Source organism: Ornithinimicrobium pratense (genome assembly GCF_008843165.1).
Taxonomy (GTDB): Bacteria; Actinomycetota; Actinomycetes; order Actinomycetales; family Dermatophilaceae; genus Ornithinicoccus; species Ornithinicoccus pratensis.
Genome location: NZ_CP044427.1, coordinates 2,340,492 through 2,397,499, shown reverse-complemented (window position 1 = coordinate 2,397,499; position 57,008 = coordinate 2,340,492). Strand labels below are relative to the sequence as shown.

The window sequence follows — 57,008 nt, the reverse complement described above, 5'->3', positions numbered from 1 at the left end:
CGATGGCCGATCTGCGGGACGCGACCCTGCAGGACGTGCACGACTTCTACCGCGCCCACTACGGACCGGGGACGAGCGTGCTCACCATGGTGGGCGACCTGAGGCCGCAGGACGGCTTCCGCCTCGCCGAGCGGTACCTGGGCCACCTGGTCGACGGGACCGAGCCCCGGCCGGCAGCCCGGGCCCCCCTTGACCCGCTGCCTGAGCCGCTGCGGCTGGAGCTGAGCGAGGACGTCCCGTCCGAGCGGGTCTACCTCGGCTTTCGGCTGCCCGCCGTCACCGACCCGGACTTCCTGGCCTGTGCCCTGGCCCTCGACGCGCTGGGTTCGCTGTCGGTCTCCCGGCTGCACCGGCGGCTGCTGCGAGGCGAGGAGACGGCGAGCGGGTGCTCCGCCTCGGCGCTGGGGCTCCGGGACGGCACTTCCCTGGCGTTGCTCGTGTTCGATGTCACCGACGGCACCGACCCCGAGGTCGTGGAGCAGGCCGTGGCCGAGGAGCTGACGACCTTCGCTCGGCAGGGCCCGACACCGGCCGAGCTCGAGGCCTCGCGCGCGGACACCGAACGGTCCTGGCTGGAGGCGCTGGCCACCCACGACGAGCGCGCGGAGCTGATCAGCCGGGCCGCGCTGATCTTTGGCGATCCCGCGCACGTCAACACCTACCTCGACCTGGTGGACGCGGTCTCGGCCGAGCAGGTGCGGCAGGCAGCCGCCCGGTGGCTGGCGCCAGGCGCGGCCGCCACCCTCGTCTACCGGCAGGAGCGGGTATGAGGCGCGCCGCGCCGTCGTCCGCCGCGACGCCAAGGATGATCGACCGCCCGACCGTCGCGCCTCCGGCAGTGTGGTCGTTCCCGCAGCCGCACGAGGTGCTCCTGCCTGGCGGGCTCCGCCTGCTGCTGGTGGACCTGCCGGGCCAGCACGTTCTCTCGCTGCGCGTGGCGCTCAGGGCACCCGTCTCGCACGAGGCGCGGGGGACCGAGGGCGCGACCCTGCTCATGGCGCGCGCGCTGGACGAGGGCACCCGGCTGCACTCCGACGAAGAGCTCGCGGACCTGATGGAGAGGCACGGGATCGCGTGGGGCGCCGGCGCCGGCGAACGCGGCGTCCACCTCGGCCTGGAGGTGACGGCCCGCCACTTCGACGTCGCCCTCGAGCTGCTCAGCGAGGTGCTCACCGAGGCGACCTTCCCCCAGCCGCAGGTGGCCCGGCTCGTGCGCCACCGCCTCGCCGACATCGATCACGAGCTCGCCGACCCGGGCGCCAGGGCGGCACGGGAGTTCATGGCCGTCTACTACGACGAGCGCGACCGGCCGTGCCGCCCCCTCGGCGGCACCCGGGCGTCGGTGCGGGCGCTGACCCCGAGCACCTCATCGAGCGGCATACCACCCTGTCCGCGCAGGGGGGCTGCGTCATCCTGGCCGGCGACCTGTCCAGCCTGGCAGATCCAGAGGGCAGCATCGCCCGGACCCTGGGCGGATGGTCCGGGGCCGCCGTGCCGCCAGGCCCGCCGGGTCGGGCGCGACGGTCGACAGACGCGGCCGGCCTGGTCCTCGTGCCCCGTCCAGGCCTGGCCCAGACTGAGCTCTTCCTGGGCCGCCCCGGCCCCGACCGGCGCACCCCCCATGGGTGGGGCACCTACCAAGCGCTGGGCCTGCTCCTGGGCGGCTCGCCCCATGCCCGGATCGACCGGGTCCTGCGGGAGGAGAAGGGCTACACCTACGGGGTCCGGGCGGGTTTCCGGCCACGCGCCCAAGGAGGCCTCACCGTGGTCGGGGGTGCCGTCCGCTCCGATGCGACGGTGGCCGCCCTGACCGAGCTGCTCCAGATCCTGGACCTCACGGGGGAGGAGCTCGGGCAGGAGGAGGTCGAGCAGGCAGCCAACTTCGTCGCGATGACCGCCCCGGGTCGTTACCTCACCGCCGACGCCGTGGCAGACGAGCTGATGTCCCTGGTCTCCGACGACCTGCCGACGGACACGGTCACCCGGACCATGGACCAGTTGCATGCGCTGACGGTGGAACAGGCCGGTGCGGCGTGGGACGAGGTGCGGCTCGGGCCGGACTGGACCGTCATCGCCGTCGGCGACCCCGACCAGGTCCAGCGCCTGGCCGACCTAGGCCTGGGCCCGGTGCGCACCGGCTCCGGCCCCGGCGACGAACCAGGCTGACGCTCAGCCGGCGGCGTCGGGGAGGGCACCGAGCAGCTGGACGACCTCGTCGTGGAGGTGGCCGTTGCTGCTCACCACCGGGAGTCCGCCGCCGAGCTGCGGTAGCTCGACCGGGGCGCCGAAGGGGTCGGTGACCCGGCCACCGGCCTCCTGCACCAACGGCAGCAGGGCGGCCAGCTGGAGCAGGTCGGCGCGGGCGGTCAGGCCGAGGTCGGTGGCACCCTCGGCCACCAGGGTGTGGCTCCAGAAGTCGCCGAAGGCGCGGGTCCGCCAGGCCCGGTCCGCCAGATGGCCGAAGCCGGCCCCGTGGGGTCCCCGTGTCCAGGTGGCGACGTCGTCGGCGGAGACCGAGCCGTGATCCAGGACCGACACGTCCGAGACCTGCACCTGCCGGGCGCGGGACAGGGCGCGGCCAGTCCAGGCACCTGTGCTCGTCCCCGCCCACCAGCGGCGGGCCAGGGACGGTGCCGCCACGAGGCCGAGGACGGGGCGATCCTCGACCACCAGTGAGATCAGGGTGGCCCAGACGGGCACTCCCCGCACGTAGTTCGCCACCCCGTCCACGACATCGATGGTCCAGCAGCGATCCCCCTGGCCGGTGGGCGGCAGCCAGCGGCCCTCGACCCGGTCCCGCGGACGCGTGCGCTGCAGGTGGTGCCGGACCAGCTCCTCCAGCCGGGCCGTGGCCGGGGTGACGAGGCTGCCCTCTGGTCCGGCCTGCACCTCCAGGTCCGCAGAGCCGAAGAGATCCAGTGCGGTGCGCTCGATCGCGTCCGCGAGGACGTGGGTGAGGCGGAGGTCGTCGTCGTAGCCGTTCACCCGCCCACGGTAGCCCGGCGCTCCCGCCTCAGCCGCGATCCTCACCGGTGCGGCTGCGCAGCAGGCGACGCAGCGACTCCAGCCGGGCCGGGCCGGAGGGCCCCGCGTGTCCCTGGGCCACCCACTCGTCCAAGGCACAATGAGGCTCGTCGTGGCTGCAACCTCGCGGACACCCGTCGGTGCCGGGGGCAAGATCCTCGAAGTGCTCGATGAAGCTGGCCGGGTCGACGTGCCCCAGCCCGAAGGAGCGGACACCGGGCGTGTCCACCACCCAGCCGCCCTCCGGAAGCTCTAGGGCAACGGCTGAGGTGGAGGTATGCCGACCACGGCCCGTCACCGCGTTCACCACTCCGATGGCGCGGTGTGCCTCCGGCACCAGCGCATTGACGAGCGTGGACTTGCCCACGCCGGAATGGCCGACCAGCACGCTGGTGCGTCCGGTCAGTCGTGCGCGAACGGCCTCGACCGATCCTGCCTCCAGTTGCCCGTCCGGGGCGCCCCGGGTCACCAGCGACGGCACGTCCAGGGCCTTGTAGTGACGAAGAAAGTTCTCCGGGTCGGCGAGGTCGGCCTTGGTCAGCACCAGCAGCGGCTCCAACCCGGCGTCGTAGGCAGCCACCAGGCACCGATCGACCATCCGCTCCCGTGGCTCCGGGTCGGCCAGGGCGGTGACGACGACCAGCTGGTCGGCGTTGGCGACGATCACCCGCTCCACCGTGTCGGAGTCGTCAGCGCTGCGGCGCAGCACGGTGTCCCGGTCCTCGACGCGCACGATCCGGGCAAGGGTGTCCGGCTCGCCCGAGGTGTCCCCGACCATCGCCACGCGGTCACCCACGACGATGCGGGACCGGCCCAGGTCGCGGGCGCGCATCGCGACGATCGTGCGGTCCTCGATGCGCGTGGTGTACCGGCCGCGGTCCACGCCGACGACCACCCCCACCACCGCGTCCTCGTGCGCAGGTCGGTCCTTGGTCCGGGGGCGGTTGCCCTTGCGCGAGGGACGGGTGCGCACCGAGGACTCGTCGAGATGGTCGTAGCGTCCGCTCACCGCTCCTCCTCGCGCTGCAGCTCGGTGTGGGCAGGGCCCTTCGAGCGGCCATCCGAGGGGCTGTTGATGGAGACGCCGTCGCCTGCGGCGCTCGCGATGGAAGGAACCCCGCCTTCCGCGCTTGCGACCACCGTGCTCCAGACCCGGTCGAAGCCGGGGTAGGTCTTGCCCACGGTGGCGACGTCCTCCACCAGAACGCCCGGGGCCACTGCCCCGACGACGGCAGCGAACATCGCCATCCGATGGTCGTGGTAGGTCCGCAGCCGGGCCGGACGCAGCGGCGCTGGCTCGATCTCCAGCCCGTCCGGCGTCTCCCGGGCCCCCGCGCCCAGGCGGGTGATCTCGGTGGCCAGTGCGGTTAACCGGTCCGTCTCGTGACCGCGCAGGTGTCCGACGCCCCGCAACCGACTCGGCCCGTGCGCCACGACGGCCAGCGCGGAGACCACTGGGGTCAGCTCACCGACCTCGCCCAGGTCGAGGTCGACGCCGCGGAGCCGCCCGCCCGGTGCGCCGTGGACGGTGAGCGTGCCGACGGCCAGCTCGGTGCGGGCGCCCATGGCCTCGAGCACCTCTCTCATCCGCTCACCGGGCTGGCTGGTTGCAGAGGGCCAGCCCGGGACGCACATCCGCCCACCGGTCACTGCCGCCAGCGCCAGGAACGGGGCGGCCGAGGACAGATCAGGCTCAACCTCGATCTCGAAGGCTCGCACCGGCCCGGGATGCACTCGCCAGCTGGTGGGGGTGGGGCGGTCCACGACGACCCCGACCCGGTCGAGCACCTCGAGGGTCATCTGCACGTGCGGCAGGCTGGGCAGCACGGAGCCGGTGTGCTCCAGGTGCAGCCCCGCAGGGTATGCGCTGCCGGCCAGGAGCAGGGCGGAGACGAACTGCGAGCTGGCCGAGGCGTCGATCCGCACGCGCGGGAGAGCAGGTGGGACCAGACCGGAGTCGGCCCCCGCATCCGGGACAGTCGGCCGTCCTGGCTCCAGAGGCTGTGCCGACCCCGCAGGACGACCGCGCCCGATGCCGCGGACGGTGAACGGCAGGGTGCCTCGTCCTTCGTCGTCGACCGCCACGCCGAGGGCGCGCAGCCCGTCCAGGACGGGGCCCACGGGTCGGGCCAGGGCGGAGTGGTGACCGACGAACCGGACCGGCCCGTCGGCCAGCGCGGCGAGCGGGGGCACGAACCGCATCACCGTGCCGGCCTGACCGCAGTCGACCTCGACCCCGGAGGTGAAGCTCCTCTCCAGGGGTGGCTCGACCACCCAGCGGTCGTCCTCGGAAGTGTCGATCCGCACCCCGAGGATGCGCAACGCCCCCACCATGTGCTCGGTGTCGCTCGAACGCAGGGGGTGGTGCAGGGTGCACGGCCCGTCGGCGAGCGCCGCGAGGACGAGCCAGCGGTTGGTCAGCGACTTGCTCCCCGGGACACGCACCTGCCCGTCGACCGGGCCGGCCGCGCAGGGCGCCGCCCAGGTCGGTGGTGCGACGTCGGGCGTCGGCGCGGTCATGACGTCGGGGCTCCTGTGCGGTGCGGGGTGCCGCCCACGCTAACAACCGGGGCCTGTGGGGCGAGGTGCTCGCCGGGGTTGTCTTCCTTGGGGCCACCCTGAGGCGACTCGCTCGGGGGGACGTTGGCGTCTAAGAAGGTGCAGACGTGCTCCCTCAGGGCGGTCAGGTGGCGCGTGGGGGAGTGGTTGCCGGGCACCTCGTGAAGGGTCAGTGCTTCGGGCAGCGGGTCACCGACCGCCTGGCGGATCTGGGATGGGGTCCCCATCGGATCCGCTCTGCCCTGGACGATGAGGGTAGGGATGCCGGCACGCAGGGGGGTGGCCAGCTCTTCGACCCGGCTGCGTTCGGGCTTGCCGGGCGGGTGCAGGGGGAAGGCCAGGGTGACCACCGCCCTCGGCGGCTGCGCCGGTCCGTCCACGCTGGTGCGGCAGGCCACGCGTGCGCCCGCGCTGCGTCCGGCATACACCCACGGCCGGGGCAGAGGGGTGCCGTCCGGGGCCTGTCCGCCCTCGGCGAGCACGGCCACCACCTCCGACCAGGCCCGATCGAGGGTGGGCGGGGCGGTGGCCACCTTGCGGCCCGCGACCCGCCAGGGCTGGTCGACGAGCACTACCGTCCACCCTGCGACGGTCAGCTCCAGCAGCGCCAGGACGTCGGCCGCGTCCCGCTGCCCCCCGGCACCGTGCCCGACCAGCACGGTGCCCCGCGCCGGTCCGGCGAGGGCGGGGAAGACGCGGACCGCAGCCGGTCCCTGGCTGGTGGGGATGGACTGCGCGGCCACCTCCGTTGGTGCCGAACTCGCCTGCGCCCGTCCCTCCGCCTGCGCCGACGCCTCTGTCCCCTTGCGCGCCTCCGACGCCTCTGTCCCCTCGCGCGCCTCCGACGCCTCTGTCATCCGCCGATCACCTCGCCGGTCACCGGGTCCACGACCCCCTCCAGCTCCTCTGTCGGTACGGGCTCCAGCAGCTGTGGGCCGTTGTTGCGGGTGCTTCCGACGGCCTGCCCGATAGGCCATGCCTCGAACCGGCCGGGCCCGTGGTCGGTCGCCGCCCCGAGCAGGTCCTGCACCCGGTCCGAGGAGGTCAGTCCCGGGTCCAGCCAGTCCGTCCACGCGTCGGGTTCCAGCACGAGCGGCTGACGGTCGTGAATGCGGTCCAGCCCGGGCTCGGCCGCCCGGGTGAGCACGGTGTAGGAGACGATCCAGGACAGCGGGTCCTCCGTCGGGGCAGCCGGGTCCTTCCAGAACTCGTACAGCCCTGCGAGTGCCAGCGGCGCTCCGTCGCTGCGGGTGATGAAGAAGGGCTGTTTGCGCGGTTTGCCTGCTCGAGTCGTGGCCACCGGGCTGGCCTGCCACTCGTACCAACCCGTGATCGGCACCAGGCACCGTCGCGCGGCGGCCGCCTTGGCGTACGCGGGCTTCTCCAGCACGGTCTCGACGCGGGCGTTGGTCATCCGGGCGCCCACGGAAGGGCCCTTGGCCCAGGACGGCACCAGGCCCCAGGTGAGCAGCCGCAACTGCCGGACGGGTATGCCGTCCCCCTCACCCCGCGGCACCCGGGTGAGCACGATCGGCGCCTGCTTGCTGGGCGCCATGTTGTAGTCCGGCTCCCCGGCAGGTGGGTCCTGAGGGCTTTTGAGCACGCTGCCGGAGCGCTCGTCCGTCGCGTCCACCTCGACCTCGTAGAACTCGACCAGCTCGTCAGGGTGGGCGCTGGCTGCATACCGGCCACACATCAGCCGCTCACTGTCGGTAGGAGGAGAGGAAGTTGCCCAGGCGGTCCAGGGCCGCCCGGAGGTCGGTGGCCCAGGGCAGGATCACCAGCCGCAGGTGGTCCGGGGTCGGCCAGTTGAAGCCCGTGCCGTGCACGACAAGAATCTTCTCCTGCTCAAGCAGGTCCAGGCAGAGCCGGAGGTCGTCGTGGATCTGGTGCACCTCCGGGTCGAGGCGGGGAAAGGCGTAAAGGGCCCCCTGCGGCTTGACGCAGCTGACCCCCGCCATCGCGTTGAGCATCGACCAGGCCATGTCGCGCTGCTCGAGCAGCCGCCCGCCGGGAGCGAGCAGGGCCTCGATGCTCTGGTGCCCGGAGACCGCGACCTGGATCGCGTGCTGGGCGGGCACATTGGGGCACAGGCGGGTGGAGGCGAGCAGCTCGATGCCCTCGAGGAAGCCACGGGCGTGGGTGCGAGGGCCGGTGATGGCGACCCAGCCTGCGCGGTAACCCGCCACCCGGTAGGTCTTGGACAGCCCGTTGAAGGTGAGGCACAGCAGGTCCGGGGCCAGCGTCGCGAGGGAGTGGTGCCGTGCGTCGTCGTAGAGGATCCGGTCGTAGATCTCGTCGGCCATGAGCAGCAGGGAGTGCTCGCGGGCCAGCTCGACCAGCTGCTCCAGCACCTCCCGGGAGTACACGGCGCCGGTGGGGTTGTTCGGGTTGATCACCACAAGGGCCTTGGTGCGCGGGGTGATCTTGCTGCGGATGTCCTCCACGGAGGGGTTCCACTCGTCGGTCTCGTCGCACAGGTAGTGCACGGGGGTTCCCCCGCTCAGGCTGGTCGCGGCCGTCCACAGTGGGTAGTCCGGGGCCGGCACGAGCACCTCGTCACCGGGGTCGAGCAGGGCTTGGAGGGTCATCATGATCAGCTCGGAGACGCCGTTGCCCAGGTAGACGGAATCCACGTCTAACTCGGGGAAACCCGGTTCGTCCTGGTAGCGGGACACCACTGCGCGCCGTGCCGAGAGGATCCCCTTGGACTCGGAGTAGCCCTGTGCCATGGGCAGGGCGGCGATCATGTCGTGCAGGATCGTGTCCGGGGCCTCGAAGCCGAACGTCGCGGGGTTGCCGATGTTGAGCTTGAGGATGCGGTGTCCCTCCGCCTCCAGCTGCGCGGCGCGGGCCGCCACGGGCCCGCGGATCTCGTAGAGGACGTTCTGCAGCCTGACCGGCTGGGTCAGCGGGCGCAGAGGGACGGTTCGGGTGCGGTCGCTCACCCCCTTATCGTCCCACCGGCCTGCTGAAGAACCCCGTGGGGTGGTCGGGACACGCCGGGCGGAGCAGCCGGGCGGGAATGCCCTGCCGTGACCGGTGCGTTGCCCCGGATGTCCGATATCCCTTCTGAGGAGGCCGAGTGCTCATCACCTCTGTCACCCCCGGCGAGCGTGCCGGCGCCAGCGCCGTCGCAGAGCATCACGGGCTAGGCTGGACGACGATGACTAGCGAAGACCCGACGCTCGAGGACCTGGACGCCCTGGCTCAGGCAGAGGCGGACTCCACGGTCGACGTCGCGACCGAGACACCGCAGGACCGCGCAGCCCGGTTCGAGCGCGAAGCCATGCCGCTGCTGGACCAGATGTACAGCGCCGCCCTGCGCACGACGCGCAACCCCACCGACGCCGAGGATCTGGTCCAAGAGACCTACGCGAAGGCGTTCGCCGCCTTCCATCAGTACCGGCCTGGCACCAACCTCAAGGCCTGGATGTATCGCATCCTGACCAACACCTACATCAACTCCTACCGCAAGAAGCAGCGCCAGCCGCTGGAGTCGGACGCGGCGGAGATCGAGGACTACCAGCTGGCCCGCGCTGCGTCCCACAGTTCCAAGGGGCTGCGCTCCGCGGAGACCGAGGCGCTGGACCACCTGCCAGACAGCGACGTGACCCGCGCCCTGGCCTCCATCGGCGAGGACTTCCGTCTGGCCGTCTACCTTGCCGACGTGGAGGGCTTCGCCTACAAAGAGATCGCGGAGATCATGGACACCCCGATCGGGACGGTGATGTCCCGCCTGCACCGGGGTCGCAAGCAGTTGCGCGAGCTGCTCACCGACTACGCCGTCGAGCGCGGCTTCGTCAAGGCCGAGGCGGTGCAGTCATGAGCACCCACCCGGAGCACAGCCCAGAGGGCACGCCCTGCGCCGACGTGGTCCTGCGCCTGTTCGAGTTCGTCGACGACGAGACCGAGCCGCTGGACCGTCACCGGATACAGGCTCACCTCGACGAGTGCAGCGCCTGCCTGGCCGAGTACGAGATGGACCTGCTGCTCAAGGCTCTGGTGCGCCGGGCCTGCGCCAGGCAGTCCGCTCCCGCCGAGCTGCGCGCCCAGATCTTGACCCGGATCACCATCGTGCACCGCACCGACGGCTGACCGGCGCCAGCAACAGCAACAGCCTCGACACGAATGGCTCAGGGCCGACCGGATCCGGTCGGCCCTGAGCCAATCTGCTGCGCCAGTCGGTCAGGCGTTGGGGCGACGACCGTGGTTGGCACCGCTCTTCTTGCGTGCACGACGCTTGCGGCCACGCTTGCTCATGGTCCCTCCTCCGGGTGTGGACAACTTCTCTATTGTCACACACCCCGGGAAGTGTGATCTACGCCACACAATCGGTAAAGACTTGTCCACGGGCGACCTGCAAAGATGCCCAACGGGCGTGACTTATGACACTCTTAGTGCAAGGTGTCGACACACGGGCCGTCGGCACCGCTCCATCCCTGTGGAGCAACCGAACGAGAGGACCCTATCGTGTTCCAGTTGCTTGCCGACCTCTTCTCCACCGGTGTCCTCGACACCCTGTCCAGCGTCATTGACATCATCACCTGGGAGGCATGACCTCTAAGGCGCAGGAGGGGGGCGTGAACCGAATAGGTTCACGCCCCCCTGCCTTGTCTGTCGTCATACTGATCTTCGCGCTGGCGACCATCGCCTTTGCTGCCGGCTGGTGGGGCTGGCTCTGGGTAGGGGCCACGGACCAGGTCGAGGTGCGGGTGCTAGTCCCGCTGGGCCTGCTGGGAATCCTGGGAGTGGTCCTACGGGAGCGGGCCCTGGGGCCGCACCTTGGCGTTTCGCTGGGCATGGTGGTGCTCGCCGCCGCGATCCCTCTTGCCGGCCCGCACGGGGCCGCCTTGGTCGGCCTGGTGTCCTTTATAGCGGACTATCGGCAACGTGACTGGCGGGCCTGGCTGTTCAACGCGGCCATGACGGCGGCAGTCGGGGGCGTCGGCGGGCTGACTTATGTGGCTCTGGGTGGCGCTGTCGGGGCGCAGGCTGCTGACCTGAGGGGGCCGGCGCTCCTGACGCAGGTCGGGGTGCCTCTCCTGGTGGCTTACGCCGTGATGACCCTCACCAATGTGTTGGCACTGGGCGTCATGTCCGCATTGATGAGGGGGACGCGGGTGCTGGACTTCGCCTGGCGGGCCTTGCAAGGCGTGGGCTGGGGTTATCTCACCCACGTCGTGATCGGCTTTCTGTTCGTCGTCCTGTGGGGACCCGCGCGGCTAGAGACAGTCGCTGCGGTCTTCGTCCTCGGTCCACTCTTTATCGCGCACTGGGCCATCGGCCGAGAGGCCCTCGCGCGGCGTGAGCATCAGGAGACGGTCGCCACCTTCGTGGCGGCGCTGGAGCAGTCCGATGCCTCCACCGCCGGGCACAGCGCCCGGGTCGCCACCCTCGCGGAGGCGCTCGGTGGAGTAATAGGGATCCACGGCAAGGCGGCCGAGGCGCTGCGTTACGCCGCCCTGCTGCATGACATCGGTCTGGTCGCGGCCCGGTCATGGGAGCCGGACGACATCGACGAGGCCAGCTATCTCACGGCGCTCAGCACCCACGCCGATGCCGGGGTCGAGGTCCTACGCGGCCTGGACTTTCTCGCCGAGGCGGCGCCCGGCATAGCCCACCATCACGAGCGGTGGGACGGGCGTGGTTACCCGGCAGGGCTGGCGGGGGAGGACATCCCCCAGGCCGCCCGTGTCATTGCCGTTGCCGACGCCTTCGACGCACTGACGGTGGCGCCCGAGGGGGCGCGGCTCACGGCCCAGGAGGCACTGGTCGAGCTGGAGGGACGGGCAGGGACGCAGCTGGACCCGGTTGTGGTGGAGGCTTTGTGCGCCCTGGCCAACCGTCCTCGAGGGCTCCCGGTGCCGGAGCCGACGCAGCCAGCACCCGATGCCCCGGCACGCGCTCTGCCCGACCATGACCACCCGCTGATCAGCGACGCCTTCGCACAGTGGCAGCCCGAGAGCATCGGACGACCGCTGTGACCTTGACCCTGGCGCTCGTCGGCCTGCTGGTCATGGTGGTGGGCGAGGCCTGGCGGATCTCCCCGTCGGACACCTTGCGTGAGTCGCCCCTCACCCACGCCGCCGCCGTGGCGCTGGCCATGTCGGCCGCATGGCCTATGCCGCGAGAGCATCCGGACGGACTCAGCGGACTCCTGGGCCCCGCGTTGCTCGTGGTTGCGGCGGTGCTGCTGGCGGCGGTGGCGCGCAGACAGCGACCCCTGCTGACACACCTGGCCAAGCTCCTGGTTGCCACCCTCGTCGCCGGCGTCCTGGCGCGCATCCCAGCCCCGAGCGGGATCTCCCTGCTCCAGGCGGTTGCGCAGGATGAGGGTAAACCGGGTGTCGAGGGTGGGGCTGTCCTCGTGGCGACCGCCCTCCTTCTGGTCGCTATCGCTGCGCTCGTCCTTCCTCTCCTGGCGGCCGCCGCCCGACGCAGCCTTACCGGCCACACCTCTATGCGGCGGCAGCTTGCCGAGGACCTCGGCCGGCACGGGCCCCTGACCCTGGCCACCGCCACCACCGCCGCCGTCATGACTATGGCGCTGCCCGTCCTCGGCCCTGCCAGCCTGGTGCTCTTCCTTGTCCCGCTCGTCGTCTTGCAGTTTGCCGTCGGTCAGCAACGGGAGATCAGGGCGGCCCAGGCGCAGACCGTGGGGGCGCTGGCCCGCCTCACCGACCAAGCCGGTCTCACTGCACCCGGTCATGGCGAGCGGGTGGCCGCGCTCGCCGTGCCCGTGGCGCGCGATGTGGGTGTCGGCGAGGAGGATCTGCGCGACGTGGAGGCGGCAGCGCTGCTGCACGACCTTGGCCAGGTGGCCCTGACCTCCCGGATCCCGGGGGGTGCGACGATCGAGATCTCGCGCCGGGACCAGCGGGGGGTTGCGGCCGCCGGTGCGGCGATCCTGGCCCGGACCGCCCAGCTCTCCTCGTTGTCGGCTTGGGTCGCGGACGCCGGTGTCCCGCACTACCGGGCCCTGGAGCGGGGTGACGTGGCGCTCCCTTCTCGCGTCATCCGGGTGGTCTCTGCCTACGACGACCTGACCGGTCACCGCACCCCGTTGACCGGTGCCGTAGACCCGGTGCCGGCGCTGGACCGGCTCATGCGCAACGCGCCGCACGACTACGACCCGCAGGTGGTGCTTGCCCTGATCCGTCACCTGGAGAGGCGAGGTGTCATCAGCCAACGGCAGGCGGAGCAGTTGCGCGACTGAGGGTCTCCCCAGGGCCCGGCGTTAGCCTGTGCGGGTGCTGCTCGCCATCGACACCGCCACCCACGCCATCGGGGCCGCCGTCCACGACGGCCGGGACGTGCGCGCCCGCGTCGTTCGGGAGGACGCCCGCAAGCACGCCGAGCTGCTCACCCCGGCGATCGAGGAGGCGTTGCGGCAGGCCGGGCTGCACCGCGACCAGCTCACGGCGGTCGTCTGCGGCGTCGGGCCCGGGCCGTTCACTGGCCTCCGCGTGGGGGTGGTGACCGCCCAGGTCCTGGCGCACGCCCTGGGCCTCCCTGCACCGCAAGGCATCTGCTCCCTCGATGCCTTGGCGCATGCCGTCCGGGACCGGCACCAGGGCGAGCTGCTCGTCGCGACTGACGCCCGTCGCAAGGAGGTCTACTGGGCCCGCTACCGCGTGGACCAAGGCCGGGCCACGCGGGTGGCTGGCCCCGGCGTCGCCCGCGCCGCAGACCTGCCCCGCGAGGTCCGCGAGCTTCCTGTCGTCGGCCGTGGCGCCCTTCTGTATCCAGACGCCCTGCCCCACCTGCTTCCCGACGGCCCCCGCGACGTCGATCCCGGAGAGCTCGCGGACCTTGCCGTCAGGCTGCGTGCCGGCGCCCATCCCGACGAGGACGCAGCGCTGCTCCCGCCCGAGCCGCTCTACCTGCGCCGCCCCGACGCCGTCGCGCCCGCTGGCATGCCGACGTCCGGCGAAGGGTAAGCAGTGGAAGCCATGCAGCTGCGGGAGGCGGACTGGCGCGACCTGGCCATGATGGCCGCGCTCGAGCGCGAGATCTTCCCCGACGACGCCTGGAGCGAGGCCACCATGTGGGCCGAGCTCGCCATGCGCCCGCGCCGCGCCTACCTCGTGGCCGACGATGGCGTTGGAGGCTCGAGTCTGGTGGGCTATGCCGGCCTCGACCTAGCCGGTGACGTGGCGGACGTGATGACGGTTGCCGTTGACCCTCGAGCCAGGGGCCGGGGTCTGGGCGCCGCGCTGCTGGCCGGTCTGCACGGCCTGGCCCGTGACGCTGGCTCCCGTGCGGTGATGCTGGAGGTCCGCGCCGACAACGAACCCGCGGTAGGGCTCTACGGCGCCCACGGTTATGAGGTGCTCCGCACCCGGCGGGGCTACTACGGCGACCCCGCGGGCGGCCCGGCCCGGGACGCCCTGATCATGCGCAAGGAGCTGGACGAGAATGGCTGAGCACGGACCTCTGGTGCTGGGTGTGGAGACCAGCTGCGACGAGACGGGAGTGGGCATCGTGCGCGGCCGCACCCTGCTGACCAACGCAGTCGCCAGCAGCGTCGACGAGCATGCGCGCTTCGGCGGGGTCGTGCCAGAGGTGGCCAGCCGCGCCCACCTGGAGGCTATGGTCCCCACCCTCCAGCGCGCCTGTGAGGAGGCCCGCGTCAGGCTCACAGACGTTGACGCCATCGCGGTGACGGCCGGCCCCGGGCTGGCCAGCGCTCTCGTGGTCGGTGTGGCGGCAGCCAAGGCTCTTGCGCTCGCCCTGAACAGGCCGCTCTATGGCGTCAACCATCTCGCTGGTCACGTGGCGGTGGACGTCCTTGAGCACGGGCCCTTGCCGGAGCCGCTGATCGCCCTGCTCGTCAGCGGCGGCCACTCGAACCTGCTCATGGTCCGGGACATCACGCAGGACGTGGAGTCCTTGGGCTCCACCCTGGACGACGCTGCGGGGGAGGCGTTCGACAAGGTCGCCCGGGTCCTGCAGCTGCCTTACCCGGGGGGGCCGCACATTGACCGGGTCGCCACCGACGGGGATCCTCGGGCCATCGCCTTCCCCCGCGGGCTCACCTCCGGGCGGGACGTGGAACGGCATCGGTTCGACTACTCCTTCTCGGGTCTGAAGACCTCCGTGGCTCGGTGGGTCCAGCAGCGCGAGGCTGCGGGTGAGCCGGTCCCCGTGGCCGACGTCGCTGCCAGCTTCCAAGAGGCGGTGGCGGACGTGCTGACTCGCAAGGCCGTCGCGGCCTGCCGGGAGCACGGGGTCGAAGACCTGCTCATCGGGGGCGGGGTCGCGGCGAATAGCCGGTTGCGGACACTCGCCGAGGAGCGCTGCGCGGCGGCGGGGATCCGGTTGAGGGTGCCGCGACCCGCTCTGTGCACCGACAACGGGGCGATGATCGCGGCGTTAGGCGCCGAGATGGTGATGCGCGGACGGACTGCCTCCAGATTGGACCTGCCCGCCGACTCCTCCCAATCCATCGAGTTGGTCCAGGTCTGACTCAAGGCCCCGGCCGGCCGGTCGTCGGCCCTGCCGGCGTCATCTGACTGGCGGGTGGACCCCTGTCCCTGCGTCAGAAGGGGGGGTGGGCCGTCGTCGTAGCGGCGGTCTTGGATGGCTTGCCAGGGGCTCTGGCTGGGGGGCGGGTGACGCGACCCTCCACATGTCGCGCAGATGGGGGCCACCGCGTCCAGCGTCAGCTGATGAAGCCGGCTGCGGTCAGGTTGAGATGATCCTCGCCGAGGCGCCCACCACAGGCTCCACCACCACGGCGACGGGCGTCCCAGCCACCCTGGTCAGCACCAGCACCGCCTCGGTGGCGTCCCGCCCCGGGCGCAGCCGCAGGTCGGCACGAAACTGGTCAGGGTCGGTGGGTACGCCCCGCTTCTTGATCGTCACCCGACCGACCCCCCGCTCCCGCAGCCAGCCCCTCACCGTCTTGGCGTGCAGGGGGAGTGCCTCGCGCACGGCATACCAGCGCGCCCAGGGCAGGGCAGTGACCGTCGGCGCACTGACGTAGCCCGTGCCTGGGTCAAGCTCCTGGCCCTCTGTCCGAGCGGTCAGGGCGTCGATGCGGCCGGCAGCCAGCACCGCGCGGTCCGGCTCGACGAGGAACGGCCCCAGATCCGCGAGCCCGCTGAGGGGCTCCGCTTCGCTGTCCGCGGCGCCGACCTCGGTCCACCGCACGCCGCCATGCGTGTCCGTCGCACCGATCACTGCCTTTCGGCCGGGGCTGCGGACCGCCGCCCGCCACCAGAGGGCGCACTCCACCACGCTGCCGTCGACGGAGACCCACTCGGCTTCGGTGCCGGACGGGAGATGGGCGTGCGGGAAACCGGGGGAGAGCTTGGCGCCGGTGGCGGCGGCGGTCGCAGCCACCTGCTGGACCACGGCCCAGGAGGGCGACAGCTCCTCCAGCCGGAACACCCGTCGGGTCCGGCCCCGCACGTCGGCCACGCCGGGGGTGCGGCGCGCTGGATCCAGGAACGCACCGTCGTGCGGACCGACAGGTGCCTCCGTGGCGTCCCCTAGCCAGACCTCGGCCACATCCAGGTCCGCGAGGTTGGCACGGGCCGCGACCGCCACCGCAGGGTCGCTCTCGACCGCCGTCACTCGCAGGCCAGCCTCGGCCAGGCCGCGGGCGTCCAAGCCGAGCCCGCAGCCCAGGTCCCAGACGTGCTCGAGACCGGCCTGGCGCAGGCGCAACGCTCGGCGCGCGGCGACTGGCGGCCGGGTCGCCTGCTCCAGGCCGTCCTGAGTCAACAGCAGCTGCTCGGCCAGCGGGCCGAGCCGGACGCGCGCCGCGGCCCGCAGCCGCGACTGCGTCAATGCCGCGGCCACCAACGCAGGGTCGTGGCCCTCGGTCCGCAGGCGGGTGCCCAGGGCCAGGGTGCTCGCCTCGGCGTAGGGCGGCAGCGAGGCGAGCAGCTGGGCGCCCTCGCCCTCGGTGAGGCGCGCCAGCAGGTCGGCGTCCGGGCGGTCCATGCCCGTCATTGTCCCTGCCCCAGAAGGGGCGGGGGCCGGCAGTGGCGCGGTCGCGGATAGATTGGGGGTATGGCTCTGCTCTCGCGCGCTGCGCACCGGCTCCTGCGACGAGGGCGTCGCGCCGCACTGGTCGCCGGCGGCGCCACCCTCGGGGGCAGTTGGCGTTGGCTGGCGGCATCATGGTCGCCGACGCCATCCGTAAGCAGCGCGACCATGCGGACGACAAGGTGCCGGAGCACCAGCCGCATACGGCACAGGTGCAGGAGATCGAGCTGAAGACCTACACCTACGGGCAGCACCTCTACGACGACATGATCGAGGCCATCGACCAGGCCAAGGACTTCGTGTACCTCGCCTCCTACATGTGGAAGGGCGACAGGGTGGGGCAGGCCATCAAGGATGCGGTCGTCCGGGCGGCCGACCGCGGTGTCCTGGTCTGCGTGGTCTTCGACGGATTCGCCAACTTCGTCGTCCCCCGGGAGTTCAAGACCTTTCCCGAAGGCATCCACGTCCTGCGCTTTCCCGTCCTCCGCACGGCCGTCCCGATCATCGACATCCGGAGCACCGGCCGCGATCACCGCAAGATCTTGGTGGTGGACGGCCGCGTCGGCTTCGTCGGCGGTTACAACATTGGCTCGCTCTACGCCGACAGCTGGCGGGACACCCACGTCCGGGTCACCGGCGCGGCGGTGTGGGAGCTGCAGAACTCCTTCGTCGACTTCTGGAACCGACACCGCGGTGCCCGCTCACGCCGGCCGGAGTTGCCCGACAGCGGCACGTGGCGCTGGAACGGGTCCATCCACGCGGCCCGCAACGAGCCGAGCCGGATGATCTACCCCGTCCGGGGCCTCTACCTGGAGGCCATCGACCGAGCCTCCCAGCGGATCTGGATCACCCAGGGTTACTTCATCCCCGACAGGGAGATCAAGGACGGGCTGCTGGCGGCGGCCACGCGAGGGGTGGACGTCCGGGTCATCCTGCCCGAGCGGTCGAACCACGTCCTGGCCGACGTCGTGGCCCACTCCTACTTCGCCGAGCTGCTCGAGGGTGGGGTGCGGCTGTTCCACTACCGGGACGTCATGGTGCACGCCAAGACGATGACCGTCGACGGGCAGTGGGCGACCATCGGCACCGCCAACATCGACCGGCTGTCGCTGCAGGGCAACTACGAGATCAACCTGGAGATCATCGACCCGGACCAGGCCGAGGTGATGGAGCAGATCTTCCGCACCGACCTGGAGAGGTGCACCGAGGTGGAGCTGGACCAGTGGCGCGAGCGTGCCTGGTACCGCAAGGGCGTGGAGCGCTTCCTGCGCCCGCTGCAGTTCATGCTCTGAGCCCTGCGACGCGCGGATCCTGGCACTCGGCTTGACCGAGTGCTAACCGGCGGCCTAGATTCGACTTAGCACTCAGGGCACGCAAGTGCCAGCCGCGAGCGCCAACCGATCCCCGCGACGGCGGTGGGCGCCTGCGGGGAGTGGCAGCACGCACCACGACCACACCGGCCGGTGGACACCACCGGCTGGACCACGAAAGGGAAGGTAACCGTGTCGGTTTCCATCAAGCCGCTCGAGGACCGCATCGTTGTCCAGGCCGTCGAGGCCGAGCAGACCACCGCCTCCGGCCTGGTCATCCCGGACACCGCCAAGGAGAAGCCCCAGGAGGGCGAGGTCCTGGCAGTTGGCCCCGGCCGCTGGAACGAGGACGGCGACGAGCGTGTCCCCATGGACATCAAGGTCGGTGACCGCGTCATCTACTCCAAGTACGGCGGCACCGAGGTCAAGCACAGCGGCACCGAGTATCTGATCCTGAGCGCGCGCGACGTGCTCGCCATCGTTGGCTGACAGACCCGCGAGGACACGAGCTTGCGAGTGTCCATCCTCGGGCTGACCAGCTCTGATTCTTCGTGAGCCGCCCCGCCACACCCGCCCGTGCGGCGCGGTGAGGCGGGGCGCTCGCATGACTGACCACATACCACCGAAAGGAGCTGTGCGCCGATGGCGAAGCAGCTGCAGTTCAACGACGACGCCCGCAAGGCGTTGGAGCGGGGCGTCGACGCCCTGGCCAACGCGGTCAAGGTGACGTTGGGCCCCAAGGGCCGCAACGTCGTCCTGGACAAGAAGTGGGGCGCGCCCACCATCACCAACGACGGTGTGACGATCGCCCGTGAGGTCGAGCTGGAGGACCCCTTCGAGAACCTGGGTGCCCAGCTGGCCAAGGAGGTCGCCACCAAGACCAACGACATCGCCGGTGACGGCACCACCACCGCGACCGTGCTGGCTCAGGCCATGGTCAAGGAGGGCCTGCGCAACGTGGCCGCCGGCGCCGGCCCGGCCGCGCTCAAGCGCGGCATGGACCAGGCCGTGACCGCTATGTCCGACCGGCTGCTGGAGACCGCCCGAGAGATCGAGGGCCGGGACGAGATCGCCCAGGTCGCCAGCCTGTCCGCTCAGGACACCACGGTCGGCGAGCTGATTGGCGACGCCTTCGACAAGGTCGGCAAGGACGGCGTCATCACCGTGGAGGAGTCCTCCACCACGGCGATGGAGCTGGAGTTCACCGAGGGTATGCAGTTCGACAAGGGCTACCTCTCGCCGTACTTCGTGACCGACACCGAGCGGATGGAGTCGGTCCTGGAGGACGCCTACGTGCTGCTGCACCAGGGCAAGATCTCCAAGGTCTCCGACCTGCTCCCGCTGCTGGAGAAGGTCGTCGGTGCCGGCAAGCCGCTGGTGATCGTCGCCGAGGACGTCGAGGGCGAGGCGCTGTCCACCCTCGTGGTCAACAAGATCCGCGGCACCTTCAACGCGGTCGCCGTCAAGGCCCCCGGTTTCGGTGACCGCCGCAAGGCGATGATGCAGGACATGGCCATCCTCACCGGCGGTCAGGTCATCACCGAGGAGATCGGGCTGTCTCTGGAGACCGCTGACCTGGACATGCTGGGCACGGCCCGCCGCGTGGTCTCCACCAAGGACTCCACGACCATCGTCGAGGGCGGTGGCGACCACCAGGCCGTCACCGACCGGGTGGCCCAGCTGCAGGCCGAGGCCGCCTCCACCGACTCCGACTGGGACCGCGAGAAGCTGCAGGAGCGGATCGCTAAGCTCGCCGGTGGCGTGTGCGTGATCAAGGTCGGCGCCCACACCGAGGTCGAGTTGAAGGAGAAGAAGCACCGGATCGAGGACGCAGTCTCGGCGACCCGGGCCGCGATCGAAGAGGGCATCGTCGCCGGTGGCGGCTCCGCCCTCATCCACGCAGCCGGTGCCGTCGACGAGCTGGGCCTGCAGGGTGACGAGGCCGTGGGCGCCAACATCGTCCGCAAGGCCGCGCAGGAGCCGCTGCGCTGGATCGCCGAGAACGCCGGCCTCCAGGGTTACGTGGCCACCACCAGGGTCTCCGAGCTGCCCGCCGGGCAGGGCCTGAACGCCGCGACCGGGGAGTACGTTGACCTGCTCGCCGCCGGGGTGATCGACCCCGTCAAGGTCACCCGGTCTGCGCTGCGCAACGCCGCCTCGATCGCCTCGATGGTGCTGACCACCGACACCTTGGTCGTGGAGAAGCCGGAAGAGGACGACGACGACCACGGGCACGGGCACAGCCACTGATCCTGGCTCGCAGGAACGGGTCTGATCGGCCCTGACCGGACCTGCACGAGGGCCCCGGCGCACCATGCGCCGGGGCCTTCGCCGTCCCCGGACATCTCGGGCAAGGTCGAGTCAGTCGGGTATGCGGCAGGTCTCGGTCAGCGGGTGCGGTTGCGGTCCACCTCGGCGTAGTGGGCAGCCCGCTCCTCCTCACTCATGCCGCCCCACACGCCGTAGGGCTCGCGCACGGCCAGGGCATGGGTGCGGCACTGCTCCAGCACGGGGCAGGCTGCACAGAGTTCCTTGGCGCGCTGGTCGCGGCGCCGCCGGGCCGGGCCTCGCTCACCCTCGGGGTGGAAGAAGACCTCCGGGCTCGTGGTGCGGCACAGACCCTGGAACTGCCACTCCCACAGCTCCGCGAGAGGGCCGGGTTGGCTCATCGCCTCAGTCACGCCAACCTGCTCCTTCCGGTGGGAACCTGCCGGGCCCACCTGGCCGCCCGCGGGGCGCCGGTCGGGCGCTGGTGCCGCGGAGTCGTGCTCCGTTCTTGCTGCCCCGGCGCCGGCCTGTCGGCCCTGCCCCGGTGTGCTGCGAACGTTACCCGAGGCGCCGGGCTCAGCGGGGAACGCGGCCGGTGTGGGCACCCGGGTGGGCGGCGGCGCAGGTCTGGGGCGGGCGGCGGCACAGGTCCCGGGTTGGCGTCGGCTCTTGCCGTGAGGCGACCTACACTCAGAGGATGATGTCTGGCGACCTGCCCGCCCTGCCCGACGCCTTCGCCCGGGTCGGCCTCACTTACGACGACGTGCTCCTGCTGCCGGGGGAGACCGACCTCACCCCCGACCAGATTGACACGACCAGCCGGATGACCCGCGAGATCTCGCTGAAGGTCCCGTTGATCTCCGCCGCCATGGACACCGTCACCGAGTCTCGGATGGCGATCGCGATGGCCCGCCAGGGCGGCATCGGCATCCTGCACCGCAACCTGTCGATCGAGGACCAGGCCTACCAGGTCGACCTCGTCAAGCGCACCCAGACGGGGCTGATCAGCAACCCGGTGACGATCGGGCCGGACGCCACACTGGAGGACCTGGACCGGGTCTGCGGGGAGTACCGCGTCTCCGGGCTGCCCGTCGTGGACGAGGCGGGCCTGCTGTTGGGCATCTGCACCAACCGTGACCTGCGCTTCGTCCCCGTCGCCGAGTGGGAGGACACCCTGGTCCGGGACGTCATGACCCCGATGCCGCTGGTGACCGCGCCGCCGGACGTCTCGCGCGAGGCGGCGACGGCGATCCTGCGGGCGCACAAGCGGGAGCGGCTGCCCCTCGTGGACGCCGACGGCCGCCTGCAGGGGCTGATCACGGTCAAGGACTTCGTCAAGAACGAGCAGTACCCCCGCGCCTCGCAGGACGCCCAGGGCCGTCTGCTCGTCGGTGCTGCGATCGGCTACTTCGGCGACGCTTGGGAGCGGGCGACCACCCTGATCGACGCCGGGGCCGACGTCCTGGTCGCCGACACCGCGCACGGGCACGTCCGGCTGCTCATCGAGATGGTGTCCCGGCTGAAGAAGGACCCGGCGACCCGGCACGTGCAGGTTGTCGGCGGCAACGTCGCCACCGGGGAGGGCGCTCGGGCCTTCGTCGAGGCCGGGGCGGACGCGGTCAAGGTCGGGGTCGGGCCGGGGGCGATCTGCACCACCCGGGTGGTCACCGGCGTGGGGGCCCCGCAGCTGACCGCAGTGCACGAGGCCGCCATGGCGATCCGGGGCAGCGGCGTGCCGGTCATCGCCGATGGCGGGATGAAGTACTCCGGCGACATCCCCAAGGCCCTGGTGGCCGGGGCCGAGTCGGTGATGATGGGCTCCATGCTGGCTGGCTGCGAGGAGGGTCCGGGCGACCTGATCTTCGTCAACGGCAAGCACTACAAGGCCTACCGGGGCATGGGTTCGCTCGCGGCGATGAGCTCGCGGGGCAAGGCGTCCTTCTCCAAGGACCGTTACTTCCAGGCCGAGGTGGCCAGCGACGACCAGTTGATCCCCGAGGGCGTCGAAGGGAAGGTGCCCTACAAGGGTGCCGCCAGCTCGGTGGTCCACCAGATGCTGGGCGGCCTGCGACAGGCCATGTTCTACGTCGGGGCCCAGACGGTGCCGGAGCTGGCTGAGAAAGGTCGCTTCGTGCGGATCACCCAGGCCTCTCTGCAGGAGTCGCACCCGCACGACATCGAGATCACCGCCGAGGCACCGAACTACAGCTGACCCCGGGCGGCCGGGTGTCGGTGACCGGGAGCGGCCCCGTCACTGGGTAGCCTGAGATGGTGACTGAGATCGAGATCGGGCGGGGCAAACGCGGCCGACGGGCCTACTCCTTCGACGACATCGCGGTCGTCCCCTCACGGCGCACCCGTGACCCCGAGGAGGTCTCGATCTCCTGGCAGATCGACGCCTATCACTTCGCGATACCGGTGCTCGGGGCGCCGATGGACTCCGTGGTCTCGCCGCAGACCGCCATCGAGCTCGGTCGCCTGGGCGGCCTGGGCGTGCTGGACCTCGAGGGGTTGTGGACCCGCTACGAGGACCCCGCCGTGGCCCTGCAGGAGATCGCCCGGCTGGAGGGGGAGGCCGCTACCGCCCGGATGCGGGAGCTGTATGCCGCACCCGTGCAGCCCGAGCTGATCGCCGAGCGGCTGCGGGAGATCCGGGAGGCCGGGGTGACGGTTGCCGGGGCCCTGTCGCCGCAGCGCACCCAGCAGTACTGGCGCACCGTCGTCGATGCCGGGGTCGACCTGTTCGTGATCCGGGGCACGACGGTCTCGGCCGAGCACGTCTCCAGCCGCGCCGAGCCGCTGAACCTCAAGCGCTTCATCTACGAGCTGGACGTCCCCGTCATCGTCGGAGGCGCGGGCACCTACACGGCGGCCCTGCACCTGATGCGCACCGGAGCGGCGGGTGTCCTCGTCGGCTTCGGCGGCGGGTCCACGCACCGCACCCGCACCTCCCTGGGCATCCACGCCCCGGCCGCCTCGGCCATCGCCGACGTCGCGGCCGCCCGCCGCGACTACCTCGACGAGTCCGGCGGACGCTACGTTCACGTCATCGCCGACGGTGGGGCAAGCGTCTCCGGGGAGATCGTCAAGGCCGTCGCCTGCGGCGCCGACGCGGTGATGATGGGCGCCGCGCTGGCCCGCGCCCAGGAGGCGCCGGGCGCCGGCTACCACTGGGGCAGTGAGGCGCACCATCCCGAGCTGCCGCGCGGGGACAAGGTCCACGTCGGCACCGTGGGCACGCTCGGGGAGGTGCTGCTCGGGCCGGGGCGGACCGCCGACGGCACCACGAACATGATGGGGGCCCTGCGCCGGGCGATGGCGACGACCGGCTACACCGACCTCAAGGAATTCCAGCGAGTGGAAGTGGTGGTGGCACCGTATGGCGGGCACTGAAAGTCAGTCCGGGACCCTGGCCGGCCGGCGGCAGGTGAGCAAGGACGCGGTGCACGTGCGCCGCCGTCGCGTGGCGGCGATCGGGCTGGTAGGGGTGCTCCTGCTCGGGGGCTGCGGCGCCAATGCGCTCCTGGGCGGCGGGGAGCAGGACGCTGCCACAACAACCGGCACGCCCACGGCCGGTCCGGCTGAGGCCACCGCCCCCACCACGGGTGGGTCCGCGACCGGGCAGGAGGACGACGGCGACGCCGGCGGTCAGACCGGCGGGAGTGAGGACGCCGCCGACGCGACCGGACAGGACGGCGCCACCGAGGATGAGCGCGAGGCCGGTGACGGTGCCGACGACGAGTTCGCCTGGAAGCACGACCCGGTCGCCGCAGAGCACCCCAGCGACAGCACCGCGATGGAGCAGGTGGACTACCTCACCGGCGGGCTGACCCCCAAGTCCGTCATGGCCTCCGGGCACGGGCTGGCCATCGCGAACAACATGATGTACAGCCACACCTCCACCGTCTTCGACACCACCACCCGCGAGCAGGTGGCGGTGCTGTCCGACAGCGTGGACCTGGCCGAGTTCGGCGTCGAGGGACACCCCGGGATCTCGCAGGGCTCGCCCGTGGAAGCGGTGTGGACGCAGGACGGCCGCTACGCCTACGTCTCCCAGTACACGATGTTCGGCGAGAACTTCGGACGGGAGGGTTTCGACGCCTGCACCGTCCACGACGGGGTCGGCCCGTCGATGCTCTACCGCTTCGACGCCCATGAGATGGAGTGGGACCAGGTGATCAAGGTCGGCGCCGTGCCCAAGTACGTCGCGCTGAGCCCCGACCAGTCCACGATCCTGGTGAGCAACTGGTGCGACGCGACGCTGTCCGTGGTCGATACCCAGCGCGGCGAGGAGATCGGCACCATCGCGATGGACGCCGCCCCGCGCGGCATCGTGATCATGCCGGACAACAACACCGCCTACGCGGTGGCGATGTATGCCAACCAGCTGTACGAGATCGACATCGCCGAGCAGTCCTCCGAGGTGATCCGGGAGATCGGTCCTCGGCCCCGCCACCTCAACCTCACCGAGGACGGCTCGACCCTCTACCTCACAGTCAGCGGGGCCAACGCGATCTACCAGATCGACACCGCCAGCGGGGAGATCGTCGGCGAAGCCACGCCGGGGGTCGAACCCCGCAGCGTGGCGATGTCTCCGGACGAGTCAGCCCTCTACGTGGTCAACTACGACGAGGCGACCGTGTCCAAGATCCGCACCTCCGACATGGAGGTCATCGACCGGGTCCAGGTCGACGCCAACCCGATCGGCATCGACTACGACCCGGTGACCAACACCGTGTGGGTGGCCTGCTACAACGGCTCGATCTACGTCTTCGACGACCAGGGCGCCCTGCTCTGACTCCCAGGAGCCTCCCTTACCCTGGGAGGGTGATCCGCACCGCCCTCAAGCCGGCCTGGTTGGCTCTGCTGGCCCTGCTGATCGCCGTCGTCATCGCCTTCTACCAGCTCGGTATGTGGCAGATCGGGGTCAGCTCCAACACCGCCGCCCGGGAGATGGCCGCCGTCCAGGCCGCCCGCCCCACCGAGCCGCTGGGCCAGGTGACCGCCCCGCACCAGACCTTCCCCGACGACGGGGCAGGGCTCTTGGTGCGCGCTGAGGGCGAGTACGCCGCCGAGCACCAGTTCCTCGTCCCCGACCGGTTGCTGGACGGGCAGGAAGGCTACTGGGTGGTGACCCCGCTGCAGACCGACGCCTCCGGCGCCCCCGCGCTGATCGCGGTGATGCGCGGCTTCGTCACCGATCCCGGCCAGGCGGACGTCCCGCCCGCCGCGCCGGTGGCGATCCTGGGGACCCTGGCCCCGGCCGAGACCCCGGTGTTCAACGACCTCCCGGGGGGTCAGCGGGGCGCCATCGACACCGCAGACCTGGCCAACGACTGGGACCTGCCCATCTACAACGCCTTCATCTTCCTCGTCGAGGAGGCACCCACGCTCACCTCCGCACAGGTGCAGCCGGTGCCGCCGCCGATCTTCGGCGAGAGCGGCATCGAGTGGCGCAACTTCGGCTACGGCCTGCAGTGGTTCGTCTTCGCCGCCTTCGCGTGCTACATGTACTACCGGTTCCTGCGGGACGCTACCCGCCAGGAGCAGGAGGCGCAGCAGGAGCGCGAGACGGCCGTCTTGGCCGTGCCCGCCCCGGACGCACGGCATACCCAGCCGCCCTCCGCCACGATGGCGGGCCCGGCACCCACCCGAGAAGGAGACCTCGCATGACCCCCCGCGCCAAGCTCACGTTCTTCCGAGTGATGGCCTTCCTGGTGGGGGTGTTCCTGCTCATCCTGGCTACCCACATGGTGCTCTACTACGGCTTCGACAACGACGTCCTGGCCTGGTGGCCAGCCCCGCACGGCTGGTTCTACATGATCTACATCGCCGCCACCGCGGTCCTCGGCTTCGAGCTGCGCTGGGGGTTGGGCAAGATGGTCGGGGTGATGCTGGCTGGGTGCGTGCCGTTCCTGTCCTTCTGGGTCGAGCACAAGGTCTCCCAGCAGGCCAAGGGCCAGATCGAGGAGCGGGAGCGCAGCGCGGATAAGGTTGCCGTGTGAGCACCCCCCCACCCGCGCGACCCGTCCTCGTCGTCGACTTCGGCGCCCAGTACTCCCAGCTCATCGCCCGGCGGGTGCGGGAGGCCGACGTCTACAGCGAGATCGTCCCGCACACCACACCGCCCCACGAGATCCTGGCCATGGACCCGGCCGCGATCATCCTCTCCGGTGGGCCGTCCTCGGTCTACGCCTCCGACGCACCCGGCCTGGACGAGGCGGTCGTCACCGCAGGGGTGCCCGTGCTGGGCATCTGCTACGGCTTCCAGGCCATGGCCCAGGCCCTCGGCGGGTCGGTCGAGCGGACCGGCCGGCGCGAGTACGGTCAGACCGTCGCCACCGTCGAGGACACCGAGAGCACCCTGTTCGCCGGGCAGCCCGGGGAGCAGGTCGTCTGGATGTCGCACGGGGACGCGGTGATCCAGCCGCCAGAGGGCTGCGCGGTGACCGCCAGCAGCCCCGGGGCCCCGGTGGCGGCCTTCGAGGACGACGAGCGCCGGCTGTATGGCGTGCAGTGGCACCCCGAGGTGCTGCACACCGCCCACGGCCAGCAGGTGCTGGTCAACTTCCTCAGCCGCGGTGCGGGCCTGGAGCGGACCTGGACCAGCGAGAACGTCGCCCAGCAGCTCATCGAGCAGGTGCGTGAGCAGGTCGGCCAGGACCGCGTGCTGTGCGCCCTCTCCGGCGGGGTCGACTCCTCGGTCGCGGCAGCCCTGGTCCAGCGGGCCGTCGGTGACCAGCTGACCTGTGTCTTCGTCGACCACGGCCTCCTGCGCGAGGGGGAGGCCGCCCAGGTCGAGCACGACTTCGTCGAGGCCACCGGGGTGGATCTGGTCGTGGTGGACGCCCGCCAGCGCTTCCTCACCGCGCTCTCGGGAGTCACCGACCCCGAGGCCAAGCGCAAGGCGATCGGCCGCGAGTTCATCCGCGTCTTCGAGCAGGCCGCCCGGGACGTGGTGCAGGACCGCGGCGATGACGACCACCCGGTCAAGTGGCTGGTGCAGGGCACCCTTTACCCCGACGTCGTCGAGTCCGGCGGGGGCGCCGGCACCGCCAACATCAAGAGCCACCACAACGTCGGCGGGCTGCCCGAGGACCTGCAGTTCTCCCTCATCGAGCCGCTGCGCAGCCTGTTCAAGGACGAGGTGCGCCAGGTCGGGCTGGAGCTGGGCGTGCCCGAGTCCATCGTGTGGCGCCAGCCGTTCCCGGGGCCCGGGCTGGGCATCCGCATTGTCGGGGAGGTGACCGCGGAGCGGCTGGACGTGCTGCGCCGCGCCGACCTCATCGCCCGCGAGGAGCTCACTGCTGCCGGGCTGGACCGCGACATCTGGCAGTGCCCCGTGGTGCTGCTGGCCGACGTCCGCTCGGTCGGCGTCCAGGGTGACGGGCGCACCTACGGCCACCCGATCGTGCTGCGTCCGGTCTCCTCCGAGGACGCGATGACCGCCGACTGGAGCCGCCTGCCCTACGACGTCCTGGCCCGGATCTCCTCCCGGATCACCAACGAGGTCGAGGACGTCAACCGGGTGGTGCTGGACATCACCTCCAAGCCGCCCGGGACCATCGAGTGGGAGTGAGGGGTATGCGGCCCCGCACCACCGCTGCGCTCGCCGCGGGCAAGGCCGCACGCCTGGTGTCGCGGCTGCGCGGGGGCGGCTCCGCGCTGCCCGGGCTGGTGGCCGAGCGCATCGACCCCGGCCTGCTGGCGCATACCCTGGGCAGTATGCCCCGAGGGGTCGTGGTCGTCTCCGGGACCAACGGCAAGACCACCACCACCAAGATGCTCGTGGCGCTGCTGCGGGCCCATGGCCTGCGAGTCTTCACCAATCCCACCGGCTCTAACTTCACCCGCGGCGTGATCTCGGCCCTGCTGGGCGAGGTCGGGCTCAGGGGGCGCGTGGACGCCGACCTGGCCGTCGTCGAGCTCGACGAGGCGCACGCCCTGCACTTCGCCGCGCAGGTGGCGCCCACCCACGCCCTGCTGCTCAACGTCGCGCGGGACCAGCTGGACCGGTTCGCCGAGATCGACCACACCGCCCGGCTGCTGACCACCCTGGGCCAGGCGACCACGGGCGGGGTGGTGCTCAACGCCGACGACTCCTTCATCTCCCGGATCCGGGAGCACCTGCAGCCCGGCGTTGAGGTCGGCTGGTTCGCCGTCGACCCCTCGGTGGCGGACCGCCTCCCCGAGCTGCAGGAGGCGGACGTCCGCTTTGCCGAGGAGGAGCGTCCCGACCTCACGGAGGGGGCAGCCCTGCTGCTGCCGGCGGAGGACGGCCGGGCCTGCACCGTCCGTCTGCCCGGTGGGTCGGACGTAGGCCCGGTCACGCTGCGGCAGCGCGGTCTGGCGGCGATGATCAACGCCACCGCGGCCACCGCGATGGCCCGTCAGCTGCTGGGGGAGAGCTTCGCGGTCGACGCCGCGGCGCACGCCCTGGCGACGGTCACGCCGCCCTTCGGCCGCGGTGAGGTCATCGACGTCGGTGGGGTGCCGCTGGAGCTGGTGCTGGTCAAGAACCCGGCCGGGTTCACCGTCGCCCTGGGCACCTACGGCACCGAGCCGGTCGCCACGATGATCGCGATCAACGACAACTACGCCGACGGTCGGGACGTGTCCTGGCTCTACGACGTCTCCTTTGAGTCGCTGCGCGAGCGGGGGGTCGCGCTGACCAGCGGCGTGCGGGCCTGGGACATGGCTCTGCGGCTGCGCTACGACGGCGTCGAGGTGGGCGAGGTCGAGACCGACCTGGACCGAGCGCTGGACCGGTTCCTGGCCCTGCACGAAGGAGAGCCGATGCGCGTCTTCACCTCCTACACCGCGATGATGCACCTGCGTCGCCGCCTGGCCGACCGCTTCGGCCTGGCCCGCTTCGGCGAGGACCCCGCCGCATGAGCTCCCACCCTGCGGACGGCCCTGGGGACGTCGATACGCCGCTGCCGGCCGACGTCGCCGCCTTGGCGGACGTCCCAGCGGACAAGGGCGAGGTGCACCTGGTGCACCTCTACCCTCGCGAGATGAGCATCTACGGGGACCTCGGGAACACCCGCTGCCTGGCGTCCAGGCTGCGCTGGCACGGCTACCGGCCGGTCGTGCACAACCACCACCCCGGTGCCCCGTGGCCGGGCCGCGTCGACCTGGTCCTGGGCGGTGGTGGGCAGGACAGCGGGCAGCTGAGGGTGCAGGAGGACCTCGCGGCGCAGGCCGACCGGCTTCGGGAGCTGGCCGCGGGCGGCGTCCCCATGCTGATGATCTGCGGGATGTACCAGCTCTTCGGCAAGGCCTTCATCACCGCGGAGGGCCACCGGCTGCCCGGGCTGGGCGTCCTCGACGTCACCACCCGGGGCAACGCCACCCGGATGATCGGTCCCGTCGTGCTGGACACCGATTTCGGGGCGGTTGTGGGTTACGAGAACCACTCGGGGGCCACGGTCCTGGGGGAGGGTCAGGCACCGTTCGGGCGGGTGCGGCACGGGCACGGCAACGACGGTTCGGACGGCACCGAGGGAGCCCGCACCGGCAACGTGATCGGCTCCTACCTGCACGGCCCGATCCTGCCGGCCAACCCCGATCTGGCCGACGGCCTGCTCGAGGCGGCCGCGCGCCGGGCGACCGGTGACTGGGCACCTGCGCAGATCGACGACACGCTCGCCCGGCAGGCCCACGGGCACCAGGTGCGCCGGCTGCTCGGCTAGGCCGACGTGGGCCGGTGAGGGCCGACGGGGGCCAGTGAGGGCTGGTGAGGGCCGCCGGTCAGGGCACGGCCGCCCGCCGCCCCTCGACCCGCCAGGCGACCAGGGCCACCACCCCGAACGGCACGACCACCAGGTGGGCGTAGATGGCATAGAGCAGGGCGGTGGCCGAGGCGGCGCCCGCGCTGCCGCCGAGGATGACGAGCAGTCCCGCGGTGCCGACCTCCGTCACGCCCAGCCCCCCGGGTGTGACGGCGACGGCCGTGAGCATCTGCCGGAAGGTGTAGGCCGCGATCAGCTCGGCCAACGGCAGGTCCAGACCCACGGAGCGGGCGGCCAACCAGTAGAGGCCGAAGAGCAGCACGAACTGCCCTGCCATGCCCAGGGTCATCTCCAGGCCGCCGTGCCGGACCACCGAGGCGATACGGTGCCGCTGGTCGGTGATGATCTGGTCGAGGCCGCGCGGCCGGGCGCCCCGGCCGAACCAGCCGGCGGCCGTGTGCACCAGCTTGACGATCTGGGCCGACACGGTGTCGGAGAAGACCATGAGTGCCGCCACCACCAGGACCCCGGTGCCCGCGACACCGGCGAGGAGGGCGCCGTTGATGATGATGCGCGGTGCGTCGATCGGGCCGGCCACCAGCACGAGGCAGCCGATGACCGGAAGGGCGATCCGGGCCAGCAGGTTCCACAACCCGGTGACCAGCAGCGAGGAGGAGATCTCCCGCTTCAGGAAGCCCCAGGAGCGGTACATCATGAACTGCAGCGCGAAGCCGATGGCGGCGCCCAGGGGCAGCACGTTGGCGACCAGGGAGCTGACCGCGTTGGCTTTGAACCCCTGGCGATGCCCCAGCCCCGGCAGGGACCCGGTGAGCACCCAGGTGTAGGAGACCAGGGCGCCTACGAGCAAGGCGGCCATCGCCACGGCGTGGGGAGCACGGACGCGGGAGAGCTGAGTCCAGATCTCCGCCCACGAGGTGTCCAGGAAGTATGGCAGCCCGTAGGCGATGAGCAGGACGACCAGGACCAGACCGACCAGCGCCCGGGCTATGTCCTTCAGGCCCAGCGGCGGCAGCGTCAGCCCACCGCCGTTGCCCTCACCGCCGTTACCTTCGTCGCCGTTGCCTTCGGCGCTCTCGTCGACCGCGCGACTCATCGCACCCCCTTGCACCCGTCCAGGATGTCACGACCCGGTCGCTTGCCGGCGCAGCGGCGCGGCGGCCTCGTCTGGGTCACCGGCTAGGCGGGCTCGGCCGCCGCGCGGGCACCACGGTCGGACAGCAGCCACCACAGGCCCAGGACGGGCAGCACGAGGGGGAGGAAGAGGTAGCCCCGCCCGAAGCTGCTCCAGACCGTGGCGTCAGGGAACATGTGCGGCGCTAGCACGCTCCACGCCCCCACGACGAGCACGCCGACCAGCTCGACCAGCAGGGCGATCGTGCTGACCCACCAGGCGGTGCGGCCCCGCACGGACAGCGAGACCAGGATGACGACGTAGACCGCTGCGGCGAAGGCGGAGAGCCCGTAGGCCAGGGGCGCATCCTCCCAGCGGGTGGAGATCTGGGCGGCGGAGCGGGAGACGGTGCCAATGACAAAGATCAGGTAGAGGGCGAGGATGACCCGGCCGGGCCCGTGCCGGCGGTCGCCCGCATGGGCGGTGGGCCGCCTCATGCGCCCGGCACCAGGCCGATGCCGGCCCAGATCTGGGCCGTGCGGGCCGCCATCACCGCCACGACCCCGGCGGCGACGGCCAGCACGATCGTGCTCCAGCGGCTGGGCTCCTCGCGGGCCCAGATGATGGCCAGGACCGGCAGCAGCAGGATCGTGATGAGGTAGGCCCACAGCTCCCAGGTCGGCCCCGCGGGGGAATCACCGCCAAGCTGCCGGGCCAGGTACCAGACGCAGTAGGCCGTGACGGCCGCCTGCATCAAGCAGGTCAGCCCGAGGGTCAGGCGGCCGGGGGGTCGGCCGTTGATCCCGCTGATCGCGCAGACCCCGGCCACGACCAGACCGCCGACGAGCAGGGCGATCGTGGGCCCGTCGAGATAGGCGGAGGAGCTGGAGGTCACGGGGCACAGGGTAGGCGGCGGGTCTGTGGAGGATGGCACCGGGACCGTCAGAAAGCCCACCTAGGATGGGTGGTGATGAGCGGCCTCTTCGATCACCTGCCCTTCGACGAGCCGGTCCCCCCGATGAGCTCGACCGCGGCCAGCGGCCATGTCCGGGAGGCCGGTGCCGTCGACGACCGCGGTGTGCCCACCTGGGCGGTGGCGGGGCAGGAGCCGCCGGGAGACTCCGCCGGCCGCTCCGGGATACCTGCGGAGGCCAGCGCGGCGGCATCACCCGGCGGGGCCGGCCGCTCGGTGAAGGAGCTGCTGGCTGGCCTGAACGACCCCCAGCGCGAGGCCGTGGTGCACGAGGGCAGCCCGCTGCTCATCGTCGCGGGTGCGGGCTCGGGCAAGACCCGGGTGCTCACCCACCGCATCGCCTACCTGCTGGCGCAGCGGCACGTCCACCCCGGCCAGGTCCTGGCGATCACCTTCACCAACAAGGCCGCCGCCGAGATGCGGGAGCGGGTGGAGGCCCTGGTGGGCCCGCGGGCCAAGGCCATGTGGGTCTCCACCTTCCACTCGGCGTGCGTGCGCATCCTGCGCCGCGAGGCCCAGACGGTGGGGCTGCGGTCCTCGTTCACCATCTACGACGCGGCGGACAGCCAACGGCTCATGGGCATGGTCATCCGCGACCTCGACCTGGATCCCAAGCGCTACCCAGCGCGCGCCTTCCTGGCCAAGGTGTCGAACGCCAAGAACGAGCTCATCGACGAGGAGAGCTTCGCCAGCGCCGCCGCGGGCAACGCCTATGAGCAGAAGGTGGCCGAGGCGTACACCCTCTACCAGCGCCGGCTGCGGGCCGCCAACGCCCTGGACTTCGACGACATCATCACCACCACCGTTCACTTGCTGCAGGCTTTCCCGGCTGTCCGGGAGCACTACCGGCGCCGCTTCCGCCACGTCATGGTCGACGAGTACCAGGACACCAACCACGCCCAGTACGTCCTGGTCCGTGAGCTGGTGGGCCAGCTCGGCGACATCGTGGACGGGGGCGACCGGGCGCTGCCACCCGCGGAGCTGTGCGTGGTCGGCGACGCCGACCAGTCCATCTACGCCTTCCGCGGCGCCACGATCCGCAACATCGTGGAGTTCGAGCAGGACTACCCCGATGCCCGGACCATCCTGCTGGAGCAGAACTACCGCTCGACCTCGACCATCCTGACCGCGGCCAACACGGTGATCGCCCGCAACCCCCAGCGCCGCGACAAGCGGCTGTGGACCGACGCGGGGGAGGGGCCAAGGATCGTCGGATACGTGGCGGACAGCGAGCACGACGAGGCCTCCTTCGTCGCCCGGCGCATCGATCAGCTGGGGGACGAGCGCGGGGTCCGACCCGGGGACGTCGCGGTGTTCTACCGCACCAACGCCCAGTCCCGGGCCCTGGAAGAGGTGCTGGTGCGCACCGGGCTGCCCTACAAGGTGGTCGGCGGGACCCGGTTCTACGAGCGCCGTGAGGTCAAGGACGCCCTGGCCTACCTGCGGGTCATCGCCAACCCCGCCGACGACGTCAACCTGCGCCGCATCCTCAACACCCCCAAGAGGGGGATCGGGGACCGGGCAGTCGCAGCGGTGGGGGCGCTTGCGGAGCGGGAGCGGATCCCCTTCGTGGCGGCCCTGGGTCGGGCGGAGGACGCACCGGGGATCGCCACCCGCTCCGCCGCGGCCATCCGGGGCTTCACCCAGCTCCTGGAGGGGCTCGGCGAGCTGGCCGGGCAGGAGGACACCGACATCGGCGACCTGCTTGAGGCGATCCTGGACCGGACCGGCTACCTCGCCGAGCTTCGGGCCAGCAGCGACCCGCAGGACGAGACCCGGGTGGAGAACCTCACCGAGCTGGTGACGGTGGCCCGCGAGTTCGACGACAACTACCCGGAAGGGGGTCTCGTCGATTTTCTTGAGCAGGTCTCCCTGGTGGCCGACGCCGACGAGATCCCCGACGAGGAGGGCAACAGCGCCGGTGTGGTGACGCTGATGACCCTGCATACCGCCAAGGGGCTGGAGTTCCCCGTGGTCTTCCTCACCGGTCTGGAGGACGGCACCTTCCCGCACCAGCGCAGCCTGGACGACCCCCAGGAGCTGGAGGAGGAGCGCCGTCTGGCCTACGTGGGGATCACCCGGGCCCGCGAGCAGCTGCACCTGTCGCGGGCGGGCAGCCGGGCCGCCTTCGGCGCCCCGCAGTGGTTCCCGCCCTCCCGGTTCCTCGACGAGATCCCGGATGAGCTCATCACCTGGGAGCGCACCGACGCCGACCGGATGAGCATGACCGGCCGCCGCTCCGCGGCCGAGGGTATGGCGTGGGGAAGCCGGGACGGCGGGCCCGGCTGGGGCCGCGGCGGTCTGGGCAGCGGCGGCGGCGACACCCGTCGAGCCGCCGTGGTCCGCCTCGACCCCCGCGGCAGCGCCCCCCGCAAGGAGCGCAGCGAGGCCGAGACGGCCGAGCTCGACGCACTGTCGGACGGGGACCGGGTCAACCACGACACCTTCGGCCTGGGCACCGTCGTCCGCGTCGAGGGCACCGGTCGCCACCGGATGGCCCACGTCGACTTCGGCGAGGCCGGCGTCAAACGCCTCCTCCTGCGCGTCGCGCCCCTGGTCAAGCTCTGACCCAGCGCTGACCCAGCGCTGACCCAGCGCTGACCCAGCGCTGACCAAGGTCGGCCAGCGGGCCTGGGCGCATCCCGCCCGGACCGTCGCACAGACCAGTGGCGCCGCTGCGATAGTCTGCGCACCATGTCATCCTCACCGTTGCGCGTGATCGTGGCCAAGCCCGGCCTCGACGGTCATGACCGAGGCGCCAAGGTCGTCGCCAGGGCCCTGCGGGATGCCGGGGTCGAGGTGATTTACACGGGGCTGCACCAGACCCCCGAGCAGATCGTCGAGGCGGCGCTGGCCGAGGACGCCGACGCAGTCGGGCTGTCGGTCCTCTCCGGGGCCCACCTGACCCTCTTCCGCAAGGTCATCGACCTGCTGGGTGAGCGGGACGCCGCGGACGTGGTCGTCTTCGGCGGCGGCATCATCCCCGACGCAGACATCCCGGTCCTCAAGGAGATGGGGGTCGCCGAGGTGTTCACTCCCGGTGCCAGCCCGTCTGCGATCACCCGCTGGGTGCGTGAGCACCTCGCCGCGGACGACTCCGGGGCCCAGGGCAACGACCGCGGTGCCGAGGCCACCGCCGACGCCTGACCCGCGGTCAGGCTAGGGCACCGCTCCGCATCCCCACCGCCAACCCATACCAACGCACACTGCGCAGCACTGCACACCTCACCCACCACCACTCACACGACGGGAAGTGACTCGTGGATCTGTTTGAGTACCAGGCACGCGACATGTTCGAGAAGCACGGTGTGCCCGTGCTCGCCGGTGCGACCGCCGACACGCCGGAAGAGGCCCGCGCGGCCGCCGAGGAGATCGGTCGACGCGCCGGCGGAGTGACCGTCGTCAAGGCCCAGGTCAAGACGGGGGGCCGCGGCAAGGCCGGCGGGGTCAAGGTCGCCAAGTCGGCGCCCGAGGCTCAGATCGCCGCCGAGGAGATCCTCGGGATGGACATCAAGGGGCACACCGTGCACCGGGTGATGATCGCCGAGGGCGCGCGGATCGCCGAGGAGTACTACTTCTCCTTGCTGCTTGACCGGGCCAACCGCTCCTTGCTCGCCATGTGCAGCAAGGAGGGCGGGGTGGAGATCGAGCAGCTGGCGGTCGAGCGCCCCGAGGCCCTGGCCAAGGTGGAGGTCGACGCCAACACCGGCATCGACGAGGCCAAGGCCCAGGAGATCGTCACCGAGGCGGGCTTCGAGGACGAGGTCGCTGCCAAGATCGTGCCGGTGCTGCAGCGGCTGTGGCAGGTCTACCGCGACGAGGACGCCACCCTGGTCGAGGTCAACCCGCTGGTCAAGACCGAGGACGGCGACATCATCGCCCTGGACGGCAAGATCACCCTCGACGCCAACGCCGACTTCCGCCAGCCCGAGCACGCCGACCTGGAGGACAAGGCGGCCGCCGACCCCCTCGAGGCCAAGGCCAAGAAGCTGGGCCTCAACTACGTCAAGCTCGACGGCAACGTCGGGATCATCGGCAACGGCGCGGGCCTGGTCATGTCCACCCTTGACGTCGTGGCTTACGCCGGGGAGCAGCTGCCCGGACACGGAGAGGACAACGGGCCGCTCGCCTCGCCGGCCAACTTCCTGGACATCGGCGGCGGCGCATCGGCCGAGGTGATGGCCAACGGTCTGGACGTCATCCTGGGCGATGAGCAGGTCAAGGCCGTCTTCGTCAACGTCTTCGGCGGCATCACCGCCTGCGACGCGGTCGCCAATGGCATCGTCCAGGCCCTGAAGATCCTCGGCGACGAGGCCACCAAGCCCCTCGTGGTCCGGCTCGACGGCAACAACGTGGAGGAGGGCCGGAGCATCCTCACCGAGGCCAACCACCCGATGGTGACCCTGGCCGAGACCATGGACGGCGGCGCGCAGAAGGCTGCCGAGCTGGCCGCCCACAGCGCCGCCACCAACTGACCCCGACACGAGACACCAAAGGACATCGAGAGAGCACCATGGCGATCTTTCTGAACAACGACTCCAAGGTCATCGTGCAGGGCATGACCGGCTCCGAGGGGATGAAGCACACCCAACGGATGCTGCGCTCGGGCACCGACATCGTCGGCGGCGTCAACCCGCGCAAGGCCGGTCAGACCGTCGACTTCGAGGACGGCGTCCAGGTCCCCGTCTACGGCACCGTCACCGAGGCGATGGAGGCGACCGGGGCCAACGTCTCCGTCGTCTTCGTGCCGCCGGCCTTCACCAAGAGCGCGGTCATCGAGGCCGTCGATGCGGGGATGCCGCTGCTGGTCGTCATCACCGAGGGCATCGCAGTGCGCGACAGCGCCGAGTTCTGGGCCTATGCCCGCGACAAGGGCACGACCCGCCTGATCGGCCCCAACTGCCCCGGCCTGATCAGCCCCGGACAGTCCAACGCCGGCATCATCCCCGCCGACATCGCCGGCGCCGGCCCGATCGGCCTGGTCTCCAAGTCCGGCACCCTGACCTACCAGATGATGTACGAGCTGGGTGACCTCGGCTTCACCACCGCGGTCGGCATCGGTGGTGACCCGATCATCGGCACCACCCACATCGACTGCCTGCAGGCCTTCGAGGACGACCCGGACACCAAGGCGATCGTGATGATCGGCGAGATCGGCGGTGACGCCGAGGAGCGGGCGGCCGACTACATCAAGGCCCACATCACCAAGCCCGTCGTCGGTTATGTCGCCGGCTTTACCGCCCCGGAGGGCAAGACCATGGGCCACGCCGGTGCCATCGTCTCGGGCTCCGCCGGCACCGCACAGGCCAAGAAGGAGGCCCTGGAGACCGCTGGGGTCAGGGTCGGCAAGACTCCCTCGGAGACCGCCACGCTGATGCGGGAGATCATCGACGGCCTGCGCTGACAGTCCGCTTGCCCAGCCTCGCGGCGCCCGGCCGCACCTTCGTGCACCGGGCGCCGCGGCATGTCTGCGGCGCGCCTCCCGGGCAGCGGAGCCGCTGTCCGTGAGCATGGAGGCGATGACTGTGCTGGAGCGCCCCGAGACGACCCCCACGCCCGGCCCCGGACCGCAGCGGGCCCCCGTGCTGACCGTCCGACGGGTGGGGGAGATCCTCGGCGCGGCCGTGGCCGGGGCAGTCTGCGTGGTCCTGAGCCTCCTGGTCATCGCCGTCCCGACCCTGCTCGCGTGGGTCACCGACGAGCGCAGCACCGCCACCCTCGGGCAGAGCGCCGCCGTCTCGGTCGACCTGTGGGCCCTGGCGCACCGCGCCCAGATCATCACGCCCGCCGCGGAGGTCGTCTTCGCGCCGCTGCTGCTCACCGCCTTGCCGCTGCTGCTGTGCTGGTATGCCGCCCGCCAGGTCATCCTCAGCCGCCCCGGCCTGGCCCACCGGGTGCCCCACATCGGTGGCTGGCGCTCGGCCTGGCACGCCCTGGGTGCCACCGACGCCACCGTCTTCGTCCTCTCCTACCTGTTCGCCTCCCTCGCGCTGGCGCACACCGCCAGCTTCGGGATCGCCCCCGTCCGGCTGCACAGCCTGGTGCCCGGTGCCGTCCTCATCCCGCTGGCCGCTGTGGTCCTGGTGTGGTGGCGCGACCACCGCCGCGAGGAGCACCCGGCTGTCGATGCCGGGATGGATTGGGTGCGCGGACGCACGCCCGTGCTGATCCGCCGGGCCGTGCCACCCGCGGTGGAGGTGCTGGTCGCGCTGGCCGCGGTCTGCTTCCTCCTAGTGCTGGGCCTGCTGCTGCTGCGCGGTGAGCGGATCCTGACCCTCTACGGCAGCCTGGACGCCGGCCTCGCGGGCACCGCTGTGCTCACGCTGGCCCAGTTGGCCGCCCTGCCCAACCTCATGGTCTGGGCCCTGGGCTGGCTCTCCGGGGCCGGCTTGACCGTGGGCACAGTGCACGTCGGCTGGTCCCACTCCACCGCTGGCGACCTGCCGCTCATCCCCGTGCTAGGTGCACTGCCGGAGCCCGGTTCCCTGCCCCCGGGGATGGGGGCGATGGTCCTCGTCCCGGTGATGGCAGGTGCCTGGATCGGTTACCGGGCCGTCGAGGTCACCTCCCGGCTCTCCTCGTGGTGGACCAAGGCGCAGGTCGCGCTCGCTGCCTGCGCGGTCGTGGGTCTCGCCACGCTCGTCCTGGGCTGGCTGGCCAGCGGCGGGCTGACTCCGGGCCGGCTCGGCCGCATCGGCGTGGAGCCGGGGCTGCTCGCCGGGTTGCTGACCCTCGAGGTGGCCGCCGGCGCGCTCGTCGTCGTGAGCCTGCTGCACCTGGTCCGGGCCCGCCGCCTCTCTCGGCCGGCCTCCTAGACTGTCCAGTGTGACCCCGGCACCCCGGACGCCCGTCGTCGTCCTCGTCTCCGGCAGCGGCACCCTGCTCCAGGCCGTGCTCGACGCCAGCGCCGATCCCGGTTACGGCGTCGAGGTCGTTGCCGTCGGCGCCGACCGCGACGGGATCGAGGGGCTGGCGCGGGCGCGGCGGCACGGAATACCCACCTTCGTGGAGCGACTGCAGGACCACCCGGACCGTGCGTCCTGGGATCAGGCGCTGGCCGACGCGATCGGCGCCTACGCTCCGGATCTGGTCGTGTGCGCCGGGTTCATGAAGATCGTGGGGGACCCTGCGCTCTCGCGCTTCCGGATCGTCAACACCCACCCGGCCCTGCTGCCGAGCTTCCCCGGTGCCCACGGTGTGCGGGACGCGCTGGCGCACGGCGTCAAGGTCACCGGCGCCACGCTCTTCGAGGTCGACGCCGGCATCGACACCGGGGGGATCCTGGCCCAGCGGGCGGTCGAAGTGCGCGAGGACGACACGGAGGAGAGCCTGCACGAGCGCATCAAGGTGGTGGAGCGGGCGATGCTCGTCACGCTGCTACCCCAGCTGGTCCGGCAGACCGGGGACGGCCCCGACACAGCCGCCCGGTCCTGACATAGGCGAGGTCCGCCTCACCCGCTCGATCGTCGTGGACGCCCCCACCAAGCGGGTGTGGGACCCGGTGGCCCCCCGGGAGGGCATCGGCCACGAGCTGCGGGTGGTGCCCCGCGTGCCGTTGCCGGTCCCGGCGCGGGCCGTCCTGCGACGCGGTCTGGATACGCTCTTCGCCCAACGGCACCGCAGGCTACGTGCCTGTCTGGCGCCCGGGGCCGCCCACTAGACTGACGACACACGACTGGCGCGGGTGGGTCACCACCGGGGAGTGAGAGTTCGTGGGTATCGCCCGCCTGGGTGCCCACCGAGCCAGCAACCGCGAGGAGAACTTTCGTGACCGCCACCGACCGCCGCTTGATCCGCCGGGCGCTCGTCTCCGTCTACGACAAGACCGGACTGGAGGAGCTCGCCCGCGGCCTGCACGAGGCCGGTGTCGCCATCGTGTCCACCGGCTCGACCGCCGGCCGGATCGAGGGGGCCGGCGTCCCCGTCACCCGGGTCGAGGAGCTCACCGGCTTCCCCGAGTGCCTCGACGGTCGGGTCAAGACCCTGCACCCGCGCGTGCACGCTGGCATCCTGGCCGACACGACCAACCCCGACCACGTCACCCAGCTCCAGGAGCTCGGCGTCGAGCCCTTCGATCTGGTCGTGGTCAACCTCTACCCGTTCACCCAGACCGTCATGTCCGGCGCGAGCCAGGACGAGTGCGTCGAGCAGATCGACATCGGCGGTCCCTCGATGGTGCGGGCCGCGGCCAAGAACCACCGCAGCGTCGCCGTGGTCACCAGCCCCAGGGCATACCCCCAGATGTTGCAGACGGTCGCCGCGGGCGGCTGCACGCTGGATGAGCGCCGTGCCCTGGCCGCCGAGGCGTTCGTGCACACCGCCAGCTACGACGTCGCCGTCGCCTCCTGGATGCTGGCGCAGGCACCGGACGACACCGACGCGACTTCGGCTGGTAGCGGCTTCCCGGCCTGGATCGGCGCGACCTGGGAGAAGAAGGCTGTCCTGCGCTACGGCGAGAACCCGCACCAGCGCGCCGCCCTCTACACCGACGGCTCCGCGCCGCAACCGGGCCTGGCCCAGGCCGAGCAGCTGGGCGGCAAGGAGATGTCCTACAACAACTACCTCGACGCCGACGCCGCGTGGCGGGCCGCGCACGACCAGGGCGACCAGCCGACGGTGGCGATCATCAAGCACGCCAACCCGTGCGGGATCGCGGTCGGGACGGACATCGCCCAGGCCCACGCCAAGGCCCACGCCTGCGACCCGCTGTCCGCGTTCGGTGGCATCATCGCGGCCAACCGGCCGGTAACCGCGGCAATGGCCGAACAGATTAAGAACGTCTTCACCGAGGTGGTCCTGGCCCCCGGCTTCGAGCCCGAGGCGCTGGAGATCCTGCGCACCAAGGCCAACCTGCGCCTGCTCGCGGTGGGGCCCCCTGCCCGCGGCGGTCTCGAGACCAGGCCGATCTCCGGAGGCCTGCTCCTGCAGGCGGTCGACACCGTCGAGGCCGAGGTGGAGGGTGGCGGTGACGACGCCTCCCGCTGGCGGCTGGTCGCTGGCGACCCCGTCGACGAAGCCACGCTGGCCGACCTGCAGTTCGCATGGCGTGCGGTCCGGGCCACCAAGTCCAACGCGATCCTGCTCGCCGACGACGGGGCCTCCGTCGGGGTGGGTATGGGGCAGGTCAACCGGGTCGATTCCTGCCACCTGGCGGTGAGCCGGGCAGGGGACCGGGCCGCGGGCTCGGTCGCCGCCTCGGACGCCTTCTTCCCCTTCGCCGACGGGCTGCAGGTGCTGCTCGACGCCGGCGTGCGCGCGGTCGTGGCCCCCGGCGGCTCGATCCGGGACGAGGAGGTCGTCGAAGCAGCGCGCGCGGCCGGGGCGGCGATGTACTTCACCGGCACCCGCCACTTCGCCCACTGACCGGGCACGTCCGCGATCTCAAGCTTCTGGTGGCGTCTTGAGGCCTACTTCCACCACGCCTACTGACCCTTGTGCGGCCCTCGGTCGATGATCACCCCCACCGACCGGCGTGCGACGCTACGCTCGGGCCATGACCACACTCGTCATCACCGTCATCGGTGAGGACCGCCCTGGGTTGGTGAGCGCCCTCTCGGACGCCGTGGCGGAACACGGCGGCAGTTGGGTCCGCAGCCAGCTCTCCGAGCTTGCCGGGACCTTCGCCGGCATCGTCACGGTGGAGGTGCCCCCCGACGCGGTCGAGCCGTTGAAGGGGGCGCTGCGGGGGCTGCAAGGAGTGCTGGAGACGAGAGTGCGTCGCATCGACGAGGACCCGCCGCGACCGGCGGCCGAGGGGGCCGTCGCCCACCTGGAGCTCGTCGGCCACGAGCGGCCGGGCATCGTCCGCCAGATCAGCGGCGTCCTGGCGGCCGCGGGTGTCTCGGTAGAGCGTCTGCAGACTGCGGTAGTGCCCGCCCCGCAGGCGGGAGGGGACCTGTTCCAGGCCCGTGCGCTGCTGCGGGCTCCGGCCGGAACTGACCTGGACAGGCTGCGCTCCGCGCTGGAGGATCTGGCTCAGGAGCTGCAGGTCGACGTGGCATTCGGCGAGGACGAGCAGGGCGCGGACTGGGGGTGAGCCCGACGCCCTAGACTCGGCGGCATGACGGCGACAGTGCTTGACGGCAGGGCGGTTCTCTCCACGATCAAGGACGAGCTGCGGGCGCGGGTGGCCAGGCTCGCCGAGAAGGGCGTGGTGCCGGGTCTGGCGACGGTCCTGGTCGGGGAGGACCCGGCCAGCGCATGGTACGTCGGCGCCAAGCACAAGGATTGCGCCGAGATCGGCATCTCCAGCATCCGCAAGGACCTGCCGGCCGACACCCCCCTGGAGGAGGTGCTGGCGGTGGTCGACGAGCTCAACGCCGACCCGGCCGTCACCGCATACCTGGTCCAGCAGCCCACCGGTCTGGACGAGTTCGCGATCCTCTCGCGCGTCGACCCGGTGAAGGACGTCGACGGCCTGCACCCGTTCAACCTGGGCTCGCTGGTGATGAACGAGCCGGCGCCCCTGCCGTGCACGCCCGTGGGCTGTGTGGAGCTGCTGCGCCGGTATGACGTGCCGCTCGCCGGTGCCGAGGTGGTCGTGGTCGGCCGCGGTCTGACCGTTGGACGGCCGCTGGGACTGATCCTGACCCGGCGCAGCGAGAACGCCACCGTCACCCTGTGCCACACCGGCACCCGCGACCTGGCCGCGCACACCCGGCGGGCCGACATCGTTGTCTCGGCGGCGGGCGTGCCCGACATCATCACCCCCGACATGGTCAAACCGGGCGCGGCGGTGCTCGACGTCGGCGTCGCGCGCCGGGAAGGCAAGATCGCCGGTGACGTGCATCCGGACGTCGCCGAGGTCGCCGGCTGGCTCACGCCCAACCCGGGCGGGGTCGGCCCGATGACGCGGGCGATGCTGCTCGCCAACGTGGTCGAGGCCGCCGGGCGCGCTGCCGGCGCGACGTCCGCCGGCTGACTCACAGCAGTGAGCAGCGGGGAGCAGGGGGACCGGCTGGGCGCGGCGCGCCAGACCCAGCCGCTCGGGGTGTGGTGGGTCGGCGTCGCCGGGTTAGCGCTGTCCCTGCTGCTGCTCCTGGGGCAGAACCTGCGCGCCTACGGGGTCGCGCTCGGCGCGACGCTCGGGGTGCTAGCGCTCCTACGCGCCTGCCTGCCGGCGCGGCTGACCGGTGGTCTGTCCGTGCGGGGCCGCTGGGTGGACGTCGCCACGTTGCTGGTGCTGGGGGCCGCGGTGGCCCTGCTGGCCACCAACCTGCGTCAGGTGTAGGTACGCCCCGTACGACCGCGGGCCGGGCCATCACCGGTTCTGGTGAGGACCCGGCCCGGGGTAAGCCGTGCGGTGCGGGCTAGATGCGGGTGCGGGCTAGATGAGACCAAGCTCGGTGACGGCGGTCCGCTCCTCGTCCAGCTCGGCAACGGAGGCGTCGATCTTGCCGCGGGAGAAGTCGTCGATGTCCAGGCCCTGGACGATCTCCCAGCTGCCGTCTCCGGTGGTGACCGGGAAGGAGCTGATCAGGCCCTCGGCCACGCCGTAGGAGCCGTCGGAGCGGACGGCCATCGAGACCCAGTCGTCGGCGGGGGAGCCGAGGAGCCAGTCGCGGGTGTGGTCGATGGTGGCCGAGGCGGCGGAGGCGGCAGAGGAGGAGCCGCGAGCCTCGATGATGGCCGCGCCACGCTTGGCCACGGTCGGGATGAAGGTGTTCTCCAGCCAGTCGCGGCTGTCGTCCCCGACGGCCTCGGCGGCGTTGCGGCCGGCGACCTTGGCGTGGAACAGGTCGGGGTACTGGGTCGCGGAGTGGTTGCCCCAGATGGTCATGTGGGTGATGTCGCTCACCGGCGCACCGACCTTGGCCGACAGCTGGGCGATGGCCCGGTTGTGGTCCAGCCGGGTCAGGGCGCTGAACCGCTCGGTGGGGATGTCGGGAGCGTTGCTCATCGCGATGAGGGCGTTGGTGTTCGCCGGGTTGCCCGTCACCGTGATCCGGATGTCGTCAGCGGCGTGGTCATTGAGGGCCTTGCCCTGCGCGGTGAAGATCGCGCCGTTGGCCTCGAGCAGGTCGCCGCGCTCCATGCCCTTGGTGCGCGGGCGGGCGCCGACCAGCAGGGCGATGTTGGCGCCGTCGAAGACCAGGTTCGGGTCATCACCGATCTCGACGCCGGCCAGGAGCGGGAAGGCGCAGTCGTCCAGCTCCATCACCACACCCTCGAGGGTCTTCAGGGCGGGCGTGATCTCCAGCAGGCGCAGCTGGACGGGGGTGTCCTTGCCCAGCAGCTCACCGGAGGCGATGCGGAAGAGGAGGCTGTAACCGATCTGGCCGGCAGCGCCGGTGACGGCGACCTTGACGGGAGAGTTCACGAGGGTGCCCTTCGCTCGACGTGTGGGATGGGCGGCGCTGCAGGTGCCGCCAGCGCCGACGCTAGCACCCGCCCCGACAGTCCTGGCGCAGGGATCCGCGCGGCTGCTGGGCAGGCGTGCTCCTCAGCACTGGCCCGCAGGCGGGGAACGGGCTAGCGTGGGGGCGCTATCCACCACCAGCCCACCACCACGACGAGGGGTCGACCATGGGACTGTTCGCCAAGGTCCGACAGGTGCTCGCCAAGGCCGAGAAGGTGCTCCCGGGCTCCGGCCGGGCCGCCGATGGCCAGACGCTTGATGACCGTGCCTTCAATGAGCGGGTCTTCGAGGACAGGGACGACGTCCTAGGGACCGCGCAGCCGGAGCCGGGCGCCGCGGCATCGACGCCGGCAGCATCACCGGATCACGGCGACGCGCCCGACCCGGTGACGGCCGCGGCCGACACCGAGGCGGAGCAGCAGACGCCGCGGCGTTACCGCACCCACACCATCCAGCCGGGTCAGAGCCTGGCGGACGTGGCCGAGCAGCACGGTGTCAGCGTGCAGGAGGTGGCCGAGCTCAACGGCGTGGACCCTGAGCTCGTCTTCGCCGGCCAGGTCCTCCGGATCCCGCACGGCTGACCCTCGGCCCGATGGGCTCAGCGCTCGGCTGCCCCCATCGGGAAGTCCTGCAGCGGGGACCACAGCTCGTCGCCGCGGTGCCCGTAGAGCCGGAACGCCTCGACCTGGAAGGTGCAGCTGAAGCCGGTGAGATCGGCGAAGACCTGGTCCAGCACCCGCTGCGGCAGGTCGTGGGCGAGGGTGACGTGGGGGTGGTAGGGGAAGCTCAGCTCGCGCTCCAGCGGCCCGGAGCGCACGTCCCGCTCGAGCTGCTCGCAACTGGCCACGCCCTGGGCGACCTGCACGTAGACCACGTCGGAGACCGGCCTGAAGGTGCCGGTGCCGCGCAGGATCGCCTCGAAGGGGGTATGCCGCGCAGCCACCTCGCTCAGGTGGGCCCGCACGCCGTCCAGGGCGGCCGAGGTCGTGGTGGTGGGTGGCAGCAGGGTGATGTGGGTGGGGATGTGCCGGGCCCGGGTGTCGCCGTAGTCGACGCGCAGCTGGCGCAGATACTCACCCCAGGGCTCAGGCACCGGGATGGCGACGCCGATGACCGCGTCCCGGGATGTGGTCGAGTCACCGCTGGTCACGGTCGCACCCTATCCAGAGGCCGGGCACGAGAAGGGTCGGAGGGGTGATGACGACGAGGCTCAGGCCACCACCGGGCGGGCCGTTGCCCGGTCCACGACCATGGAGTAGTGGTCCAGCAGCTGGTCGACGAGGGCGGGCCAGGAGCGCTGCTGGACCCTGGCCCGGCCGGCCCGGCCGAGCTGCTCCCGCAGACCGGCGGCCTCCGGGCCGGTGAGCGGCTCGACCGCCGCGCGCAGGGCGCCTGGGCGGTCGGGGTCGAAGAGGTGGCCAGTACGGCCCACGTCCACCAGGTCCACCGGGCCACCCCTGGCGGGAGCCACTACCGGCAGCCCGGCCGCGGCGGCCTCCTGCAGGGTCTGGCCGAAGGTCTCCCGGGTGCCGGTGTGCACGAAGACGTCGAAGGCGGCGTAGGCCTGGGCCAGAGCGGCACCCTCGCGCCGGCCGAGGAAGACCGCCCCCGGCAGCAGCGACTGCAGCAGGTCGCGGCTGGGGCCCTCGCCGACCAGGACCAGCCGGGTGCCGGGGAGGCGGGACAGCTCGGCCAGGCGGTGCAGCTCCTTCTCCGGGGCCAGCCGCCCGACATACCCCAGGAGCGTCTCTCCGTGTGGGGCCAGCTCGCCCCGCAGGGCCGTGGCGACCGGGTCGGTCCGACGGTCGGGATGAAACAGCTCGGAGTCCACGCCGCGCCCCCACAGCGCGATCCGGGGGACGCGGTGGGCGGCGAGGTCCGCCAACGCGGCGCTGGAGGGTGCCAGGGTGAGGTCGGCCTGGTCGTGGATGCGGCGGATCCAGCGCCAGGCGGCGCGTGCGGTGAGCTCACCAGCCGGCCCCGCGTGCTGGCGGATGTAGGAGGGCATGTCCGTCTGGTAGATCGCGACCGAGGGCAGACCCAGGGCCCGGGCGGCGGTCAGCCCGCGCACCCCCAGCACGAACGGCGAGGCCACGTGCACCACGTCGGGGCGGAACCGGTGCAGCACGGTCTCCATCTCGTAGGAGGGCAGCCCGACCCGAAACTGCCGGACCGGGACGCTGGTGACCGTGTGCACTGGGAACCCGGCGTGGTACTGCGGCGTCGGGACCGGGCTCCACGGGCTGGTCCCGGGGGCGACGACGAGTGCCTCGTGGCCCTGGGCGCGCAGGCACTCCAGCACCCTGCACACGCTCGTGGTGACCCCGTTGAGCGCCGGCAGGAAGGACTCGGTGACGATGGCGACCTTCACGTGCCCAGCCTGTCCACCCCAGGTGCGCCCTCGGCGACGGCCTGGGGTGTGTCGGGTAAGCGTTGGATGACCAGTGGGTATCGGGGCCCCTCGCACACCCGGCGTCGGGGTCCGGTGCTCAGGTCAGATCCCCCCGCCCGCGCTCCTGGAGGGCCGCGACCACGGCCTTGACGTCCTGGCAGCGCTCGCGCGTGGTGACCAGGACGGCGTCCGGGGTGTCCACGACGACGACGTCGGCGAGCCCGAGGGTGATGACCATCCGCCCGCCATGCGCGACGACCACCCCCGTGGACCCCTCGCTGAGCACGTGATCGGCAGGACCCAGCACGCGCAGCCCCGGGTGCTCATCGCTCTCGGGCAGCAGGGCCGCCAACGAGGCGAAGTCGCCGATGTCGTCCCAGGCGAACCGGGCGGGCAGCACCCGCACCCGCCCCGCGGCCGCGGCCGGCTCGGCGACCGCGTGGTCGATGGCGATCCTGGTCAGCGATTCCCACCTGCTCGTGACCAGGTCAGGATCGGCCGCGATGTCGCGCAGTGTGCGCACCATCTGGGGGTGCCTGACCTCCAGCAGCTCCAGCAGCGTCCGGGCCTGCACGACGAACATCCCGGCGTTCCATAGGTGGGCGCCACCCGCAAGGTAGTCGGCAGCCCGCTGCGCGTCCGGCTTCTCCACGAACGCCTCGGCCTGCCGCAGGTCAGGCGCGCCCGGCACGGCGGCCTCGGCGCCCACCTGGATATAACCGAAACTGGTCGCGGGGTGGGTCGGGGTGATGCCGAGGGTGACCAGGGCCCCGGTGCGCGCGGCGGCGACCGCCTGGCGCACGACCCCGTGGAAGGCGGGCACATCACCGATGACGTGGTCAGCCGCGAACGAGCCCAGCACCGCGTCCGGGTCCTGGCGCTCCAGCACAGCCGCCGCCCAGCCGATCGCGGGCATCGAGTCCCGGGGTCCGGGCTCGACCAGCACGTGCTCAGGGGCCAGGTCCGGCAGCTGGGCGAGGACACTGTCCGCGTGCCGGCTGCCGGTCACCACCATGACCCGATCGCCGGCCAGCGGCCGGAGCCGCTCGACCGTCGCCTGCAGCAGCGACCGGCCGCTGCCGGTGAGGTCGTGGAGGAACTTGGGGGAGTCGCTGCGGGACAACGGCCATAACCGGGTCCCGGACCCCCCGGCGGGAACGACGGCGGTGAAGCCGTCGAGCCGCTCCGAGCCGCCCCGAGGCCCGCTCTGCCGCGGTGCGTCGCCAGGGGTGTCCACGCTGGTCAGTCTAGGGTTGAGGCCATGGCCCAGCCTGACCGCCACACCGTCGTGACCCCCACCCACCCGCCCTCCGATGGCCGGCCCACCGCGCCCGGTGCGGTCGCCGATCGGATGGACACCTCGCTGGACCGCCAGGGGCGGGTGCTCACCCGGGCAGCCGTGGAGGCGGCATACCGGCACGTGGCCCGGCCCCTGCTCTTCCGAGTGGACCCCGAGGTGGCCCACCACGGCACCGTCGTGGCGGCCGAGCTGCTGGGCCGCACGCCGACGACCCGGGCGCTCGCCTCGATGGTGGGGTATGCGGTCGGTGCGGGCACCCTCTCGCCGGTGGAGCTGCTCGGCATGCGGTTCCCGCACCGGGTGGGGCTGGCCGCCGGGATGGACAAGGACGGGCGCGCCGCGGCGACCTGGGGGGCCCTCGGCTTCGGGCACGTGGAGCTGGGCACCGTCACACCGCGGCCGCAGGGCGGCAACCCGCGACCGCGGCTGTTCCGACTGCCGCAGAGCCAGGCCGTGATCAACCGGATGGGCTTCAACAACGCCGGCGTGCAGGCGATGGCCGGCCGGCTGCGCTCCGCCCGGGACCAGGGGCTGGTCGCGATCCCGGTCGGGGTGAGCATCGGCAAGAACAGGGACACCCCGGTCGAGGACGCCGTGACGGACTACCTCACCTGCGTGCGGGTCCTCGACGGGCTCGCGGACTACCTGGCCGTCAACGTCTCCAGCCCCAACACCCCCGGCCTGCGCTCGCTGCAGGACGCTGAGCCCCTGGGAGAGCTGCTGCGCGCGGTCGTCCGAGCCGCCGGGGACACCCCGGTGCTCGTCAAGCTGGCTCCCGACCTGAGCCACGCGGCTCTGGACGAGGCCCTCGACGTGTCGCTCGCCGCCGGGGTGTCGGGGATCATCGCCATCAACACCACCCTGGAGCGGTCCTCGGTCGCGCCCGAGGAGGCCGTGCTGGCCCAGGCGCAGGCAGGCGGGCTGTCCGGGGGGCCGTTGACCTTCCGGGCCCGAGAGGTGGTGCGGCAGGTGCGTGCCCGCACCGATCTGCCGGTCATCGGGGTCGGGGGGGTGCTCACCGGGTCGGACGCGGCCGCGCTGGTCGAGGCCGGGGCCGACCTCGTCCAGCTCTACTCGGGGCTGGTCTACGCCGGCCCGACGCTGGTGACGGACGCGACGGACGCGACGTCAGGCTCCGGCTGAGCCCTCGCTAGGCTTGGGCCCATGGCTGAGTCGACGACGGAGTCCGGGTTGCCCTTCAAAGCTGTATACGGCCCGGCGGACCTCGACGGTTTCGACCCCGGAAGCGCGCTCGGGGAGCCCGGGTCCTACCCCTACACCCGGGGGGTCTACCCCTCGATGTACACCGGGCGACCGTGGACGATGCGCCAGTACGCCGGCTTCGGCACCGCCGCGGAGTCCAACGCCCGCTACCGGGAGCTGGTCGCCAACGGCACCGGCGGCCTGTCGGTGGCCTTCGACCTGCCGACGCAGATGGGCTACGACTCCGACCACACGCTGGCCTCGGGGGAGGTCGGGAAGGTGGGGGTGGCGATCGACTCGATCGACGACATGGCCCTCCTCTTCGACGGGCTGCCCCTGGACGAGGTGTCCACCTCGATGACCATCAACGCCCCGGCGTCCACCCTGCTGCTGATGTACCAGCTGGTGGCCGAGGGCAACAACATCCCCGCGGCGAAGCTGACCGGCACGATCCAGAACGACGTGCTCAAGGAGTACATCGCCCGCGGGACCTACATCTACCCGCCCGCGGAGTCGCTGCGGCTGATCTCCAACATCTTCGCCTACTGTCAGGCCGAGATCCCGCGGTGGAACACCATCTCGATCTCCGGCTACCACATGGCCGAGGCCGGTGCCACGCCCGCGCAGGAGATCGCCTTCACCCTGGCCAACGCCAAGTCCTACGTGCAGGCGGCGGTCGAGGCCGGGCTGCACGTGGACGACTTCGCCCCGCGCCTGTCCTTCTTCTTCGTCGCCCGCACCACGCTGCTGGAGGAGGTCGCCAAGTTCCGCGCAGCCCGCCGCATCTGGGCCCGGATGATGAAGGAGGAGTTCGGGGCGCGCAACCCCAAGTCGATGATGCTGCGCTTCCACACCCAGACCGCCGGGGTGCAGTTGACCGCCCAGCAGCCGGAGGTCAACATGGTCCGGGTCGCGGTCCAGGGCCTGGCCGCCGTGCTCGGGGGGACTCAGTCGCTGCACACGAACTCCTTCGACGAGGCGATCGCGCTGCCGAGCGCCAAGGCGGCTCGGCTCGCGCTGCGCACCCAGCAGGTGCTGGCCTACGAGACCGACGTCACCAAGACGGTGGATCCCTTTGCCGGCTCCTACGTCGTGGAGAGCCTCACCGACGACGTGCAGGGCGCCGCGGAGGCGCTGATCGCCGCGGTCGATGACCGCGGAGGGGCGGTGCACGCCATCGAGGAGGGTTTCCAGAAGAGCGAGATCGAGCGCTCGGCCTACGAGAACGCCCAGCAGATCGACACCGGCGAGCGCGTCGTCGTGGGGCAGAACCGCTACACCATCGACGAGCACGAGCACTACGAGCCGTTGCGCGTGGACCCCGCTATCGAGGCCCAACAGGGGCAGCGGCTGGAGACGCTGCGGCGGGAGCGCGACAACGCTGAGGTCGAGCGTCGGCTGGACGAGATGCGGGCGGCCGCCCAGGGCAGCGACAACGTGCTCTACCCGATGCGGGAGGCGCTGCGCGCCCGGGCCACCGGTGGCGAGGTCGCCGACGCGCTGCGCGAGGTCTGGGGCTCCTACGTGCCCCGCGAGACGTTCTAGTCCCCCGGGCCCCTGCCGCACCCGCCGGTGGGGGCGCCCTGAGCAGGGTGTGAGCTGCGCGGCCACCACGCTGGCGCGGACGGTGACCAGGCCCGGCGCGGGGCAGGGCGTATCGTGGAGGCGTTCACGACCTTTCAGGAGCCTGACCCTGTGACCCCCGACGCCTCCGACACGTTGACCACCCAGACCACCGCCCGCGCTGCCGACGCGGCCGTCGAGCCCGGGTCCGCCACCCCTGCGGACCTGGTAGGCCGGGTGGCGAAGGAGGTCGACGCGATCTCCGAGCAGCTGCTGCAGTGGCGCCGCGACGTGCACCGCCACCCAGAGGTTTCGTGGCAGGAGGAGCGCACCACAGCGTTGGTCGCCGGACCGCTCAGCCAGGCCGGGGCCCGGGTGCGCCGCCTCCCCGGCACCGGTGCCCTGGTCGAGATCGGGCACGCCGAGCCGGAGCTCCGGATTGGCCTGCGGGCCGATCTGGACGCCCTGCCCGTCGACGAGGTCACCGGGCTGCCCTTCGCCTCGCAGGTCCCGGGCGCCTGCCACGCCTGCGGCCACGACGTGCACACCGTCGGGGTGCTGGGCGCGGGCCTGGCCCTGCTGGCGATGCAGGAGGAGCTGCTGGCCCGCCGGGTCGCGGTGCGGCTGATCTTCCAGCCGGCCGAGGAGACCCACCCCGGTGGCGCGCTGAAGGTCCTCGAGCACGGTGGCCTGGAAGGCGTGGACCGACTGCTCGCGGTCCACTGTGATCCCGGGGTGGACGTCGGTCACGTCGGTCTGCGGGTCGGTCCGATCACGGCCGCCTCGGACATGGTCCACGTCGCACTCACCGGGCGCGGGGGTCACACCTCCCGCCCGCACCTGACGCAGGACCTCACCTACGCCCTGGGCAAGGTGGTCACCGAGGTCCCCGCCGCGCTGAGCCGTCGGTTGGACCCCAGAGCAGCGGCCGTCCTGGTCTGGGGCGAGGTCCGGGCCGGATCTGCCCCGAACGTCATTCCGACCCGGGGCGAGGCCTCTGGAACGCTGAGGATGCTCGACGCCGAGACCTGGGAGACGGTCCGCCCCCTCTTCACCGACATCGTCGAGTCAGTTGTCTCGCCTTATGGCGTCACCGCCACCGTCACCTACACCCAGGGCGTGCCCCCGGTCGAGAACGAGAACGCCTCGGTGGTCGCGCTGTCCCGGGCGGCGATGCTGCTGCTCGGGGCCACCAGCGTGGAGCCGACCAAGCAGTCCATGGGCGGGGAGGACCTGGGCTGGTATCTGCAGCAGGTCCCGGGAGCGATGGCCCGACTGGGCACCCGCACGCCGGGAGGGCCCACCTTTGAGCTGCACCAGGGCGACCTCGTCGTGGACGAGAGCGCGGTCCTGGTCGCCGCCAAGGTCCTGGCCGCCTCCGTCTTCACCTCCCTTGGCCCGGCGGGACTGCAGTGACCTGAGCTCCGGGTTGTGAGCACGACAGGTCACGAGTTCGTCACCTTTTGCTCATGCGGTGCTCATCTGCGTGGAGTAGGTGCGCGGGCGAGATAGCATATGGGCGTCCACCTCCCGTGATAGAAGGAGCATCCCGTGCGCCGGGTTCTCAAGCTTGCCGCCGCAGGTGCGGCCGCCACCCTCGTCCTCGCCGCCTGTGGCGAGGCTCCCGAAGACGATGCCGCCTCGACGCCCACCGCGACCCAGAACGCGGGCACCGATGACGACGCAGCCACCGACGACGCCGCCACCGACGACGAGGCGGCCACCGACGACGAGGCGGCCACCGACGACGAGGCAGCAGCGCCGGTGGACGCCGCCGACTTCCTGGCCTGCATGGTCTCCGACCAGGGCGGCTGGGACGACCAGTCCTTCAACCAGTCCGGCAAGGAGGGTATGGACGCGGCCGCGGAGGAGCTGGGCATCCAGACCCAGGAGGTGGAGTCGCAGTCCGATGCCGACTACGCCACCAACGTGGGCAACCTGGTCAGCCAGGGCTGCAACCTGACCATCGGGGTCGGCTTCCTGCTGGCCGATGCCATCCAGGAGGCGGCGACCGCCAACCCGGACACCAACTTCGCCCTCATCGACTCGGCGTTCAGCGACGAGAACTTCGAGCCGATCGAGATCGAGAACGCCAAGCCGATCCTGTTCAACACCGCCGAGGCCAGCTTCCTGGCCGGCTACCTGGCGGCGGGCATGACCGAGTCCGGCACGGTGGCCACCTTCGGCGGCATGGAGATCCCCTCCGTGACGGTGTTCATGGACGGCTTCGCCGACGGCGTGGACAAGTACAACGAGGACAACGGCGCAGACGTCAACCTGCTCGGCTGGGACAAGGCCGCGCAGAACGGCTCCTTCTCGGGCGACTTCGACAACCAGAGCCAGGGCCAGACCCTGACCGACCAGTTCATCGCCCAGGGCGCCGACATCGTGATGCCGGTCGCCGGGCCGGTGGGGCTGGGTGCCGCTGCCGCTGCCGACTCCGCGGGTGATGTCCGGATCATCTGGGTCGACTCCGACGGCTACCTCACCGCCGAGGGCTATGACCACCTGATGCTCACCTCCGTGCTGAAGCAGATCGGCCCGGCGGTCCAGGACACCATCCAGGCCACCGTTGAGGGCGGGTTCTCCAACGAGCCCTACGTCGGCACCCTGGAGAACGACGGCGTCGGCCTGGCCGAGTTCCACGACTTCGACTCCGAGGTCCCCCAGGAGCTGAAGGACCAGATCGAGGACTACCGGCAGCAGATCATCTCCGGTGAGCTGACGATCGAGTCGGAGAACTCCCCGCAGCAGTGACCCGTCCGCTCCGCGGAGCGACGCACCGTGGGTAGCGGCCCGGCCCCGAGGGGTCGGGCCGCTACGCTGTCCACCCGGCGGGGCCGCATAACCCCGCCTTCCCACCCCGTGAAGGTGAGCATGAAGCAGGAGATGCGATGAAGCTCGAGCTCCAGGGCATCACCAAGGTGTTCGGCCCGCTGGTCGCCAACGACCACATCGACCTGGTCGTGCAGCCGGGTGAGATCCACGCCCTCCTGGGTGAGAACGGTGCCGGCAAGAGCACCTTGATGAACGTCCTCTACGGCCTGTACGACCCCGACGGCGGGCACATCCTGCTCGACGACGAGCGGGTCACCTTCAAGGGCCCGGGGGATGCGGTCGCCGCCGGGATCGGGATGGTGCACCAGCACTTCATGCTGGTGCCCGTCTTCACCGTCGCCGAGTCGGTGGCCCTGGGCTATGAGCCCGCAGGTGCCGGCGGGATCCTCAAGCTGGACGAGGCGAGGCGCCGGGTGAGGGAGATCTCCGACCGGTTCGGCTTCCACGTCGACCCCGACGCGCTCATCGAGGAGCTGCCCGTCGGCGTGCAGCAACGGGTGGAGATCATCAAGGCGCTCTCCCGAGACGCCAAGGTGCTCATCCTCGACGAGCCCACCGCCGTGCTGACGCCGCAGGAGACTGATGAGCTGATCGGCATCATGGGGGAGCTGAAGGAGGCGGGCACCTCGATCGTCTTCATCACGCACAAGTTGCGTGAGGTGCGGGCCATCGCGGACCGGATCACCGTGATCCGCCGGGGCAAGGTCGTGGGGGAGGCCAGGCCGAGCTCGACCGAGACCGAGTTGGCCTCGCTGATGGTGGGCCGCTCGGTCAGCCTGACGGTCCAGAAGGAGCTGGCCCAGCCCGGCGAGGCGCGCTTCCGCGTCGAGGACCTGACCGTGGTCGCCCCGAACGGCACCGTCCTGGTCGACGACGTGTCCTTCGAGGTGCGCAGCGGCGAGATCCTGTGCATCGCCGGCGTCCAGGGCAACGGTCAGACCGAGCTGGCCGAGGTGATCCTGGGCCTGCAGGAGGCGGACGCGGGCCGGTTGCTGCTGGACGGGAACGACCTGCGGGGCAGAAACGTCAAGCAGCGGCTCCGCTCCGGCATCGGTTTCGTGCCCGAGGACCGCTCCACCGACGGCGTGGTGGCCAGCTTCACCATCGCCGAGAACCTCATCCTGGACCTCTACGACACCGCACCCTTCGCCAGCGGCATCTCGATGCACCCCACCGAGGTCGGCGCCAACGCCGAGGACCGCACCCAGGAGTTCGACGTGCGCTACACCTCGGTGCAGGACCCCATCTCGACCCTGTCCGGTGGAAACGCGCAGAAGGTGGTGCTGGCCCGCGAGATGTCCCGCCCCCTGCGCCTGCTCGTCGCATCCCAACCCACCCGCGGGCTGGACGTCGGCTCCATCGAGTTCGTGCACAAGCGCATCGTGCAGGAGCGCCAGAACGGCACCCCGGTCATCATCGTCTCCACCGAGCTGGACGAGGTGCTCAACCTCGGCGACCGGATCGCCGTGATGTACCGCGGCCGGATCGTCGGCATCGTCGATGTCGCCGACGGCACGGTCGACCGCGACGTGCTCGGCCTGATGATGGCCGGTGTCCCTCTGGACGAGGCCCGGACCCAGGCCGCGGAGCACCACTCGGTGCTCGGCCAGGCCGACATCGAGCAGGAGGCGCCGTGAGCGACCAGCCCCACCAGCCCGCCCGCCAGTCCACCGGCTCGGACGCCGAGACCGATCAGGCGGCGACCGCGACCCCGCCCGGGCAGACCGGCGTCCAGGTCGCCGGACTCGACCGGCCCGGGCAGGACCCTCCGCCGCTCCTGCATCAGGTCCTCTCGGGCAGCATCCTGATCTCCGTCCTGGCAGTTGTGCTGGCCCTGGTCGTGGGCGCCTTCCTGATCGCCTTCGCCGACCAGGCCACCCGGGAGGCCTCGGGCTACTTCTTCACCCGCCCGGGCGACACCCTGTCCGCCGCCTGGGGCGCGGTGACCGACGCCTACGTCGCGATGTTCCGTGGCGCGATCTTCGACTGGCATCAGGGTGGCCTGGCCGGCCTGCTGCGACCGCTCACCGAGTCGATGGTCTACTCCGTACCGCTGATCCTGGCCGGGCTGGGCATCGCCGTCGGCTTCCGGGCCGGTCTGTTCAACATCGGCGCCCAGGGCCAGATCATCGTCGGTGCGATCGTGGCAGCATGGCTGGGCTTCGCCTTCGACCTGCCCCCGGTGATCCACCTGTTGGTCGCCGCCCTGGGTGGCGCGATCGGCGGTGCGGTGTGGGCCGGCATCCCCGGTGTGCTCAAGGCCCGGTTCGGAGCCAACGAGGTGATCGTCACGATCATGCTCAACTACATCGCGGTCTACCTGATCGGCTATGTGCTCAAGCTCTCCGCCTTCAACCCTGGCCGGACCGGCCAGCGCAGTCCCAGCGTTGGGGCGGACGCGGTCTATCCGCTGCTGATCCCGGCCTCGTGGTTCCCGGGCGTGAACCTCAGGTTGCACCTGGGCTTCCTGGTGGCGATCGCTGCCGCGGCTTTTGTGTGGTGGCTGCTGGAGCGCTCCACCATCGGCTTCGAGCTGAGGGCGGCCGGCGCCAACCCGGCCGCGGCCCGGACCGCGGGCATGTCGGTCGGCCGGATCACCGTGGTCACCATGCTCATCGCCGGTGCCCTGGCCGGGTTGGCTGCCACCGCCCAGGTGCTGGGCACCGAACGCTCACTGACGGCCGGTGTGGCCGCCACCTATGGCTTCGATGCGATCACCGTGGCGCTGCTGGGCAGGTCTCGCCCCTGGGGCACCTTCTTCGCCGGGCTGCTCTTCGGCGCGCTGAAGGCGGGTGGCATGTTCATGCAGTCGTTGACCTCGACCCCGGTCGACATCATCCTCGTGCTGCAGGCCATTATCGTGCTGCTGATCGCCGCGCCGCCGCTGGTTAGGTCGGTCTTCCGGCTGCCTGACCCAGCCAAGCCCCACCAGCCCAGGAAGCCACGCAGCGGCTCACGTGCAGAGGAGATCCCGGCATGAGCACCGTCACCGAGCGTCCTGCGCCGGCACCCGCGGACGGGCCGGTCACGGTCCGTCCGAAGGTGGGTCTCAAGGCTCCCATCAGCTATGCCGTCGCCGCGCTGATCACCGCGTTGCTGATGGCTCCGGGCACACCGGGAGACACCTCCACCACCTTCCAGGTGGGCAGTGCCCGGGAGTGGGTCACCATTCCCAACATCACCGTCCCGGCGCTGGTCACGATCATCGTGCTGGCCCTGCTGATGGCCGGGGCCGCAGTCTGGGCCTGGCTACGGGTGCGGGACCACAGGCCGGCCCCGATGTGGCTGCACGTGGCCGTCGGGCTGGGCTTCATCCTGGCCTTCCTCACCTACGTCGGGGCCGGCACGACCTC

56 protein-coding genes and 1 riboswitch (2 of these 57 cut by a window edge) are annotated in these 57,008 nt (G+C 71.5%); of the genes, 39 read left to right on the top strand and 17 right to left on the bottom strand.

The features are described 5' to 3' along the window. Positions 1–770: the 3' portion of a M16 family metallopeptidase gene (locus tag FY030_RS11005; protein WP_158061546.1), read on the top strand. The gene continues 502 nt to the left of window position 1, outside the view; the window shows 770 of its 1,272 coding nt (coding positions 503–1,272); the start codon falls outside the window, past its left edge; its stop codon occupies positions 768–770. Here FY030_RS11005 and FY030_RS11000 read toward each other — a convergent pair. Next, positions 749–1,240, bottom strand: coding sequence for a hypothetical protein (locus FY030_RS11000; RefSeq protein ID WP_158061545.1), 492 nt, complete (start codon positions 1,238–1,240; stop codon positions 749–751). The two genes, FY030_RS11005 and FY030_RS11000, sit on opposite strands and share 22 nt — an antisense overlap. 71 nt (positions 1,241–1,311) lie before the next feature. On the opposite strand from FY030_RS11000, the gene FY030_RS10995 reads away from it, so the two are divergent. Further along, positions 1,312–2,166 carry a M16 family metallopeptidase gene (locus FY030_RS10995; protein ID WP_158061544.1) on the top strand — a complete coding sequence of 285 codons (855 nt, stop codon included), beginning with the start codon at positions 1,312–1,314 and terminating at the stop codon, positions 2,164–2,166. 3 nt (positions 2,167–2,169) lie between these two features. Here FY030_RS10995 and FY030_RS10990 read toward each other — a convergent pair whose 3' ends face one another. The 6 genes from FY030_RS10990 to FY030_RS10965 are packed head-to-tail and all read right to left on the bottom strand — an operon-like array spanning position 2,170 to position 8,531. Continuing rightward, a complete protein-coding gene (locus FY030_RS10990) occupies positions 2,170–2,985 on the bottom strand; it encodes an inositol monophosphatase family protein (RefSeq protein WP_158061543.1) in 816 nt (271 codons plus the stop codon). 28 nt (positions 2,986–3,013) lie between these two features. Continuing rightward, positions 3,014–4,033 (bottom strand): ribosome small subunit-dependent GTPase A, encoded by a 1,020-nt coding sequence (rsgA, locus tag FY030_RS10985; protein ID WP_158061542.1) that lies wholly within the window; start codon positions 4,031–4,033, stop codon positions 3,014–3,016. Next, on the bottom strand, positions 4,030–5,544 hold the full coding sequence (locus FY030_RS10980; protein WP_158061541.1) for a 3-phosphoshikimate 1-carboxyvinyltransferase: 1,515 nt from the start codon (positions 5,542–5,544) through the stop codon (positions 4,030–4,032). The genes rsgA and FY030_RS10980 overlap by 4 nt, the downstream gene beginning before the upstream one ends. Next, a complete protein-coding gene (locus FY030_RS10975; RefSeq protein ID WP_158061540.1) occupies positions 5,541–6,440 on the bottom strand; it encodes an alpha/beta hydrolase family protein in 900 nt (299 codons plus the stop codon). The genes FY030_RS10980 and FY030_RS10975 overlap by 4 nt, the downstream gene beginning before the upstream one ends. Then, positions 6,437–7,279: an SOS response-associated peptidase gene (locus tag FY030_RS10970; protein WP_158061539.1), complete on the bottom strand. Its 843-nt coding sequence runs from the start codon at positions 7,277–7,279 to the stop codon at positions 6,437–6,439. Before FY030_RS10970 ends, FY030_RS10975 begins: the two co-directional genes overlap by 4 nt. Before the next feature lie 7 nt (positions 7,280–7,286). Then, entirely contained in the window at positions 7,287–8,531 is a 1,245-nt protein-coding gene (locus FY030_RS10965) for a pyridoxal phosphate-dependent aminotransferase (protein ID WP_158061538.1), read from the bottom strand. Positions 8,532–8,749: 218 nt separating this feature from the next. Between FY030_RS10965 and FY030_RS10960 the strand changes: the two genes are divergently transcribed. After that, positions 8,750–9,412: a sigma-70 family RNA polymerase sigma factor gene (locus FY030_RS10960; RefSeq protein ID WP_158061537.1), complete on the top strand. Its 663-nt coding sequence runs from the start codon at positions 8,750–8,752 to the stop codon at positions 9,410–9,412. Next, a complete protein-coding gene (rsrA, locus tag FY030_RS10955) occupies positions 9,409–9,681 on the top strand; it encodes a mycothiol system anti-sigma-R factor (RefSeq protein ID WP_158061536.1) in 273 nt (90 codons plus the stop codon). The genes FY030_RS10960 and rsrA overlap by 4 nt, the downstream gene beginning before the upstream one ends. A gap of 90 nt (positions 9,682–9,771) precedes the next feature. On the opposite strand, the gene FY030_RS17355 is transcribed toward rsrA, so the two are convergent. Next, positions 9,772–9,846 (bottom strand): 50S ribosomal protein bL37, encoded by a 75-nt coding sequence (locus FY030_RS17355; protein WP_158062787.1) that lies wholly within the window; start codon positions 9,844–9,846, stop codon positions 9,772–9,774. Between the two features lie 350 nt (positions 9,847–10,196). Here FY030_RS17355 and FY030_RS17085 point away from each other — a divergent pair, with 350 nt between their 5' ends. From FY030_RS17085 to tsaD, 5 genes are read left to right on the top strand one after another with little or no spacing between them, the layout of a single operon-like run. Continuing rightward, entirely contained in the window at positions 10,197–11,570 is a 1,374-nt protein-coding gene (locus tag FY030_RS17085; RefSeq protein ID WP_158061535.1) for an HD-GYP domain-containing protein, read from the top strand. Further along, entirely contained in the window at positions 11,567–12,802 is a 1,236-nt protein-coding gene (locus FY030_RS10940; protein ID WP_158061534.1) for an HD-GYP domain-containing protein, read from the top strand. Before FY030_RS17085 ends, FY030_RS10940 begins: the two co-directional genes overlap by 4 nt. 34 nt (positions 12,803–12,836) lie before the next feature. Continuing rightward, positions 12,837–13,526 (top strand): tRNA (adenosine(37)-N6)-threonylcarbamoyltransferase complex dimerization subunit type 1 TsaB, encoded by a 690-nt coding sequence (gene tsaB, locus FY030_RS10935; RefSeq protein WP_202879695.1) that lies wholly within the window; start codon positions 12,837–12,839, stop codon positions 13,524–13,526. A gap of 12 nt (positions 13,527–13,538) precedes the next feature. After that, the gene (gene rimI / locus FY030_RS10930; RefSeq protein ID WP_158061533.1) at positions 13,539–14,012 is read left to right on the top strand and encodes a ribosomal protein S18-alanine N-acetyltransferase; all 474 of its coding nucleotides are present in this window, start codon (positions 13,539–13,541) and stop codon (positions 14,010–14,012) included. Next, positions 14,005–15,054, top strand: a complete 1,050-nt coding sequence (gene tsaD, locus FY030_RS10925) for a tRNA (adenosine(37)-N6)-threonylcarbamoyltransferase complex transferase subunit TsaD (protein WP_158061532.1) — start codon at positions 14,005–14,007, stop codon at positions 15,052–15,054. Before rimI ends, tsaD begins: the two co-directional genes overlap by 8 nt. Before the next feature lie 219 nt (positions 15,055–15,273). On the opposite strand, the gene FY030_RS10920 is transcribed toward tsaD, so the two are convergent. Further along, positions 15,274–16,539: a class I SAM-dependent methyltransferase gene (locus tag FY030_RS10920; RefSeq protein WP_158061531.1), complete on the bottom strand. Its 1,266-nt coding sequence runs from the start codon at positions 16,537–16,539 to the stop codon at positions 15,274–15,276. Between the two features lie 158 nt (positions 16,540–16,697). Between FY030_RS10920 and FY030_RS10915 the strand changes: the two genes are divergently transcribed. The 3 genes from FY030_RS10915 to groL all read left to right on the top strand — a co-directional run bounded on the left by FY030_RS10915 (position 16,698) and on the right by groL (position 20,144). Continuing rightward, positions 16,698–17,876 carry a phospholipase D-like domain-containing protein gene (locus tag FY030_RS10915; RefSeq protein ID WP_238348239.1) on the top strand — a complete coding sequence of 393 codons (1,179 nt, stop codon included), beginning with the start codon at positions 16,698–16,700 and terminating at the stop codon, positions 17,874–17,876. A gap of 210 nt (positions 17,877–18,086) precedes the next feature. Continuing rightward, positions 18,087–18,383: a co-chaperone GroES gene (gene groES, locus FY030_RS10910; protein WP_158061530.1), complete on the top strand. Its 297-nt coding sequence runs from the start codon at positions 18,087–18,089 to the stop codon at positions 18,381–18,383. A 153-nt stretch (positions 18,384–18,536) separates the two neighbouring features. Next, on the top strand, positions 18,537–20,144 hold the full coding sequence (gene groL, locus FY030_RS10905; protein ID WP_158061529.1) for a chaperonin GroEL: 1,608 nt from the start codon (positions 18,537–18,539) through the stop codon (positions 20,142–20,144). A 137-nt stretch (positions 20,145–20,281) separates the two neighbouring features. Here groL and FY030_RS10900 read toward each other — a convergent pair whose 3' ends face one another. Further along, positions 20,282–20,575: a WhiB family transcriptional regulator gene (locus FY030_RS10900; protein WP_420371856.1), complete on the bottom strand. Its 294-nt coding sequence runs from the start codon at positions 20,573–20,575 to the stop codon at positions 20,282–20,284. A 284-nt stretch (positions 20,576–20,859) separates the two neighbouring features. Between FY030_RS10900 and guaB the strand changes: the two genes are divergently transcribed. From guaB to FY030_RS10860, 8 genes are read left to right on the top strand one after another with little or no spacing between them, the layout of a single operon-like run. Then, a complete protein-coding gene (gene guaB, locus FY030_RS10895; RefSeq protein ID WP_158061528.1) occupies positions 20,860–22,374 on the top strand; it encodes an IMP dehydrogenase in 1,515 nt (504 codons plus the stop codon). Positions 22,375–22,430: 56 nt separating this feature from the next. Beyond that, complete coding sequence (locus FY030_RS10890) at positions 22,431–23,555, top strand: GuaB3 family IMP dehydrogenase-related protein (protein ID WP_158061527.1); 1,125 nt, start codon at positions 22,431–22,433, stop codon at positions 23,553–23,555. Further along, on the top strand, positions 23,542–24,960 hold the full coding sequence (locus tag FY030_RS10885; protein ID WP_192498574.1) for a YncE family protein: 1,419 nt from the start codon (positions 23,542–23,544) through the stop codon (positions 24,958–24,960). The genes FY030_RS10890 and FY030_RS10885 overlap by 14 nt, the downstream gene beginning before the upstream one ends. A 29-nt stretch (positions 24,961–24,989) precedes the next feature. After that, positions 24,990–25,835 (top strand): SURF1 family protein, encoded by an 846-nt coding sequence (locus tag FY030_RS10880; protein WP_158061526.1) that lies wholly within the window; start codon positions 24,990–24,992, stop codon positions 25,833–25,835. Beyond that, complete coding sequence (locus FY030_RS10875; RefSeq protein WP_158061525.1) at positions 25,832–26,167, top strand: DUF3817 domain-containing protein; 336 nt, start codon at positions 25,832–25,834, stop codon at positions 26,165–26,167. The genes FY030_RS10880 and FY030_RS10875 overlap by 4 nt, the downstream gene beginning before the upstream one ends. After that, complete coding sequence (gene guaA, locus FY030_RS10870) at positions 26,164–27,741, top strand: glutamine-hydrolyzing GMP synthase (RefSeq protein ID WP_158061524.1); 1,578 nt, start codon at positions 26,164–26,166, stop codon at positions 27,739–27,741. Before FY030_RS10875 ends, guaA begins: the two co-directional genes overlap by 4 nt. 5 nt (positions 27,742–27,746) lie before the next feature. Further along, a complete protein-coding gene (locus FY030_RS10865) occupies positions 27,747–29,057 on the top strand; it encodes a Mur ligase family protein (RefSeq protein WP_158061523.1) in 1,311 nt (436 codons plus the stop codon). Continuing rightward, the gene (locus FY030_RS10860) at positions 29,054–29,857 is read left to right on the top strand and encodes a type 1 glutamine amidotransferase (RefSeq protein ID WP_158061522.1); all 804 of its coding nucleotides are present in this window, start codon (positions 29,054–29,056) and stop codon (positions 29,855–29,857) included. The genes FY030_RS10865 and FY030_RS10860 overlap by 4 nt, the downstream gene beginning before the upstream one ends. A gap of 58 nt (positions 29,858–29,915) precedes the next feature. On the opposite strand, the gene FY030_RS10855 is transcribed toward FY030_RS10860, so the two are convergent. From FY030_RS10855 to FY030_RS10845, 3 genes are all read right to left on the bottom strand, one after another. Next, a complete protein-coding gene (locus tag FY030_RS10855; RefSeq protein ID WP_158061521.1) occupies positions 29,916–31,010 on the bottom strand; it encodes a lysylphosphatidylglycerol synthase transmembrane domain-containing protein in 1,095 nt (364 codons plus the stop codon). 83 nt (positions 31,011–31,093) lie between these two features. Beyond that, complete coding sequence (locus FY030_RS10850; protein WP_158061520.1) at positions 31,094–31,525, bottom strand: hypothetical protein; 432 nt, start codon at positions 31,523–31,525, stop codon at positions 31,094–31,096. Next, on the bottom strand, positions 31,522–31,923 hold the full coding sequence (locus FY030_RS10845; protein WP_158061519.1) for a hypothetical protein: 402 nt from the start codon (positions 31,921–31,923) through the stop codon (positions 31,522–31,524). Before FY030_RS10845 ends, FY030_RS10850 begins: the two co-directional genes overlap by 4 nt. A gap of 75 nt (positions 31,924–31,998) precedes the next feature. Here FY030_RS10845 and pcrA point away from each other — a divergent pair, with 75 nt between their 5' ends. From pcrA to FY030_RS10790, 11 genes are all read left to right on the top strand, one after another. Then, positions 31,999–34,569: a DNA helicase PcrA gene (pcrA, locus tag FY030_RS10840; RefSeq protein ID WP_158061518.1), complete on the top strand. Its 2,571-nt coding sequence runs from the start codon at positions 31,999–32,001 to the stop codon at positions 34,567–34,569. Positions 34,570–34,695: 126 nt separating this feature from the next. Continuing rightward, entirely contained in the window at positions 34,696–35,148 is a 453-nt protein-coding gene (locus tag FY030_RS10835; RefSeq protein ID WP_158061517.1) for a cobalamin B12-binding domain-containing protein, read from the top strand. 113 nt (positions 35,149–35,261) lie between these two features. After that, positions 35,262–36,476, top strand: coding sequence for an ADP-forming succinate--CoA ligase subunit beta (sucC, locus tag FY030_RS10830; RefSeq protein ID WP_158061516.1), 1,215 nt, complete (start codon positions 35,262–35,264; stop codon positions 36,474–36,476). A gap of 38 nt (positions 36,477–36,514) precedes the next feature. Beyond that, the gene (gene sucD / locus FY030_RS10825; protein ID WP_158061515.1) at positions 36,515–37,405 is read left to right on the top strand and encodes a succinate--CoA ligase subunit alpha; all 891 of its coding nucleotides are present in this window, start codon (positions 36,515–36,517) and stop codon (positions 37,403–37,405) included. A 115-nt stretch (positions 37,406–37,520) separates the two neighbouring features. After that, on the top strand, positions 37,521–38,816 hold the full coding sequence (locus FY030_RS10820) for a cell division protein PerM (RefSeq protein ID WP_158061514.1): 1,296 nt from the start codon (positions 37,521–37,523) through the stop codon (positions 38,814–38,816). A gap of 10 nt (positions 38,817–38,826) precedes the next feature. Beyond that, complete coding sequence (purN, locus tag FY030_RS10815; protein ID WP_420371855.1) at positions 38,827–39,435, top strand: phosphoribosylglycinamide formyltransferase; 609 nt, start codon at positions 38,827–38,829, stop codon at positions 39,433–39,435. A 34-nt stretch (positions 39,436–39,469) separates the two neighbouring features. Beyond that, complete coding sequence (locus FY030_RS10810) at positions 39,470–39,661, top strand: hypothetical protein (RefSeq protein WP_158061512.1); 192 nt, start codon at positions 39,470–39,472, stop codon at positions 39,659–39,661. A gap of 1 nt (position 39,662) precedes the next feature. After that, positions 39,663–39,741, top strand: a riboswitch (ZMP/ZTP riboswitch). Positions 39,742–39,768: 27 nt separating this feature from the next. Further along, positions 39,769–41,364, top strand: coding sequence for a bifunctional phosphoribosylaminoimidazolecarboxamide formyltransferase/IMP cyclohydrolase (gene purH / locus FY030_RS10805; RefSeq protein WP_238348238.1), 1,596 nt, complete (start codon positions 39,769–39,771; stop codon positions 41,362–41,364). 130 nt (positions 41,365–41,494) lie between these two features. After that, positions 41,495–42,037, top strand: a complete 543-nt coding sequence (locus FY030_RS10800) for a glycine cleavage system transcriptional repressor (protein ID WP_158061511.1) — start codon at positions 41,495–41,497, stop codon at positions 42,035–42,037. A 24-nt stretch (positions 42,038–42,061) separates the two neighbouring features. Next, positions 42,062–42,922 carry a bifunctional methylenetetrahydrofolate dehydrogenase/methenyltetrahydrofolate cyclohydrolase gene (locus FY030_RS10795; protein WP_158061510.1) on the top strand — a complete coding sequence of 287 codons (861 nt, stop codon included), beginning with the start codon at positions 42,062–42,064 and terminating at the stop codon, positions 42,920–42,922. 9 nt (positions 42,923–42,931) lie between these two features. Further along, complete coding sequence (locus tag FY030_RS10790) at positions 42,932–43,231, top strand: DUF3017 domain-containing protein (protein ID WP_238348237.1); 300 nt, start codon at positions 42,932–42,934, stop codon at positions 43,229–43,231. A 96-nt stretch (positions 43,232–43,327) separates the two neighbouring features. Here FY030_RS10790 and FY030_RS10785 read toward each other — a convergent pair whose 3' ends face one another. Beyond that, positions 43,328–44,320 carry a malate dehydrogenase gene (locus FY030_RS10785; RefSeq protein WP_158061509.1) on the bottom strand — a complete coding sequence of 331 codons (993 nt, stop codon included), beginning with the start codon at positions 44,318–44,320 and terminating at the stop codon, positions 43,328–43,330. Between the two features lie 206 nt (positions 44,321–44,526). Between FY030_RS10785 and FY030_RS10780 the strand changes: the two genes are divergently transcribed. Then, a complete protein-coding gene (locus FY030_RS10780) occupies positions 44,527–44,940 on the top strand; it encodes a LysM peptidoglycan-binding domain-containing protein (RefSeq protein WP_158061508.1) in 414 nt (137 codons plus the stop codon). Positions 44,941–44,957: 17 nt separating this feature from the next. Here FY030_RS10780 and FY030_RS10775 read toward each other — a convergent pair whose 3' ends face one another. The 3 genes from FY030_RS10775 to FY030_RS10765 form a co-directional block, all read right to left on the bottom strand. Then, positions 44,958–45,509 (bottom strand): 2'-5' RNA ligase family protein, encoded by a 552-nt coding sequence (locus FY030_RS10775; RefSeq protein WP_158061507.1) that lies wholly within the window; start codon positions 45,507–45,509, stop codon positions 44,958–44,960. Positions 45,510–45,569: 60 nt separating this feature from the next. Further along, entirely contained in the window at positions 45,570–46,730 is a 1,161-nt protein-coding gene (locus FY030_RS10770; RefSeq protein WP_158061506.1) for a glycosyltransferase family 4 protein, read from the bottom strand. Between the two features lie 118 nt (positions 46,731–46,848). Continuing rightward, on the bottom strand, positions 46,849–47,988 hold the full coding sequence (locus tag FY030_RS10765) for a mannose-1-phosphate guanylyltransferase (protein ID WP_158061505.1): 1,140 nt from the start codon (positions 47,986–47,988) through the stop codon (positions 46,849–46,851). Between the two features lie 24 nt (positions 47,989–48,012). Here FY030_RS10765 and FY030_RS10760 point away from each other — a divergent pair, with 24 nt between their 5' ends. From FY030_RS10760 to FY030_RS10730, 7 genes are all read left to right on the top strand, one after another. Next, the gene (locus FY030_RS10760) at positions 48,013–49,194 is read left to right on the top strand and encodes a quinone-dependent dihydroorotate dehydrogenase (protein ID WP_238348236.1); all 1,182 of its coding nucleotides are present in this window, start codon (positions 48,013–48,015) and stop codon (positions 49,192–49,194) included. 21 nt (positions 49,195–49,215) lie between these two features. Continuing rightward, on the top strand, positions 49,216–50,799 hold the full coding sequence (locus FY030_RS10755) for an acyl-CoA mutase large subunit family protein (protein WP_158061504.1): 1,584 nt from the start codon (positions 49,216–49,218) through the stop codon (positions 50,797–50,799). Positions 50,800–50,949: 150 nt separating this feature from the next. Beyond that, the gene (locus FY030_RS10750) at positions 50,950–52,233 is read left to right on the top strand and encodes an amidohydrolase (RefSeq protein WP_337692447.1); all 1,284 of its coding nucleotides are present in this window, start codon (positions 50,950–50,952) and stop codon (positions 52,231–52,233) included. A gap of 135 nt (positions 52,234–52,368) precedes the next feature. After that, a complete protein-coding gene (locus FY030_RS10745; protein ID WP_158061503.1) occupies positions 52,369–53,574 on the top strand; it encodes a BMP family lipoprotein in 1,206 nt (401 codons plus the stop codon). Between the two features lie 137 nt (positions 53,575–53,711). Continuing rightward, a complete protein-coding gene (locus tag FY030_RS10740) occupies positions 53,712–55,292 on the top strand; it encodes an ABC transporter ATP-binding protein (RefSeq protein WP_158061502.1) in 1,581 nt (526 codons plus the stop codon). Further along, positions 55,289–56,635, top strand: a complete 1,347-nt coding sequence (locus tag FY030_RS10735; RefSeq protein ID WP_158061501.1) for an ABC transporter permease — start codon at positions 55,289–55,291, stop codon at positions 56,633–56,635. Before FY030_RS10740 ends, FY030_RS10735 begins: the two co-directional genes overlap by 4 nt. Beyond that, a protein-coding gene (locus FY030_RS10730) for an ABC transporter permease (protein ID WP_158061500.1) crosses the window boundary here: on the top strand, positions 56,632–57,008 show its beginning. It continues 922 nt past the right edge of the window; 377 of the gene's 1,299 nt are visible here — the first part of the coding sequence; the start codon lies at positions 56,632–56,634; its stop codon lies beyond the right edge, outside the window. Before FY030_RS10735 ends, FY030_RS10730 begins: the two co-directional genes overlap by 4 nt.

Excerpts from the sequence above, each read along its gene's own strand:
- FY030_RS10860 (WP_158061522.1), top strand. The coding sequence starts at position 29,054 with ATGAGCTCCCACCCTGCGGACGGCCCTGGGGACGTCGATACGCCGCTG.
- tsaD (WP_158061532.1), top strand. The coding sequence starts at position 14,005 with ATGGCTGAGCACGGACCTCTGGTGCTGGGTGTGGAGACCAGCTGCGAC.
- sucD (WP_158061515.1), top strand. The coding sequence starts at position 36,515 with ATGGCGATCTTTCTGAACAACGACTCCAAGGTCATCGTGCAGGGCATG.
- pcrA (WP_158061518.1), top strand. The coding sequence starts at position 31,999 with ATGAGCGGCCTCTTCGATCACCTGCCCTTCGACGAGCCGGTCCCCCCG.
- guaB (WP_158061528.1), top strand. The coding sequence starts at position 20,860 with ATGATGTCTGGCGACCTGCCCGCCCTGCCCGACGCCTTCGCCCGGGTC.
- FY030_RS10795 (WP_158061510.1), top strand. The coding sequence starts at position 42,062 with ATGACGGCGACAGTGCTTGACGGCAGGGCGGTTCTCTCCACGATCAAG.
- FY030_RS10865 (WP_158061523.1), top strand. The coding sequence starts at position 27,747 with ATGCGGCCCCGCACCACCGCTGCGCTCGCCGCGGGCAAGGCCGCACGC.
- FY030_RS10980 (WP_158061541.1), bottom strand. The coding sequence starts at position 5,544 with ATGACCGCGCCGACGCCCGACGTCGCACCACCGACCTGGGCGGCGCCC.
- FY030_RS10920 (WP_158061531.1), bottom strand. The coding sequence starts at position 16,539 with ATGGACCGCCCGGACGCCGACCTGCTGGCGCGCCTCACCGAGGGCGAG.
- FY030_RS10800 (WP_158061511.1), top strand. The coding sequence starts at position 41,495 with ATGACCACACTCGTCATCACCGTCATCGGTGAGGACCGCCCTGGGTTG.
- FY030_RS10960 (WP_158061537.1), top strand. The coding sequence starts at position 8,750 with ATGACTAGCGAAGACCCGACGCTCGAGGACCTGGACGCCCTGGCTCAG.
- FY030_RS10890 (WP_158061527.1), top strand. The coding sequence starts at position 22,431 with ATGGTGACTGAGATCGAGATCGGGCGGGGCAAACGCGGCCGACGGGCC.
- FY030_RS10755 (WP_158061504.1), top strand. The coding sequence starts at position 49,216 with ATGGCTGAGTCGACGACGGAGTCCGGGTTGCCCTTCAAAGCTGTATAC.
- FY030_RS10875 (WP_158061525.1), top strand. The coding sequence starts at position 25,832 with ATGACCCCCCGCGCCAAGCTCACGTTCTTCCGAGTGATGGCCTTCCTG.
- FY030_RS10970 (WP_158061539.1), bottom strand. The coding sequence starts at position 7,279 with ATGTGTGGCCGGTATGCAGCCAGCGCCCACCCTGACGAGCTGGTCGAG.
- FY030_RS10820 (WP_158061514.1), top strand. The coding sequence starts at position 37,521 with ATGACTGTGCTGGAGCGCCCCGAGACGACCCCCACGCCCGGCCCCGGA.
- rimI (WP_158061533.1), top strand. The coding sequence starts at position 13,539 with ATGCAGCTGCGGGAGGCGGACTGGCGCGACCTGGCCATGATGGCCGCG.
- FY030_RS10835 (WP_158061517.1), top strand. The coding sequence starts at position 34,696 with ATGTCATCCTCACCGTTGCGCGTGATCGTGGCCAAGCCCGGCCTCGAC.
- groL (WP_158061529.1), top strand. The coding sequence starts at position 18,537 with ATGGCGAAGCAGCTGCAGTTCAACGACGACGCCCGCAAGGCGTTGGAG.
- FY030_RS10760 (WP_238348236.1), top strand. The coding sequence starts at position 48,013 with ATGGCCCAGCCTGACCGCCACACCGTCGTGACCCCCACCCACCCGCCC.
- rsrA (WP_158061536.1), top strand. The coding sequence starts at position 9,409 with ATGAGCACCCACCCGGAGCACAGCCCAGAGGGCACGCCCTGCGCCGAC.
- FY030_RS10850 (WP_158061520.1), bottom strand. The coding sequence starts at position 31,525 with ATGAGGCGGCCCACCGCCCATGCGGGCGACCGCCGGCACGGGCCCGGC.
- FY030_RS10780 (WP_158061508.1), top strand. The coding sequence starts at position 44,527 with ATGGGACTGTTCGCCAAGGTCCGACAGGTGCTCGCCAAGGCCGAGAAG.
- FY030_RS10975 (WP_158061540.1), bottom strand. The coding sequence starts at position 6,440 with ATGACAGAGGCGTCGGAGGCGCGCGAGGGGACAGAGGCGTCGGAGGCG.
- FY030_RS10885 (WP_192498574.1), top strand. The coding sequence starts at position 23,542 with ATGGCGGGCACTGAAAGTCAGTCCGGGACCCTGGCCGGCCGGCGGCAG.
- FY030_RS10855 (WP_158061521.1), bottom strand. The coding sequence starts at position 31,010 with ATGAGTCGCGCGGTCGACGAGAGCGCCGAAGGCAACGGCGACGAAGGT.
- FY030_RS10740 (WP_158061502.1), top strand. The coding sequence starts at position 53,712 with ATGAAGCTCGAGCTCCAGGGCATCACCAAGGTGTTCGGCCCGCTGGTC.